This is a genomic window from Micromonospora sp. CNZ297 (assembly GCF_007827625.1).
On the sequence record NZ_VISU01000001.1, the window covers coordinates 55188 to 112858 of the forward strand.

The window sequence follows — 57671 nt, forward strand, 5'->3', positions numbered from 1 at the left end:
TCGGGTCGTAGTCGCCGTCGTACGTCATCTCGTACATCGGCAGGTCGTCGATCTTGCGGAGGCTGGCCAGGGTCCGCTCGACCTGCGCCGGGTCCTGCCGGGACGCGGTCGGTGAGCCGGCCGCGGCCGGTGGGCCGGACCGGCGGCTCTCCCCGCAGGCCGTGGCGAGCAGGAGCAGCGCGAGCCCGCCGGCGATGAGGGTCCTCCGCATGACTGCGACGCTAGAAGAGGCGTCCGCCGATGTCCATCCGGGACTCGGTCAACTCCGCACGATCGCGAACATCCAGCAGCCGTACACCACGTTGCGGCTGTGCAGCTGGTCCACCGCCGGGTCGGCGAACAGCTCCGCGATCACCGCCTCCGGGTCGCCGCCGTCGTGTCGCCGTCCGCCCACGATGCGGCCCCGGCTGTCGTACGCGCGCAGCACCTGCTCCCGTCCGCGCCACTGCGACGGGTACGCCGTCACGTCGTCCGGGCCGGCGCAGCCGGCGGCGTGTGCGAACACCGGCCCCACCTCCCGGTACGGGCCCGGCGGCAGCGGCGGGGCGTACCCGAACAACAGCAGCTCCTCGTCCGGCCGGGCGTCGCGCAGGCAGCAGCGCAGCGGCTCGCCGCCGGTGGCGCGCCGGTGCTCGGGCGGCTGCCCGGTGGCGTCGCGGCCGGTGCGACGCAGCTCGGCGAGCGTCCCGGCGGGCAGTGGGCGGATCAGAAACGCGGTACGGGTGGTCGTCACGGTCCCAGCCTGGCGCGGCCCGGACCGCGGCGCTGGCGGTGATCGGACCTGGCGTTCGGGTACCGCGAAAATGCGCACCGAGCGGGCACCCGCGGGCCGCATCCGGCGCCGACAATGACCGGATGGACGTCGACGACTACCGGACCCACTCCCCGTACAGCGATCCCCGCCACCACGCGGCGCTGCTCGACGCCGTTCCCGCCGACCTGCCCACCGTCGCGGCGACCGCCCGCAACGTGATCGTCCACTACCGCGCCGGTGGCGTGGAGCTGCCGGACGTCCGCCGGGCCGAGGTGAACCTGCGCTGGCTGGACCGCATCCTCGACACCGACCAGTCCCGGTTCCCGCTGCCGCTGACCGCCGAACGCCCGGCCGTCGAGCGGGTCGCCGGCTGCTGCCGGGACCACACGCTGCTCACCGTCGCGGCGCTGCGCCAGCACGGGATCCCGGCCCGCAGCCGGATCGGGTTCGTGAGCTACTTCTCCCCGGACTGGCACCACGACCACGTGCTCGCGGAGTGGTGGGACGGCGAACGCTGGGTCTGGTCCGACCCGGAGCTGGACCCGGCCGTCGAGCGGCCGTTCGACGGCTACGACATCGACCCGGAGGCGGGGCACTTCGACTCGGCGGCCCGGGTGTGGCTGGCGTACCGGGCGGGCCGGATCGACCCCGGCACCTACGGCGTGGACCCGTCGCTGCCGATCCGGGGCGACTGGCTCGTCCACGACTACGTGCTGCTGGAGCTGGCCCACCGGCACAAGGACGAGGTGCTGCTCTGGGACGGGTTCGGTGCGATGACCGAGGATCTGACCGGTGCCGACCTCACGCTCGTCGACGAGGTCGCCGCGCTGCTGGTGGCAGCCGACCGCGGCGACGCCGCCGCCGGGCGGGAGCTGGCCCGGCGGTACGCCTCGGACGCCCGGTTGCGTCCGGGCCCGACTGTGCACTGCGTCGACCCGGTCTCCGGCATGGCCGCCGACGTGGACCTGCGACGCTGACCGGGCTCACCCGGGCAGGGGCGCCTCGTCGCCTCGGGTGCGGCGCGGGTTGACCAGCCGGCGGACCATCGGGGCGGCGTTCCAGCGGGCCGCGCCGACCAGGTCCCGGGCGTGTTCCAGCACCGTGTAGTCGGGCCGGGCGATGCCCTCGGCGATGGCCCGGTCGAGGTCGTTGCCGCAGCGGGTGAGCACGCTGTCGAAGTCCCGGCGGACCGGTTCCAGAAGGTCGTAGCCGAAGGAGCGGTGCAGCCGGGCGAACAGCGGCTTGTAGAGGCGGGCCCGCTCGTGCAGCCCGGACGAGTACGACATCGGGTTCTTCGGCCGCTGCCGGACGTAGGAGGGCAGCACGTCCGCGAAGGCCCGCCGGACGACCCACTTCTCCTGCCCGTCGCGCAGTTTGACGTCCAGCGGCAGCCGCATGGCCAGCTCGACGACGCTGAGGTCGAGGAACGGCACCCGGGCCTCCACGCCGTGCGCCATGCTGGCCCGGTCCACCCGTTGCAGCTCGGTCCGGCACAGGTTGCGGATCTTGTGGAGGAACAGGCGACGGGACCGCTCCGGGCCGACCCGGTGGTACATCGGGTACCCGCCGAACAGCTCGTCCGAGCCGTCGCCGGTGAGCACCACCCGGACGCCCAGCTCGCGCAGCCGCCGGAAGATCGGCACCGAGACGACCGCGTTGATGATGTCGCCGTACTCGGTCAGCTCGGAGACCCGGATCGCCTCGCGCACGTCGGCGAGCCGGATGTCGCGGGGCCGTAGCTCGATCACCTCGTGCGGTACGCCGAGGTCGGCGGCGAGCCGCCGGGCGTACGCGACGTCCGGGCTCTCCGGCACGCCGATGGTGACCGCCACGCAGTCCGGGTGCAGTTCCCGGGCGTGCAGCAGCGCCAGTGAGCTGTCCAGACCGCCGGAGAGCACCACGCCGACGGTGAGGTCGGTGTCCAGCCGGGCGCGCATGGCGTCGGTGAGCGCGACGCGGACCAGCAGGGCCGCCTCGTCCGGGTCGTCGATCACCGGCAGGCCGTCGCCGAGGGTGAGCAGATCGACGTGCGGACCGACCCGGACCGGGCGGCCGGGCTCGACCCAGCCGTGGTGCCCGGGCGCCACCTCGCCGATCGGCGCGCCGTGTCCGACCAGCGCCTTGACCTCGGAGGCGAGGTGCAGGCAGCCGGGCAGGCGGGACCAGTAGAGCGGCTTGACGCCGAGCGGGTCGCGGGCCAGGTACGTCCGGCCGGTGTCGCGCTCGACGATCACGAACGCGTACTCGCCGCGCAGCCGGCGGACCGCGTTCTCGCCCCACTGGCGGAACGCGGTGAGCACCACCTCGGTGTCGCCGGTGGTGCGGAACCGGTGCCCGAGCCGGGTCAGCTCGGCGCGCAGCTCGTGGTGGTTGAAGATCTCGCCGTTGAAGCAGAGCAGGTGCCGCTCGTCCGGCGACATCCACGGCTGGACGGACCGTTCCCGGTCCACGATCCTCAGCCGCCGTACGCCGGCGAGCAGGCCGTTCTCCTGCCGGGTCTCGGTGACCTCACCGCGCGGCGCGAGCGCGACGAGCATCCGCCGGAAGGTGGCCGGATCCGCCTCGGGGCCGATGCTCAGCGCGATGCCGCACACCGGGTCACACCCCCATCTCGGACTCGTACGCCCGCCGGTACCGGCGACGGGCGGCCGGGGCGAGACACACGTGCCAGGCCTGTCCCTCGTCGACCACGTTCACCTCGCCGGCGTCCTGGCGGGCCAGCAGCAGCCCGGCGAGCGCCGGGCGGGCGCCGAAGCGGTCGTACCACTCCAGTTCGACGTCGGCGGCCCAGCCGAGGCAGTGCCCGCTGGGCACCATCGCGGCGTACCCGAGGCGGCGCAGCCGGTACTGGTGCTCGGCGCTGCGGGCCAGGCTGGTCACCCAGAGCGGCGGCGTGCCGTCCGGCGCGACGGCCGTGAACTCCCGGGCCAGGTCGTTGAGGAACGCGATCATCTCGCGGCGGGCCCGGCGGAACAGCAGCCCGGCGGTACGCGGGGTGGCGTCCGGGCGCACCCGTCGCCGCACCGCCCGCAGCCCGCGTCCCACCACTGTGGCGGGCTGTTCCTGGTAGCGGAACTCGATCAGGCCGCGGCGGCGCAGCCACTCCAGGTCGACCAGTTCGGTGCTGGTGCGGACCTGGTCGTCGGTGAGGAACGTCGGGCTGTCCCGCCACCAGAGCACATCGACGCGGGAGAGCAGGTAGATGCGGACCAGCGCGGTGAGGTCCTGCGCCGAGCTGCGCGCGTTGGGCTGGTAGCGGGCCATCTCCAGCAGCAGCGTCTCCCGGGCGCCGATCAGGCCCTGCGGCGTGGCGTCGAGGACGGCGGCGATGGCCGGTTCGCGCAGCCGCTGGTCGAGCAGCACCTGGCGGGCGGTGGTGGACGGCGCGTCGGCGAGCGCGCCCACCTCGACCAGGAGTTCCGCCACCGCCGCCCGGTACGCGGACAGGTCCGGCTCGGTGCCGGCGCGCCGGCCACCGGCGGGCACCCGCCGGGCGGGAGCGGTGGACGTGACGGCGGGACCGGGCTGGCGACCGGGGCTGCGGCTGGGCACTCGCATGGTCTCCGTCCCCTCTCGGTCAGGACACGGCGTGATTGGGCCTGCACACACCGTAATGAGCCGAGAGGGCGGCAATCGCCCCATCTCCCCCGATGCGCCCGATCAGGTGGCGGACGGTGGCACCAGCGCCTGCACCTCCTCGTACGTGGGCGGTGCCGGCAGGCCCGCGTCGCGCCCGGCGCCGATCGCGTCGGTCAGGCGCAGCGCCGTTCCGAGGGCCGCCCGGAACAGCAGTGAGCCGGTGCTGACCCGGGCCACGCCGAGCCGTCCGAGGGCGGCCAGGTCCGGGCCGCCCGGCCGGTACAGCACGTTGAGCGGCAACCCCGCCTCGGCGGCGAGCACACCGACCAGTTCGTCGGGCGCGCCCGGCACGAACAGGCAGTCGGCCCCGGCGGCCCGTAACAGCGCCGCCCGCCGCCGCGCCTCGTCCAGCGGCGACGGCACGCCCAGCCACCACGCGTCGGTGCGGGCGTTGACGAAGATCTGCGGTACGGCGGCGCGGACCGCCGCGATCACGGCGGCGACGTGCTCCGCCGGGGCCAGGCGCCCGTCCGGGCGGCCGTCCTCCACGTTCACGCCGACCACGCCGAGCGCGGCCAGCTCGCCGACGAAGCGCGCCACCTCCGCCGGGTCGTCGTGGAAGCCGTCCTCGACGTCCACAGTCAGCAGCGCCGGCAGGTTCCGCAGCCGGTACGCCAGCTCCAGCGTCTCGGTGCGGGTGGCGCGGACCGCGTCCGGCCGCCCGGCCGCCGCCGCCACGCCCAGGCTCGTCGTGCCGATCGCCTGATGTCCCCGGGCGGCGAGCGCCGCGGCGGAGGCGTGGTCCCAGGCGTTCGGCAGGAGCAACGGGTCGCCGGGCCGGTGCAGCTCCCGGAACGCGCGGTACCGGTCGGTCATCGCAGGATCACCTCGAGTCGGGTCGTCGGAACGTCAGGAGTCGGGCGGGCGGGACGGCAGCGGCGGCGCAGCACGCCGACCACGCCAGCGGCCAGGGCGAGCGCGTGCCGCTGCCCGGGGCAGCCGCGGGGACCGGCGCCGAACGTCAGCGCGGCGTTCGCCCGGCTGGCGCGGAAGCGGTCCGGCTCCGGGAAGGCCGCCGGGTCGCGGTTGGCGGCGTCGAACCGCAGCAGCAGCCGCTCCCCCGCGCGCACCGGTTGGCCGCCCAGGCTCAGCGGGTCGGCGGCGACCCGGCGGGTGACCCGTACCGGCGGGTCGAGGCGCAGCACCTCGGCGAGCAGCGCGTCGGTCCCGAGCCCGTCCGGCGCGGCGAGCCCGTGCCGGACGGCGGCCACGATCAGCCCGGCGGTGGCGTCGGCGGCCTGCACCAGCAGCCCGAGCCGGTTCGCTGTCACCTCGGCCGGAGCGGGCGGCGACATGGCCAGCAGCGCCGCCACCGCCCGGTCCGCCCGCCGCACCGCCGCCGGTTCGGCGCCCGGGTGGTAGGCGGCGGCCACCGCCGTCACCTCCGCGACGGCCGCCGCCGGGTCGGCCAGGCCGAGCCGCTCCGCCAGCACCACGAGGGGTACGCGCCGAGCCAGGTCACCGGTCACGTCCACCCGGTCACCGCCGTTGTCCCCGGTCGCGGCGCGGTCGAGGATCCGCCCGGTGAGCCGTTCCGCGGCCACACGCAGTTCCCGCGGGTCGAGGGGGTCGAGCGCCGCCACCCCGACGGCTCGCCGCGCGGCATGCCGGTCCGGCGGACTGAACCGGCTCACCGAGGCGCGCAGCCATGCCAGGCCGCCCTCCGGCGCCTGCTCGGCGGGCGGCACCACGCAGCGGGGATCAGTCAGGACGGAGACGACGTCCGCGTACCGGGTGACCACCCAGCCGCCGTCGTCCGAGGTCGGCGGCCCGCAGGGCGGTGTGCCCGGAGCAGCCGTGATCGTCGGTGAATCCATCGTCCGACCGTAGGGCGCCGACAGTTCGGCCCGAACCGAACGATCCGGCCGGGCACATCCGGCGGCCCGGCGCGGGCGGGACGGGTGCCGCGGGGCACGGGCGGGTCAGGCGCGCGCCGGGCCGGTGTCGCGGGAGGCGGGCGGGGCCAGCAGCGCCGGGTCGACGGCGAGCGCCTCGGCCAGCGCGTCCCGCCCGGTGGCGGTGAGCCGTACCGCCCGGCCGGTGCCGCGCGCGGTCCAGCCGAGGTCGAGGAAGCGCCCGCACAACGCCGCCCCGACCGCGCCGGCCAGGTGCGGGCGCCGTTCGGTCCAGTCCAGGCAGTCGCGGACCAGGGGTCGCCGGGTGGCGCGCAGCGGTTCGACCGGTACACCGAGACGGTCCAGCCAGGTCATGCCGGCCCCGGTCAGCGCGAGGCCGCCGGTGCGGTCGAGGACGCCTCGGTCGAGCAGGGCGTCGTGCAGCAGCACGCCGAGCCGCCCGGCCAGGTGGTCGTAGCAGGTGCGGGCGTACGCCAGGGCGGCGCCGGCCGACGCGGCGCGCAACGTGCGGGGCGGGGTCGCCGGTGCGGGCGCCCGCGCGGCCAGGTCCTCGACGATCTGGGCGACGCCCGGGTCGGCGAGGCGGACGTACCGGTGGCGGCCCTGCCGCTGCTCGACGAGCAGGCCACCGGCGACCAGCCGGGTGAGGTGGTCACTCGCGGTGGACGCGGCGACCCCGGCGGCGCGGGCCAGTTCCCCGGCGGTCCAGGCGCGGCCGTCGAGCAGGGCCAGGCAGAAGCCGGCCCGGGTGGGGTCGGCGAGCAGCGCGGCGAACCCGGCGAGTCCGCGGCCGTCGGCACCGGTGGTCATCGGCCCATGCTGACACGGGCACGGTTCGGGCCGCGCCGAACGGTCAGGGGGTTCTTTACAGCACTCTCTCCAACGTTGTAGAAACGGTGGCACCGCACCTCCGTCTATCCCCGAGGGCAGGCCCGATGGGACACCTCCGCCGCGGTGGCGCGCTCGCCGCCGTACTCACGCTTCTGCTCGCCGGCGCGGCCCCCGCGTCCGCCGCCGGGCCCGACCGCTACCGCAACCCGGTCTCCGCCGGGTTCGCCGACACCTTCGCCGACCCGGTCGTGGTGCGCGGCGACGACGGACTCTGGTACGCCTTCGGCACCTCCGACCCGCTGCGCGAGGGCGAGGGCCGCACGCATCGCGTGCCGATCGCCCGCTCCGCCGACCTGGTCGACTGGACCTACGCCGGCGACGCGTTCGCCCCGGACCAGCGGCCCGCCTACGCCGCTCCCGGCGCCGCGTTCTGGGCACCGGACGTGCGGCGGGTGGCCGGCCGGTGGGTGATGTACGTGACGGTCACCGACACAGGCGTCTCCGACGACACGTTCGACACCGCGGTCGGCGTGGCCACCGCGCCGAGCCCGGCCGGGCCGTGGACGTTCGCCGACACGCCCGTGGTCGCGCCGCGACCGGGCGGGGGCGGCGGTTATTTGTGGACGATCGACCCCAGCCAGCTCACCGGCGCCGACGGCAGCCACTGGCTCTACTACGGCAGCTACTACGGCGGCATATCGGTCACCGAGCTGTCCCCGGACGGGCTGCGCGCGGTCGGCACGCCCACGCCCGTCGCTATCGACAACAAGTTCGAGGGCGCGTACGTGCTGCGCCGCGACGGCTGGTACTACCTGTTCGCGTCCACCGCGAACTGCTGCGCCGGGCCGGCCACCGGCTACTCCGTCCAGGTCGGCCGGTCCCGTGACCCGCGCGGCCCGTTCACCGACCGGGACGGGCAGCGCCTCGACGTGTCCCGGGCCGGCGGCACACCGGTGCTCACCCAGAACGGCAACCGCTGGATCGGCACCGGGCACAACGCGGTGCTCACCGACCTGTCCGGGCAGGACTGGATCGCCTACCACGCCATCGACCGCGCCGACCCGTACCTGGACGAGCCGTTCGGCGTCAACGAGCGGCCGATGCTCCTGGACCGGCTCGACTGGATCGACGGGTGGCCCACAGTCAACGCGGGCGCCGGTCCCTCCGACAGCATCCGGCCCGCGCCGGTCACCACCGGCCCGGTCGACGCGCGCTTCGCCACCGCCGACCTGCGCGGCTGGCGGGCCGAACAGTGCCGCTGGCACGCCGCCGGCGGGGTGCTGACCGGCAGCGGCACGCTCACCTCGCGTACCCGGATCGGCGGTGACCTGCGCGCGGAGACCGACCTGCGGCTGACCGGCGCGGCCACCGCCGGGCTGCGGCTTCACGGCGTGGACGTCCGCGTCGGGCGCGGCCGGCTGAGCGCGGGCGCCGCGACCACCGTGCTGCCCCCCGGCCTCGACCTGGGCGACCGCCACAATCTCGCCATCGAGGTACGCGGGCGGCAGCTCGTCGCCACGCTCAGCCCGTCCCGCCTCGGCGACCCGGTCGCCCAGGTGTCGCTGCGGCTGCCCCGCCCCGGCGCCGGTGAGCTGTCAGTGCGCGCCGAGGGCGGCCCGGCCGAGTTCGACAACGTCAGCGCCGTCCGGCTGTACCGTCCGGCGCGGCACACCGTCCCCGACCCCCGGGTCGGACCGGTGCTGCGCGGCTACTCCGACGAGTTCACCGGCGGGCTCGACCCGGCGTGGCGGTGGGTACGCCCGGACCCGGCCGCCACCGTGTCCGGCGGCGCGCTGCGCTGGCCGGTGCAGGACGCCGACCTGTCCGGGGCCGGCAACACCGCAGGGGTGCTGCTGCGCGACGCCCCGGCCGGGAACTACGTCGCCGAGACCAAGGTGACGCTCGACCTGGGCGAGGACAGCGTGCGCAACTACCAGCAGGCGGGCCTGGTCGCGTACGTCGACGACGACCGGTTCGCCCGGCTGACCCAGGTGGCCATCTGGAACACCCGTCAGGTCGAGTACGGCTACGAGCTGCCGTTCGCCGGTCAGCCGGTGTACGGCGGCAGCATCGTCGGCACCCCCGGCACCACCACCTGGCTGCGGCTGGCCCACCGGGTCGACCCGGTCAACGGCGAGCACGAGTTCCGGGCCGGGTCCAGCCGCGACGGCAAGCACTGGACGTGGGGCGCGGTGTGGACGTTCCCGGCGGACACGACACCGCGGATCGGGCTGGTGGCGCACGGCGGGGCCACACCAGCGGTGACCGCCGAGTTCGACTACCTGCGCTTCCACCGCTGACGTCCAGGGCCGTCCCCTCCCCTGGGGGCGGCCCCGCTCAGCCGCCGGAACGAGGGCAGGCGGTGGTCAGCTCGCTGATGGTGCGGGTGTCGCCGTCGTAGCTGCGCGCCGCCACGAACGCCCCGGCCGGCGGATGTGCCCCGGCGACCGCCCGGGCCCGGCGCCGGTCCGCCGCGCCGAACCGCAGCGCCAGGCTCAGGTGCGGCACCCACCGGCCGGGCTGGTGCCACGAGTGCCCGCCGGACGCCTCGGCGAGCACGTCCCAGACCGCGCCGTGCAGCGCGACGAGCTGCGGGGTCGGGCGGACCAGCCACACCAGTGGCGCGCTGCCGTCGAGCACCGCCACCCGGCCCAGCCGCACCGGCAGCGGGAGCGCCGCGTCACAGAGGTCGGCCAGGCGCTGCTCGACGCCGGGCGGGAACTCCTCGACCGAGGCGAGCGTCAGGTGCGGCCGGTTCGTCGGGTGCGTGTTGCGGGCCAGGCTGGGCAGCCCGGCGGCGGCGAGCCGGTCCCAGGCGGCGCGAACCGCCGCTTCCAGTTCGGGAGAGCAGAGCAGTTCGACCGTCCGCACGTGATCAGGCTAGTCGGCGTCAGCCGCCCGCGACGCCCCGTACGTCAGAGCCAGCCGGCCTCGCGCGCCCGCCGTACCGCCTCCGCCCGGTCGGCGGCGCCGAGCTTCTGCACGCAGGCGCTGAGATGGTTGCGGACCGTTCCGGCGGCCAGATGGGTCCGCCGGGCGATCACCGCGACCGGGGTGCCCAGCTCGGCCAGCCGCAGCGTCTCCAGCTCGCGCGGCGTCAGCGGGCACTCCGGCAGGGTGAGCGCGTCGGCCGCGAGCGCGGGATCGACGTAACGCGCCCCGGAGTGCACCCGGCGGATCACGTCGGCCAGCGCGCCGCCGGGGGCGCCCTTCGCGAGGAACCCGCGTACCCCGGCGGTGAGCGCCGGCCGGAGCTGGGCGGGCCGGCCGTGTCCGGTGAGGATCACCGGCGCGCAGCCGGGCAGCGCCCGGGTCAGCTCGGCGGCGACCTCGACGCCGCCGGGCGGCGGCATCTCCAGGTCGAGCACGGCGACGTCGGGGCGGTGGGCAAGCGCCGCGTCCAGGGCGCTGCGCCCGTCGCGGGCGTGCGCGACCACCTCGATGTCCGGTTCCAGGTCGAGCAGCGCGGCCAGGGCGAGCCGGATCAGCTCCTCGTCGTCGGCCAGCAGTACCCGGATCACGGCGTCACCGGCACCGTCGCCACCAGGCTGAACACGCCGTCGGCGGCATCGGCCCGAACCCGTCCGCCGGCCGGGGCGAGCCGGTCGGCCAGGCCGCGCAGACCGCCGCTGAGCCGGTCCGGTCCGGCGTCGTCGCGGACGCCGTCGTTGCGTACGGTCAGCGTCACCACGCCGTCCTCCCGGGTGATCTCGATCCGGCACCAGCCGGCCCGGCTGTGCCGCAGCACGTTCGTCCCGGCCTCACGCAGCACGGCGGCCAGGTCGGCGGCGACCGCCGCGGGCACCTCACCGGCGGGCGGGACCACTGTCGTGCGGACGCCGCTGGAACGCAGCACCTCCCCCACCGCCGCGGCCTGCTCGGCCAGGTCGACCGCGCGGTAGCCGTGCACCGCCGCCCGGACCCGGGTCAGCGCCGAGCCGGCCAGCCGCCGGGCCTCGGCCGCCTCCCGGGCGGCCCGGCCGGCGTCGCGCGGCGCCAGCCGCTCCGCCAGCTCGGCCTTGAGCGCGATCACCGTCAGGTCGTGGCCGAGCAGATCGTGGACGTCCCGGGCGAAGCGCAGCCGTTCCTCGGCGGCGGCGAGGCGCGCCTGGGCGGCCTGCCCCTGCCGGGCCTCGACGAGCAGGTCCCAGAACCAGACCTGGACCCAGGTGAGCGCGGCGATCCCGGCGCCCACCACGCCGGTGACCAGCAGCGCCGTGGTCACCGGCCCGCCCGTCGACCAGGTGACGACGGCCGACACCGCGAGGACGCCGGCCGCCGCCACCACCGCGACGACGGGCCGGAACAGCAGCGGCGTCATGCCGACCAGGGACGCGCCCAGCCACGCCCAGGTGGGCCAGGTTCCGGCCGCGACCGGGCCGAGCAGCGGCAGGCTGAGCAGCGCCGCCGCGATCAGCGCGGCGTGCCGGCGACGACGGGCCGGTACGGGCAGCCACGGCGTGACCGCGGCGTGCAGCACCGCGATCTGGGCGACCGCGAATCCGAGCAGCCCGGCGGCGCCCAGCGCGACGCGTACCGGGTCGGGCTCGCGGGCCAGGCCGACGACGGGCAGCAGCACCGTGGTCCACACGTTCGTGGCCAGCGACAGCAGGGTGACCCGCCGGGCCCGGCGCAGCCGGTGGTCAGCGGAATCGACTGTCATGCCCGCCGATCCTAGGGCGTGCGGCGCCCCGCCCACCCCCGAGAAACGTCACGGCCGGACCGTGCGATCCGCACGGTTTCCCGATGACTGACGCGCCTTCTCCGGTGCGCCGGGCGGCGGCAGGGTCGGGGCATGACGGAGATGACTGTGGGCGTACCCCGGCGGTGGGCCGGGTGGGCGCGGACCCGGCACCTGGCCGGGATGGTGGTGGCGATGGTGGCCGGGATGGTGCTGCTCGGGCCGCTGTGGCAGGTGGGCGGGAACCTGCTGGGGGGTGCGGCGGTGCTGGCGCGGCCGGACGTGGGCGCGCTGGTGATGGCGACGAACATGGCGGCGGGCATGGCCGCGTGGATGTGGTACCGGGGAGACGGCCGGGCCGCCACCGCGGAGATGTCGGCGGCCATGTACGTGCCGTTCCTGCTGCTGCTCCCGCCCTGGTGGGCCGGGTGGGTCGGGGACGACACGCTGCTGCTCGGCGGCCACCTGCTGATGGTGCCGGCGATGCTGCTGGTGGCGCTGCGGCACCGGCACACGGCCACCGCGCCGCCGCGCCGGCACCCGGTCGCCGCGGCCGTGGCGCGCGGGTGGCCCGCCGGGCTGGGGCTGCTCATGACGGTGGACATGTGGTTCGCGCCCAGCGTCTTCGCGCCGTGGACGCTGCTGGTCCTGCCGGCCGGCTACCTGCTGATCGGCACCTGGCGGCGGCAGTGGGGCGACCGGCGCGCGCTGGCGGCGCAGCTCGCCGGGGCGGCCGTGTGGGGCGGCCTGGCGGTCGTGGCGATGATCGCGTCCGCCGACGTCGCCGGGGTGCTCGTCGGGGTGGGCTGGCTCGTCCACGCGGCCTGGGACGGCTGGTACCACCGCACCGGCGCGGTGGTACCGCGCGGGTACGCGCTGTGGTGCGCGGTGTTCGACGTCGGAGTGGGCCTCACCACGCTGCTGGCCGTCCTGTCCCGGTGATCCGGCGGGGGCACGGGGCCACGCCGGATCACCCGGAGGGGACGGCACACAGGTGGCGCGGCGAACGTTTGACCCGGTCGCCGCGACCGCCGCGCGGCGGTGATGAAAAGCTTGTCGCATGAACGCCGCACCGACCCCGACCGACCCCGCCCTTCCCGCCGACGCCGAGGACGGCATCGCCTTCGCCGATCTCGGGCTGCGCACCGAGTTGCTGGGCGCGCTGTCCGCGCTCGGCTACGAGGAACCGACGCCGATCCAGCGGGAGGCCATCCCCCCGTTGCTGGCCGGGCAGGATCTGCTGGGCCAGGCGGCGACCGGTACGGGCAAGACCGCCGCATTCGCGCTGCCGCTGTTGCAGCGGATGCCGGTGGGGCGGGCCGACGGCGACCCGGTGTCGCTGGTGCTGGTGCCGACGCGGGAGCTGGCCGTGCAGGTCTCCGAGGCGTTCCACCGCTACGGCAAGGACCTGGGCGCCCGGGTGCTGCCGATCTACGGCGGGCAGCCGATCGGCCGGCAGCTGCGTGCGCTCGACCACGGGGTGGACGTGGTGGTGGCGACGCCCGGCCGGGCGCTGGACCACATCGCCCGGGGCACGCTGCGGTTGGGCGCGCTGAGCACGGTGGTGCTGGACGAGGCGGACGAGATGCTCGACATGGGCTTCGCCGAGGACATCGAGGCGATCCTGGAGCACGCTCCGGCCGGCCGGCAGACGGTGCTGTTCTCGGCCACCATGCCGGCCCGGATCGACGGGCTGGCCCGGCAGCACCTGACCGACCCGGTCCGCATCCGGATCGAGCGGGAGCGGCCCGTCGCCGGGGAGGCGCCCCGGGTGCGGCAGAGCGCGTACATCGTGGCCCGGGCGCACAAGCCGGCCGCGCTGGGCCGGGTGCTGGACGTGGAGTCGCCCACCGCGGCGATCGTGTTCTGCCGCAGCCGGGAGGAGGTGGACCGGCTCACCGAGACGATGAACGGCCGGGGCTACCGGGCCGAGGCGCTGCACGGCGGGATGAGCCAGGAGCAGCGGGACCGGGTGATGGGCCGGCTGCGCGCCGGTACGGCGGACCTGCTGGTCGCCACCGACGTGGCCGCCCGTGGCCTGGACGTCGAGCAGCTCACCCACGTGGTCAACTACGACGTGCCGTCCGCCCCGGAGTCGTACGTGCACCGGATCGGGCGGGTCGGCCGGGCCGGGCGGGAGGGTGTGGCGATCACGCTCGCCGAGCCGCGTGAGCACCGGATGCTCAAGACCATCGAGCGGGTCACCGGCCAGCGGATCGCCATCGACAAGATCCCCACTGTCGCGGACATGCGTACCCGGCGGCTGGAGCTGACCCAGGGCGCGCTGCGGGAGAGCCTGCTGGAGGACGACCTCGACCCGTACCGGGCGATCGTGGAGTCGCTCACCGACGAGTTCGACCTGGTCGAGGTGGCGCTGGCGGCGGTGAAGCTGGCGCACGAGGCGACGTCGCCGGGCTCGGACGACGAGGAGGAGATCCCGCAGGTTCCGGTCCGGGGTCCGCGCGAGGGCCGCCCGGAGGCCGGCGGGCGGGGTGAGCGCCGGGGTCCGGCGCGCCCGCGTACCGGCGGCACCACCCAGGTCTTCATCGGTCTGGGCCGCCGGGCCGGGGTACGGCCGCAGGACCTGGTGGGCGCGATCACCGGGGAGACCCGCATCAGTGGCCGGGACATCGGCTCGATCGAGATCGCCGACCGGTTCTCGCTGGTCGAGGTGCCGCAGGGGGTCGCCGACGAGATCATCGCGGGGCTGCGCGGCACCACCATCAAGGGACGCAAGGCGACGGTACGCCGGGACCGGGACGGTGACGGGCCGGGCGAGCGCCGCGACCGGGGCTACGAGCGGCGCGACCGCCGCTGAGCCCGGCGCGACCGGCTTCCGTGCCGGTCGGCGTGGAGACCACAGGGGGCGGACCACGACGGCGCCCCGGCCACCGTGCGTACGGTGGCCGGGGCGACGGTCGTCAGGCCGCGGCGAGCGCCGGACCGTCCAGCGACTCCGTGCCGATCTCGACCGGGCGCAGCGCCAGTGCGAGCACGTCCGCCACGTCGGACAGGGTGTGCACGGTCAGCGCCTCCCGCACCTCGGCCGGCAGGTCGTCCAGGTCCGGCTCGTTGCGCTTCGGGATGATCACCTCGGTGAGGCCGGCCCGGTGCGCGGCGAGCAGCTTCTGCTTCACGCCGCCGATGGGCAGCACCCGGCCGGAGAGCGTCACCTCGCCGGTCATTCCGAACTCGGGCCGAACCGGCCGCCCGGTCACCAGTGAGGCCAGCGCGGTCACCATGGTGATGCCGGCGCTCGGGCCGTCCTTGGGCACCGCGCCCGCCGGGACGTGCAGGTGGATCCGCCGCCCGGCCAGCGCGTTCGGGTCCAGCCCGTAGCGCCGCCCGTTCGACCGCAGGTACGACCACGCGATGTGCGCGGACTCCTTCATCACGTCGCCGAGCTGGCCGGTGAGCGTCAGCCCCGGCTCACCCTCCATCGTGGTGGCCTCGATGAACAGCACGTCGCCACCGGCGCCGGTGACCGCGAGTCCGGTCGCCACGCCGGGTACTGCGGTCCGTTCGGCCGACTCCGGGGTGAACTTGGGCCGGCCCAGGTAGCGGGCCAGGTTGCCGGCGTCGACGTGCACCGGCGCGGAGTCCGTGGCGAGCGCGACCGCGACCTTGCGCAAGATCTTGGCGAGAGCGCGTTCGAGCTGCCGGACGCCGGCCTCCCGGGTGTACTCACCAGCGATCAGCGCCAGCGCCTCGTCGGCGACTGTGACCTCGTCGGTGGTCAGCCCGGCCCGTTCCCGCTGCCGGGGCAGCAGGTGGTCCCGGGCGATGGCGACCTTCTCGTCCTCGGTGTAGCCGTCCAGCGCGACCAGCTCCATCCGGTCCAGCAGCGGGCCGGGGATCGCCTCGACCACGTTGGCGGTGGCCAGGAACAGCACGTCGGACAGGTCGAGGTCGACCTCCAGGTAGTGGTCGCGGAACGTGTGGTTCTGCGCCGGGTCGAGCACCTCCAGCAGGGCCGCCGCCGGGTCGCCGGAGTAGCCGGCGGCCAGCTTGTCGACCTCGTCGAGCAGCACGACCGGGTTCATCGAGCCGGCCTCGCGCAGCGCCCGCACGATCCGGCCGGGCAGCGCGCCCACGTAGGTGCGCCGGTGACCGCGGATCTCCGCCTCGTCCCGGACACCGCCGAGGGAGACGCGGACGAAGTTGCGGCCCAGCGCCCGGGCGACCGACTCGCCGAGGCTGGTCTTGCCGACACCGGGCGGACCGGCCAGGGCCAGCACCGCGCCGGAACCGCGTCCGCCGACCACGCCGAGGTTGCGCTCCGCGCGCCGGTTGCGCACCGCGAGGTACTCCAGGATGCGGTCCTTCACGTCGGCCAGGCCGGCGTGGTCGGCGTCGAGCACGGCCCGGGCCGCGGCCAGGTCCATGTTGTCCTGGGTACGCGTGTTCCACGGCATCTCCAGGACGGTGTCCAGCCAGGTCCGGATCCAGCCCGCCTCGGGTGAGGCGTCACTGGCCCGCTCCAGCTTGCCGACCTCGCGCAGCGCCGCCTCGCGGACCTTCTCCGGCAGGTCGGCGGACTCCACCCGGGAGCGGTAGTCGGCGGAGCCGTCCGGCTCGTCCTCGCCGAGTTCCTTGCGGATCGCGGCGAGCTGCTGGCGGAGCAGGAACTCGCGCTGGGACTTCTCCAGCCCTTCGCGGACGTCGCTGTTGATCTGCTCGGTGACCTCCTGCTCGGCGAGGTGTTCCTTCACCCAGCCGACGAGCAGTTCCAGCCGGGCGGTGACGTCCGGCGCGGCGAGCAGTTCGGTCTTCTGCGTCAGGCTGAGCCAGGGCGCGTAACCGGCCGAGTCGGCCAGCTCGGACAGGTCGGTCATCCGCTCCATCGCGTCGATCACCTGCCAGGCGCCGCGCTGCTGCAGCACCGAGGTCATGAGCGCGCGGTACTCGCGGGCGAGTTCGCGGGCGCGGCCCGCCGGTGCGGGTTCGTCGAGTTCGGTCGCCTCGACCCAGAGCGCGGCGCCGGGGCCGGGCACGCCGGAGCCGATGCGGGCGCGGGTGAGACCGCGGACGACCGCCGCCGGTTCGCCGCTGGGCAGCCGGCCCACCTTCTCGATCGTGGCGACCACGCCGACGGAGCCGTACTCGCCGTCGAGGCGGGGTACGGCCAGGAGTTCCTTGTCGCCGGTGGCGCGGGCCGCGTCGACGGCGGCCTGGGTGGTCGGGTCGAGGGTCACCGGGATGACCATCCCGGGCAGCAGGACGGCGTCGGTCAGTGGGAGTACCGGAAGAGTTGCCATCGAACACCTGCCATCACGTTGGTTGAGCGTGTCTGGCTCAAGTAACAAAACGTGCCCCTTGTTCCGGGTTGTGACCCACGCCACTACGAAGGGCCGCGTTCCCGCGCTCCGCACCCAATGGCGGCGCCCTTTACCGCGACCCGCCGAATGGAAACAGTCGGCTATTGTTGCGGAATTACCGCGCGGTAGGTCAAACTCTTAGCCACACCCCGCCCGACACAGGGAGTAATGGCGATGGCAAGGAAAGTAATCACCGTTCTGACCGACGACCTCGACGGCGGAAAGGCCGATCGGACCGTCGAGTTCAGCCTGGACGGCGTGGCGTACACGATCGACGTCTCCGACGAGAACGCGGGCGTCCTGCGCAAGGCGCTGGATCCGTACATCAGCGCTGGCAGGCGAATCGGCCGGGGAGCGACCGAGGTCGCCCGCGGCGCCCGCCGCACCGCCCGGCCGAGCACCTCGGGAATGGACCGCGAGCAGAACCGCGCCATCCGGGAATGGGCCGCCAAGAACGGGTTCGAGATTTCCGAGCGCGGGCGCATCCCGGTGTCGGTGGTCGAGGCGTACAAGAACCGCTGACCGCCACCGGTTCACCGTCGGGCATCCCGGGGTCACGCTGAGAAATCGGCGGGGGCCCGATCGGCTTTCTACGGTCAGCGCTTTTCATCCGGCCGGATACCGCCGGCACGAAATTTCTTCCGGGATCACCTTCCACCGTGCCCGTACGCGGGAACGGCAGCGGCCGCCCGGAGGAGTCCCCCGGACGGCCGCTGCCGTTCGCCCGCTCAGTTGACCCGGATGCGCACCACGTCGATGGCGGGAGTCTGGTTGGCCCGCTCCATCATCGGGATGCGGTGCGAGCCGTCACCGGCCCAGACCGCGCACTGCGCCACGCCCGACTGCGCCAGGCCCGGAATCTGGATCAGCACGTCGTCCGGCTGGTTGCCGCCCCGCCCGTCCTCGGTGGCCACGAAGAAGGCCGGCACGTCCTGCGGGTTCGGAGGCTGCCGGGTGCTGCCGAGCATGCGGCAGGCGGTGTGGAAGTGGCCGCGCACCAGGCCCTGGCCGTTGAGCAGCGAGCTCTCCAGGTAGTAGCCGCCCTGGCCGGCGGCGAGGAAGCGGTCCCGCACCAGGTTCTTGGTGGTGACCCGGAGGGTGAACGGCTGGTTGCGCCGCACCTGGTTCGGGAACTGCGTGATCAGCAGCGACGGGTTGTTCGCCGCGGCGCCCACCTCACCGAACGCGGTGCTCACGCACCGGTTGCCGTTCTGGAAGCCGTCGTGCGCCTGGAGCTGGCTGCCGGAGCAGTCCTTGGCGAGCACGTTCAGGCCGTTGCCGCCACCGTTGTTCTGGCCGCCGCCGTTGTTGTTCCCGCCGCCGTTGTTCCCGCCGTTCTGACCGCCGTTGTTGTTGCCGCCGTTCTGGCCCCCGTTGTTGTTGCCGCCGTTCTGACCGCCGTTGTTGTTCCCGCCGTTCTGGCCGCCGTTCTGCGGGGTGTCGGTCACCGCACACTGGGCGAGCTGGTCCAGGCCCTGCGGGCGCTGGGCGACCCGGCCGATGGCGGTGGCGATCCGGTTGAGCGCCGCGGTCCGCTTGTCCGCGAGCGGACGCAGGATCGCGTTGTTGATGAACTCGCCGCCCTTGCGGCCCTCCGCCGCGAGCCGCCGGTTCGCGTCGGCGATCTGCGACTCCAGCAGAGCCAGGGTGCGGTCCACCTCGGCACGGGCCTGACCGGGCACCTGCGGCAGCCGGCCCCGGACGTCCGGGCAGGCCACGGTCGGGGTGCCGGCGCCCGCGCCGCCCGCGTTGGTCTGCTGGCACTCGGCCGGCGACATCTGCCCGTCGCCCCAGTGGTTGCGGACCCAGCGGCCGTTCTGCCAGGTACGGGTGGTGCTGCCCTGGCCGTCCGGGGCGGTCGCCCCGGGGCTCGCGGGCACGCAGGACGCCGAGGCGGCGCGGGTGGTCGTCCGCCGGTCCTGGGCGGACGAGATCTGGGTGACGGCGACGATGCCGCCGAAGACCGCGAGCGTGCCGACAACCGCCAGCATCCGCTTGCTCCGCGCGTTACCGGATGACCGGCGCGCCCGTGTGGACCTGCGCATCGAATTGCTCTCCTTCACGATCCGGTAGTTGACTGGTGATCCCGGCGGACCGACGAATTCGGGGTGTGAGATCACTGCGACGCTCAGTCGCGCGTCAATGGCCGACGATGCCCTTTCCGCACCGTCTCCGCGCCGTCCGGGCGCGGCGGGGAAGATCTGCGTCCATTCCCGATGAGGTACGGAGCGCCGTCGGCGAAGGTTCAACCGGAGATCGGAAAAAAATCGAAAAGTCGCCGTCCTCGCCGGCGAGGACGGACGGCTCAGTCGGCGCAGAGGTGATCGAAGGCGAACCCGCCGTCGAAGGAGTCCCGCCGGGCGGCCAGCGCGCGTACCCGCCGGAGAAGCTCGTCGCGGTCCAGCAGGGACGGCGCGGCACCGTCGAGGTCACGCAACCGCTCCCCCAGCGCCACAGCCGCCAGGTCCTCGGCGAGCCGCCCCGGGTCGACGCCGCAGGAGAAACCGCGCGAGGTCAGCCGTACCCGCTCCAGCAGGCAACGGCCGGGCCGCACCTCGGCCCAGGCCCAGCCCTCCGCCGGACCGTCGGTCCAGCGCACGTGCAGGCCGCGCACGATCGGGTCGGCGATCCGGCCCGCCACGTACGCCTCGACCGCCTCGACCCGGGCCAGCGCGCCCAGGTCGTTCACCGGTCCGCGCCGGCCGTCCGGCAGCCGGCCGATGATGTCCCGGAAGCCGACCGTGTCACCGCCGTCCGGGTCGGTGCCGTCGGCGTACGCCCGCGCGTCCAGCACGTACTCGACGAACCGGCGGACCTGCTCCGCGCCGCCCAGCGTCGGCGACTCGACGCGCACCAGCGGCAGGCCGACGGCGACGCAGACCGCGTCGGTCAGCCGTTCGGACCGTCGCGCGGCCGATCCGTCGGGGGCGGGCACGGTGAACCGCACCGCGAAACGCGGCAGCCCGGTGTCGGCCGCGCAGACCACCAGGTCGAGCGACGCCCGCCCGGCGGTGCTCCACTGGCTGCCGGTGACCCCGGGCGGGCGGCCCTGCACCAGGTCGCCGAGCCGCCGCCCGGTGTGGCCGAGGTGGCCGGCACGGACCAGGGACGGCGCGGCGCCGGGCGGGATCGGCCGCAGCCAGGAGGCGGTCACGCTGCCTGTGCTCGTCATCTCGCCCCGATCCCCCTCGTCCGGTCGACGCCCGAGTGTAGGCCGTGCGGCACGACCGGTCCGGCCGACCGGTGCGCTACCGCGCCCGTCCCTCTAGGCTCTGCCCGTGCCCAGCGGACGGACCCCGGAACAGTTCACCAAACGCAGTCTCGTCACCGTCTCCCACGCCATCGAACGCGCGGCGCTCGCCGAGGCCGAGGACGGCCCTCTCGTCGTGCTCGCGCTGTTCCAGCGGCTGCCGTACTTCGCCCGGGAGCGCGAGGTCTACCGGCGCATCGCCGGCCGCGCCGCCGTGACGGTGGTGGCGATGGTCGGCGGACCGCCGCCCGACCTGCCCGACGGTACCTACGGCGTGGCGCTGGACGAGGCGGAGGCGCTGGCCCGGGAGTGGACGGTGGTGGCGCTGAGCCCGCGTTTCGGCGCCACACTCGTCGCGCACGACCGGGCCGAGGTGGCGCCCGCGCCGACGCTGGAGTCCGGCCGGCTGTTCGAGGGACGCTGGGGCTTCCGCCGCGACGAGGCGCTGCACGAGGCGATCCGGCTGCGCGAACAGCTCGCCGAGCGGCTGCCCGCCGCGGCGCGTACCGCGCTGGACGAGGCGATCGCCCGGGTGCGGGACATCCCGGCCGGGCCCGGCGAACCGCGTGCCGAGGCGGCGCTGCGGCTGCTGGCCCGCCGCGGCGACCGGAACAACCAGCCGGTCGAGCCGGCCGAGACGATGCTGGACGAGCCCGGCCTGGCCCGGTGGTCCGGCGCGGACGGGGTGACCGCCTCCGGCACCCTGCCGGTGGCGCTGGTCGGCCTGCGGGTGGACGCGCCGCCCGGCTCGCCGGAACGCTTCGGCCGCCGCGGCGTCGCCCGCGAGGGACACGCCGTGCTCACCGCGATCACCGCCGTGCTGCGGCCGGTCGACCGCGCGCTGCGCGTCACCGAGAACGAGTTCCAGCTCCTCCTGCCGGGGCTCGACGAACCGGCCGCGCTGGAGGTGGTACGCCGGCTGCACGACGCGATCGGCGCGTTGGCCCGGTCGTACCCGTTCATGGCGTACACAGTGCACGCGGCGGTCGGGGTGACCACCCGGCGGCCGCTGCCCACCGCGGACCTGCGCGCCGCAGTCGACTGGGCGGTACGCAAGGGCCTGCCGGTGGCGGGCCTGCCGCCGGAGACCGCCGACGCCGTGACCGCGGCGGCCCGCTGACCGGCGGTCCGGCTCAAGGGGAGGAGACGCGGTGCGGGTGGTGTCGCTGGTGCCGTCGCTGACCGAGGCGGTCGCGGCCACCCGCCCGGAGGCGCTGGTCGGCGCGACCGACTGGTGCACCCACCCGGCCGGGCTGGACGTCGCCCGGGTCGGCGGGACGAAGTACCCGGACCTGGACCGGGTGCTCGCCCTGGAGCCGGACCTGGTGCTGCTCAACGAGGAGGAGAACCGGCTGGCCGACGCCGAGGCGCTGCGCGCGGCCGGGGTGCCGGTCCGGGTCACCTTCCCGCGTACCGTGCCGGAGGCCCTCGACCAGCTCGGTGAGCTGGTCGACGCGCTCGGCGCGCCGGCCGAGCCGCAGTGGCTGCGCGAGGCCCGCCGTGCCTGGGCCGCACTGCCCGCGCCGGGACGCGTCCGCACCGCCGTGGTGCCGGTGTGGCGACGGCCGTGGGTGGTGCTGGGGCGGGACACGTTCGCCGGGGACGTGCTGGCCCGGCTCGGTGTGCGCAACGGCTGGGCCGACGACGCGGAACGCTATCCCCGGCCGAGCCTGGACGAGCTGCGCGCCCGGGCGCCGGAACTGGTGGTGCTGCCCGACGAGCCGTACCGGTTCACCGCCGACGACGGGCCGGAGGCGTTCCCCGGTGTGCCGGCGGCGCTGGTGTCCGGCCGGCACCTCACCTGGTACGGGCCGTCGCTGGCCGAGGCCCCCGCGCTGCTGGCCGCCCAGCTCGCCACCGAGGGCCCCACCTGACCGGCGGGGCCCGGGTGGCGGCGCTCAGGCGACCGGGGTGGCGTGCACCGGGTCCAGCTCCATCAGCGTGGTGTCGTCCACGTCGTACCCGATCGCGTTGTGCACCGCGACCACGCCCGCGACCTGGGCGGCGAGACGGCCGGCCAGCTCGACGGCGCTACGCCGGTCCAGCCGCCCGTCCATGGTGACCTCGCCGCCGCGGACCTGGACCGTGACCAGGCCGTCGCGCACCGACAGCACCCGCCGCAGCACCTCGTGCACGACCTCCTCGCGGATCTCCGCGTCGGAACGCAGGTGCACGCGCAGCAGGTCACCGCGGGTGACGATGCCGGCGAGCCGGCCCAGGTCGTCCAGCACCGGGAGCCGCTTGACGGCCTCGTGGTCCATCAGCCGGGCGGTCGCCGCGAGCGACGCCCGCTCGTGGGTGGTGACCGCGGGCGCGGTCATCAGGTCCCGGGCGACGAGCGCGCCCGCCTTCTCCCGCGCGGTACGGCGGCGCCGTCCCTCGAAGACCCGCCGCTCGTCCGGGTGACCGGACCGCTCCACCTTGTGCAGCAGGTCCGCCTCGGAGATCACCCCGAGCACCCGGCGGAACGAGTCCACCACCGGCACACCGCTGATCCGCTGCCGCACCAGCACGTCGACGACCTCGCGGTACGGGGTCTCCTCCGTCACCGTGGCGACGTCCCTGGTCATCACGTCGGTAACCTGCCACGTCCTCATCACGACCTCCTCGTGCCGGGTCTCCACCTGCGACGGTAGGCCGCCGGCGTAAGGCCTGGTCAGGGGCGGCGGACCGGCTGCGAGGGGCCGACCGGACCGGGTACGGACGGGACCAATGACCCGGTCACGAGGGCACCTCTCGGCCCTGCTCCCGGGCGCCGCGCGGCGGTGGAATGAATGTGCCACCGGGAAGCGCGGTGCGAGGCACAGGAAGGGACGTGGAGACCATGACCGCGACAATCGAGCGGACCCCCGCCGTCAAGCGGACCCCCGCCGCCACCATCGCTCCGGCGGCGCACACCGAGACCACCCGCCAGAAGGCCACCCGGTACGTCTGGGCCGGGCTGCGGCTCGCCCTGGGCTGGGTGTTCCTCTGGGCCTTCCTCGACAAGATGTTCGGCCTCGGCCACGAGACCCCGGCGAAGAACGCCTGGATCAACGGCGGCAGCCCCACCAAGGGCTTCCTCGGACACGCCGTCGAGGGACCGTTCGCGGGCATCTACCAGAACCTGGCCGGCGCGGCCTGGGCGGACTGGCTGTTCATGGTCGGCCTGCTCGGCATCGGTGTCGCCCTGATGCTCGGCATCGGCATCCGGGTCGCCGCCGTCGCGGGCGGTCTGCTCCTGGTCCTGATGTGGACGGCCGTGCTGCCCCCGGCGAACAACCCCTTCATGGACGACCACCTCATCTACGCGGGCCTGCTGGCCGGCCTGGCCCTGGTGGGCGCCGGCAACACCCTCGGCCTCGGCCGGGCCTGGGCGAGGCTCCCCCTGGTCCAGCGTCTCCCCTGGCTGAAGTGACCAGCTCGCCCCGGGGCGGGCGTCGCCGACAGGCGACGCCCGCCTCTTTCGTGTACCCGCCACGCCGGTGTGCGGGGACCGGCGCGTATCGGCCGGTCGCGATCCGGCAGGATCGACTGTGACCACACCGTCAGCACCGAGGAGACCCGCTCATGGACAAGCCCCAGATCGGCCCGATCGAGGGCGCGCCGCCCGCCGATCTGGTCGTCGAGGACATCACCGTCGGCGACGGCCCGGAGGCCCGCGCGGGCCAGCTGGTGAGCGTGCACTACGTGGGCGTGGCCCACTCGAACGGCCGCGAGTTCGACGCCTCGTGGAACCGGGGTGAGACGTTCGAGTTCCCGCTCGGCGGCGGCCAGGTCATCGCCGGCTGGGACCAGGGCGTCGTGGGCATGAAGGTGGGCGGCCGGCGCAAGCTCACCATCCCGCCGCACCTGGGCTACGGCGCCCGGGGCGCGGGCGGCGTCATCAAGCCGAACGAGACGCTCGTCTTCGTGGTGGACCTGCTCGGCGTGCGCTGAGCGCAACGCCGTTCACATCGGGCCGTCGGCTTCCGCGCCGGCGGCCCGGCGTGCGCCCGGGCCGCGTGCCCTCGGGCCGCCGGCCGTTCAGGCCGCGCAGGCCATCAGCTCATGGGCGCGGCCGGACGGATCCTGGGCGCGGTCGGTGCAGCGCACCGGGAGCACCCGGTGCAGGCCGGTCACCCGCAGCACCCGGGCCACCACCGGGTCGGGGTCGGTGAGCACCAGCTCGCCGCCGCGGGCCCGCACCCGCAGGTGGGTGGCGACGAGCGCGCGGACCCCGGCGGCGGAGAGCAGCCGCACACCGGACAGGTCGACCCGCAGCACCGGCCGGGCCGGCGCCGCCCAGAGCGCCGCCCGGAACGCCGTCACGGAGGCGATGTCGATCTCGCCGACCGGGCGCAGCTCGACCACGTGATCGTGCACGTCCGTCACCACGTGGAAGCGCTCACCGCTGTGTACCATGCGGCCAAACCTACCCGGGCCCACCGACATTTCCGGACCTCGCGGCAGGGGTTCCGGGTAGTGTCCGGGAACCGACCCCGAGCCGTCTCAGGGTCATCCCGCAACCGCCACGCCACGTCGCGCGGGAAACGGCGAAACGCCGTCGGGGGCTGCCCAGCGCGACGCCGCCGGGCCACAATGAGCCGATGGTCGTCCCCCGCCCGCGAGCGCCACTGCTGATCCGGCCGGTCCGCGAGCCGGCGACGGTGCCGCCGCCGCTCACCGGCCCCTGGTCGCCCGCTGACACCCGGCTCGACCGGGCCGACCTGCTGCCGCTGCCGGCCGGCGGCCACGGCCCGGAGGACGTGGTGGTCGACGGCGACGGCCGGGTGGTCAGCGGCGACGAGGACGGCCGGCTCTGGTGGTGGCCGGCCGACTCCCCGCCCGGCACGCCGCCGACGCTGCTGGCCGAGACCGGCGGACGGCCGCTGGGCATCGAGCGGGATCCGGTCGACGGCGGGCTGCTGGTCTGCGACGCCTACCGAGGGCTGCTGCGGGTCGACCCGGCCGGCCGGGTGCAGGAGCTGACCGGGACCGCGCCGCCGGTGCACCTGGCCGACAACGCGGCGGTGGGGCGCGACGGCACCGTCTACTTCACCGACTCGTCCGACCGGTTCCCGCTCTCGCACTGGAAGCGCGACCTGCTGGAGCATCGGCCCAACGGGCGGGTCCTCGCGTACGACAGGCGCACCGGGCGCACCGACGTGGTCGCGGACGGGCTCTACTTCCCCAACGGGCTCGCGCTCACCCCGGACGAGTCGGCGCTGATGCTCGCCGAGACCGCCACCCACCGGCTGCTGCGGGTCGACCTGCCCAGCGGGCGGGCCACGGTGCTCACCGACCTGCCCGCGTACCCGGACAACATCTCCGGCGTCGGCGACGGCACCTACTGGGTCGCGTTGCCCAGCCCGCGGCTGCGGGCCATGGAACGGCTGCTGCCGCATCCCCGGGTGCGGCAGATCGTGGCCCTGCTGCCCGGCGCGGTGCAGCCGCAGCCGCGCCGCTACGGGCTGGTCGCGCTGGTCGACGGCGACGGCCGGGTGCTGCGCACGCTGCACGGCCCGAGCGGGGCGTACCCGATGGTCACCGGTGTGCGGCAGCACGGCCGCCACCTCTGGCTGGGCAGCCTGACCGCCACCGGGGTGGCCCGCGTCGGCCTGGACTGAGCGCGACGGGGGCCGGCCCGCGCGGACGCGGGCCGGCCCCCTGGCCGTTCCTCCCCAGGTTCAGCCGCCGCTGTTGCTCCGCGAGGGGGCCGGGGCCGGTGACGACCCGCCGGCCACCGCGCCCGGGTGCGGCGTGGCGCTCTGCGTGGGCTTCAGCCCCGCCGGTACGGGCAGCGCGCTGCCCTTGGCGAACTCGTCCCAGCCGACGTTCCAGGCGGTGAATCCGTTGCCCTGGTCGAGCTTCACCTCGGTGCCCTTGACCGTCACCAGGTCACCGACCTGCGTGAAGCCCATCAGCCAGTCCGCGGCGGTGGCCGAGACGTTGGTGCAGCCGTGCGAGACGTTCGTGCTGCCCTGGTCGCCCTCCGACCACGGCGCCGAGTGGATGAACTCGCCGCCCCAGGTCAGCCGCTGGGCGTCGTCCACGTCGACCACGTAGCCGCCGTTGGGCTCACCGCGGGTGTCGAACGTGGTGTGCTCGTGCTTCTCCATGATCACCATGTTGCCGCTCGACGTCGGCGTGCTCGGCTTGCCGAGGCTGACCGGGATCTTCTTGAGCACCTTGCCGTCCTGGTAGACGGTCATCTGCTTGGCCTCGTTGTCGATGTCGAGCGTCACCTGCCGGCCGACCTTGGCGCTCGCGACCCGGTCGGAGTCGCCGATCGCCTCCTTGCCGATGGGCAGACCCTGCAACGCGCTGCGCACGCTGATCTTCGTGCCCGGCTTCCACCGGTCCGGCGCCCGGTACTCGGCCTGCTTGCCGTCGGCCACCCACGACCAGGTGCCCGGCTGCGGCGGGTCGGTCTTCACGAACAGCCGGCGCTGGACGTCCGCGCGCGCCTCCTTCGGAATCGGCGGGTCGAATCCGAGCACGACCGGCATCGCCGTCCCGTACGTCTGATTCGGCCGGAAATACAATTCGCTGGTGACTGCCGGTTTGGTGGATTTCGCCATTGTCGTGAACGTCGTCTTCTGCGTGGCGGTCCTGCCCGAATCGCCGGTCGCGGTCACCTCCGCGGTGTACGTCCGGGAATTGGCGAGCGGCCGGTCCGGCACCCAGCCGGAGCCGTCCTCACGCGGCTGGGCCGGCACCGCGTTGCCCTTGTCGTCGGTCAGCTTGACGGCTGTCACCTTGCCGTTGCTGACCTTCGTCCCCACCTCCGCGCTGATCGGCACGTCCCGGGTGCGGTCGGCCGGCGTCACGGCGACCGACGGCGGCGCGGCCTCGGCCCGCTTCGTCACCGACTTCGGGCCGGCGGTACACGCGCCGACCGCCAGCGGCGCGGCTGCGACGGTCATCGCGAAAAGCGTCAGTCGGCGCCTCGCAAACATATTTCGCCCCCCATTTCCGAACCCTCTCGCCCACATTCTGTAGGCCTGGGATCCCGCCGTGGCACCTTCGGCGGAATTGCTCGGAAACAGCTGCGCGAATTGTGCCGGACAGGTAATTCCCGTCCCCGGTTGCGCCCCACGCGCCCTCCGCCCGGTTCCCCACCCCCTCACCCACCGCCGGGCGCGAGGCAGAGCGAGATCTTGGTACGAAACGGCCCCCATAGGGGCACTTTCGTACCAAGATCTCGACCGGTCCCACCCGTCGGAACAACGATCTCGCAAGGGCGGCGCTGGACGCCGCAGGCCGGCCGAGCCCGGCTCTCGTCCGCGCCACCCGCCACCGCCGCCGCGCCGCCCGCACCACTGCCGCCGCGCCGCCCGCACCACTGCCGCGCGATCTTGCAGTTTCGGCCCTGGCCCTGGAGAAGGGTGCGAATCGGGCACACCGCGGGCCGCAAGTGCAAGATCGCGAGCGGGCGGGCGGCGGGGACGGAAGCGGCCCCGGCTCTCCGTGGGGAGGGCCGGGGCCGGGGCCGGGAGGGCGGGGTCAGACGTTGGCGACCAAGAGGGCGGGCTGCTCGACGCAGTCGGCGACGTGGCGCAGGAAGCCGCCGGCCACGCCACCGTCGCAGACGCGGTGGTCGAAGGTGAGGCTGATCTGGGTCACCTTGCGGACGGCGAGCTGCCCGTCCACCACCCACGGCTTGTCCACGATCCGGCCGACGCCGAGCAGCGCCGCCTCCGGGTGGTTGATGATCGGCGTGGAGCCGTCCACGCCGAACACGCCGTAGTTGTTGAGCGTGAACGTCCCGCCGGTCAGCCGCGCCGGCGGCAGCGTGCCGGCCCGGGCCGCCGCAGTGGTCTCGGCGAGTGCGGCGGCCAGCTCCCGGGTGGTGAGCCGCTGCGCGTCGCGCAGCACCGGCACGACCAGGCCCCGGTCGGTCTGCGCGGCGATGCCCAGGTGTACGCCCGCGGACTGGACGATCCGCTGGCCCTCGGTGTCGACGTGCGCGTTGAGCTGCGGGTACTTCCGCAGGCCGCTGAGGCAGATCCGGGCCAGCAGCGCCAGGATGCTCACCGGCGTGTCAGGGGTGGCCGCGTTGATCGCGGCGCGCGTCTCCAGCAGGCCGGTGGCGTCCACGTCGACCCAGATGGTCACCTCGGGGATCTCCCGCCGGCTGCGGGAGAGCTTGTCGGCGATCACCTTGCGGATGCCGGTGAGCGGGATGACAGTGTCGCCGTCGCCGGCCGGGGCGAGCCCGACGTGCGCGGCCGGGGCGTCCGGCACCGCTGCCAGCCGGGCCGCCGGAGCAGCGGGCGCGGCCACGGCGGCGTCAAGGTCGGCCCGGCGGATCACGCCGCCCGGCCCGGTTCCGCGCAGCGACGCCAGGTCGATGCCGTGCTCCTTGGCCAGCCGCCGCACGATCGGCGAGATGACGAGCGGCGCCGATTGCACGCCGGTCGGTTCCGGCTCAGCCGTGCGGTCCGCCGAGGCGGCCGTGCCGTTCGGAGCCGACAAGCCAGCCGAAACCGAGCCCGCCGGACGCGATGAACCGGCCAGAACCGGGCCGGCCGGAACCGGAGAGCCCGCTGGAGCCTGTGAGCCCGCCGGAGCCTGTGAGCCCGCCGGAGCCGGAGAGCCGGCCGCCGGACCGGACGCCAGGTCCGCCGTGACCGGCGTGCCGGGCTCGGGGGCCAGCGCCAGCCGCGGACGGCGCCGCCGCCGACCCGTGCCGCCGTGGCCGGTGCCGTAGCCGATCAGGACGTTGCCGGAGCCGGCCCGCTCCTCCTCGCGGTAGGTGGCGTGCGGATCGGGGGCGTCGTCGAGCGGGGCGATGGTGATCAGCGGCTGGCCCACCGGGCGTACCTCACCGGCCGCGCCGTGCAGGGCCACGACCCGTCCGGCGTACGGGCACGGCACGTCGACCACGGCCTTGGCGGTCTCCACCTCGACCACCGTCTGGTCCACTGTGACCACGTCGCCGACTGCGACCCGCCACTCGACGATCTCCGCCTCGCTCAGTCCTTCCCCGAGGTCCGGCAGAAGGAAGTCCCGGTTCCCCACAGCCGTGGTCATGGTGTGCCGGCCGGGCATGCCCTCACGGCCCTCGCTCCGCTCGGTGCGTTCGGTCATGCCGCCACCCACCTTGTGTCGGGCTGGTCGTCCCACTGGAGCCGGGCCACGGTGTCCAGCACCCGGTCGACCGAGGGCAGGTGGGTGTGCTCCAGCATCGGCGCCGGGTACGGGATGTCCAGGCCGGACACACGCAGCACCGGGGCGTGCAGGGCGTGGAAGCAACGCTCCTGCACCCGCGCGGCGATCTCCGCGCCGACACCGGCGAAGCCCTGCGCCTCCTGGATCACCACGCACCGGCCGGTACGGCGGACCGAGGCGGTGACGGTGGCGTCGTCGAACGGCACGATGCTGCGGACGTCGACGACCTCCAGGTCCCAGCCCTCCTCTCGGGCGGCCTCGGCGGCGGCGAGCGCGACAGGCACGGCCGGGCCGTACGCGATCAGCGTCGCGTCGGTGCCGGGGCGGCGCACCACGGCGCTGCCGATCGGCGCGGTACGGGCCGGAAGCTCCGCCTCGGCGCTGGTGAAGTAGAGCTTCTTGGGCTCCAGGAACACCACCGGGTCGGGGTCGTCGATGGCGGCGCGCAGCAGTGAGTACGCGTCGTCCACTGTGGCGGGGGTGACCACCTTCAGGCCGGGGGTGTGCGCGTAGTACGCCTCGGACGAGTCGCAGTGGTGCTCCACGCCGCCGATGCCGCCGGCGTACGGCACCCGGATGACGATCGGCACGCTCAGCGCGCCGCGGGTGCGGTTGCGCAGCTTCGCCACGTGCGAGGCGATCTGCTCGAACGCCGGGTACGCGAACGCGTCGAACTGCATCTCGACGACCGGCCGCAGCCCGGACATGGCGAGGCCGACGGCGAACCCGACGATGCCGGCCTCGGCGAGCGGGGTGTCGAAGCAGCGCTTGTCGCCGAAGCGGGCCTGCAACCCGTCGGTGATCCGGAAGACGCCGCCGAGCTGGCCGACGTCCTCACCGAAGACGAGCACGCGGTCGTCGTCGAGCATCGCGTCGGCGAGCGCGGCGTTGAGCGCCTTCGCCATGGTCATGGTGGCCATCAGGCGTCCCCCTCCGCGTCGGCGGCCAGCTCGGCCCGGACCATCTCGCGCTGCTCGGCGAGTTGCGGCGTCGGCTCGGCGTACACGTGGTCGAACAGGCTCAGCGGGTCCGCTGTCGGCTGGGAGTCCATCCGGCGGCGCAGCGCGGCGGCGTACTCCTCGGCCTCCGCCGCGATGGCCGCGACGGCGGCGTCGTCGAGGGCGCCCCTGGCCCGCAGGTACGCCTCGAGCCGGGCGATCGGGTCGCGGTCGCGCCACGCCTCGACCTCGTCGGCGTCGCGGTAGCGGGTCTGGTCGTCGGCGTTGGTGTGCGGTTCCATCCGGTACGTGTGGGCCTCGACCAGGTAGGGGCCCTTGCCGGCGCGGGCGTGCGCCACCGCGCGCTCCAGCACCGCCAGGACGGCCACCGGGTCGTTGCCGTCGACCTGCTCGCTGGGTACGCCGTAGCCGACGCCCTTGTAGGCGAGGCTCGGCGCGGCGGTCTGCCGGGACAGCGGCACGCTGATCGCGTACTTGTTGTTCTGCACCAGGTAGACGACGGGCGCCTTGAACACGGCGGCGAAGTTGATGCCCTCGTGGAAGTCGCCCTCGCTGGTGGCGCCGTCGCCGATGAATGCCAGCGCCACTGTGTCACGCCCCTGGTACGACTCGCCGTAGGCCAGCCCGGCGGCGTGTACGCACTGGGTGGCGAGCGGGGTGCACTGCGGCGCGGTGTGGGTGGCGGCGGGGTCGTACCCGCAGTGCCAGTCGCCGCGCAGCAGCGTGAGCACCTCGACCGGGTCGAGGCCGCGCGCGGTCAGTGCCATCGACTCGCGGTAGGTGGGGAACACCCAGTCGGTGTCGCGCAGCGCGAGGACGCCGCCGATCTGGCACGCCTCCTGGCCGCGGGCGGACGGGTAGACGGCGAGGCGGCCCTGCTTGGTGAGCGCGGTGGCCTGCACGTCGAAGCGGCGGCCGACGACCATCCGCCGGTACATCTCGCGCAGCGTCTCGACCGGCGGCTCCGGGTAGTCGTCGCGGGCCGGCAGCGGAGTCCCGTCGGGTTCGAGCAGCCGGACCGGTTCCCGCTGCGGCATGAAGTCGGCCGACGGGTCGGGTGCGGCCGGGGTGGACTTCCGGCGGGTGCGCGGGGATGCCCTGCGGACCGCCTGGGGTGTGGTCGTCACGGCGGGGACCTCCTGGACGTGTGGTGGCCCTATGCTCCCGGTCGTGGATGATTGACTCAACATCCGGGATGAACGCGGGACGAATGGCACAGGAGGGCGGCTGAGGTGAGCCAGGAGACCGGCGCCACACCGGGCGCGGCGGGCGGAACGGGACGTTCGGCCGGGCCGCTCGACGAGGTGGATCGGCGGATCCTGCGCGAGCTGGTCCGCGACGCCCGGACGTCCATCCGTACGCTCGCCGAACGGGTGCACGTCTCCCGCACCAACGCGTACGCCCGGGTGGAGCGGCTGCTGCGCGACGGGGTGCTGACCGGGTTCACGGCGCGGGTCGCGCCGGAGCCGGCCGGGCTGGGCACGTCGGCGTACATCGCGCTCACCATCGAGCAGAACACCTGGCGGGAGGTCTCCGCCGAGCTGGCCCGGGTGCGCTACATCGAGCACGCGGCGCTGCTCAGCGGCGAGCACGACGTCCTCGCGCTGGTCCGGGCGCCGGACAACGCGACGTTGCGGGACGTGGTGCTGGACCGGGTGCAGAGCATCGCCGGGGTGCTGTCCACGCGTACCTGGCTGGTGTTCGAGGAGTTCGACGGCACGCAGAGCCCCTGGGACTGACCGCCTCAGCGTTCCGGCGGCGACTCCAGCCCTTCCGCGTCGGCCCGCTCCAGCAGCGGTTCCAGCGAGTACCGCCGCCCGTCCAGCCCGGCGTGCGGGTCGCCAAGCTCGGCGAACCGCTCGGGCATGCTGAGCACGTCGAAGTCCTCCGGGCGGGCGTCGTCCAGCTCGGACCACTCCAGCGGTGCCGAGACCAGCGCCGCGGGCGTCGGCCGGATCGAGTACGCCGACGTCATGGTGTGGTCACGGGCCATCTGGTTGTAGTCGACGAAGACCGGCCGGTCCCGCTGGTCGCGCCACCAGGTGGTGGTGACCAGGTCGGGCAGGCGGCGCTGCATCTCCCGGCCCAGCGCCAGGACCGCTCGCCGGCACTCGCCGAAGCTCCAGCGCGGCTCGATCGAGACGTAGACGTGGATGCCGCGCCCGCCGGTGGTCTTCGGGAAGCCCTCCAGGCCCAGCTCGGTGAGGTACGCGCGCACCTCGTGCGCCACCGGCACCACCTGCGCGAAGTCCACGCCCGGCATCGGGTCGAGGTCGATGCGCAGCTGGTCGGGGTGTTCCACGTCGTCCTTCGACACCGGCCACGGGTGGAACCGCAGCGTGCCCAGGTTGGCCGCCCAGATCACCACCGCCAGCTCGCTCGGGGCGACCTCGTCGGCCGTACGCCCACTGGGGAACGTGATGTGCGCGGTGCGGACCCAGTCGGGCGCACCGGCCGGGAGCCGCTTCTGGTAGAACGCGTCGCCCTTGTTGGTCTGCCGGGTGGCGACCTTCGCGCCCTCGAACACGCCGCGCGGCCAGCGTTCCAGCATGGTCGGCCGGTCCCGCAGCGCGCGCAGGATGCCGTCGCCGACGGACAGGAAGTAGCTGATCACGTCCAGCTTGGTCAGCCCGCGCTCCGGGAAGTAGGGCTTGTCGGGGCTGGAGACGCGGACCAGCCGCTCCCCCACCTGGATCTCCTGCGCCGCCGTGGTCGCCACCGTCACACCGTAGCGATCCGGCCCGGCCGTGGGGACCGGCTCACCGGGACTCCGCCGTCACCGACAGCCGGATCCAGGCGTCCACCCAGGCCCGTACCGCCGGTTCGCCGGGGTCGGCGCCGAGCGTCCCGGCCAGGCCGGACAGGGCCGCGCCGCAGCGGTCCAGGCCGACTCCGCCGAGCGCGGCGGCCGTCGCGCGCAGCCGGTCGGGGAAGCCCACCGGCAGGTGCCGCAGGCCGGTGTGCGCGGCCTGGGCGAGCAGCGCCGACGCCGTACCGAGCGCCACGGCGACCGGGTCGGGCCGGGCGTCGACCGCGCCGGTCAGCCGGCCGTCGCCCACCCCAGGTGCCAGATCGGGTACGACCACCGCGTCGGCGACCACCGCCAGCGGCTCGACGACGAGCCCGTCGGCGCCGCGGCGGACCGTTCCGCTGACGTAACGCGGCGGCCCTTGTGTGCCGTCCAGCGCCGCCGCGAGCGCGTCGAGTGCACCAGGGGCGGCGGCGTGGTGGGTGGCGGTGACGGTCGCCGTGCCGCCGTCGGCCCCGGTCACCGTGGCGTGCAGGCGCTGCTCGCCGGCCGCGTACCCGATGGCGCGCACCTCGCCGAGCGCGAGCACCCGCACCGACTCGGCGGCGGTGCGGGGGCGCAGCAGCCGGGGTGGCCGCCCGGCCAGCTCGGCGGCGAGCGCGTCCGGGTCGCGGGCGAGCAGGCCGGGCGGCAGGCCGGACCACTCCCCCGCGCCGGGCGTGACCGTGGTGCGGGCCAGCCGGCCGGCGGCGATCCGGAGCCGGTGCGCGGCGCTGCGCACCGCCGACTCGGAGACCACGTTGCCGGTGGCGAGCGCGCCGAGCGTGGTGCCGGTGACGCGCCGCCCGGCCAGCTCGTGCCCGGTGGGCGGGCCGTCGTCGGTGACCGGGTAGGCGCGGCGCAGCACCAGCACCGAGACGGCCGCCGGGTGGGCGAGCACCACGTCCACGCCCACTTCGCCTCCACTGCACCGGACCCGGGCACCGAGGCCGGTCAGCCGTACCCGCCGCAGCGGCGTCTCCGCCGGCTCGTGGGTGCCGAGGACACGCTCCACCGGGGTGGCGCCGGCGTTCACCACCGCGCGTCGCCGCGCGGGCAACTCGGCGAGCAGGTCGGCGAACGTCTCCGGCCGGTACCGGGCGCCGCGCGCCGCGTACGCCTCCAGTTGCCCGGCCAGGTCCTCGACGGCGAGCAGCGGCCAGCGCAGACCGGCCGCGTCGAGGTCACGCCGGGTCGCCGCCAGCCGGGCGTCCACGCCGGAGCCCAGGTGCGCGGCCCCGGTCAGCAGCACGTCGGCGGCCAGCGCGACCGCCGCGTCCAGGGCCGGACGCTCCGTGACGGTGGCGGTTCCGCCGACGCGTACCTGCGCCTCCTGACGGTCCGGGTGTTCCCGGTCGGCCGCCCGGCACGCCCACACGGCGAGCGCGATCGCCTCACCGCCGTCGTCGGCCGCGTCGCCGCGCGCGTACCCGATCTGGCGGGGCACCAGGAAGCGGACCGTGCCGGTGGGCAGCTCCACGCGCGGGACCGGGTCGGCGGTGTCCGGCCGGTGGACCACAGCGGCGTAGCCGCGCCGCAACCGTCGTCGCGCGGCGGTGAGCGCCGGCGCGCCGATCGCGGCGGCCAGTTCCTCGTCGGTGACGTCGCCCGGCGACCACCGCCACGGCTCACTCCCGGCTGCGGCGCCCTCCCGGCCCGGCGCCGCGACCCGGCCCGGCCCGGCCGCATTGCCCGGCGCAGCCTCCTGGTCCCGCGACGCGCCGGGGCCCGGAGCCTGCCCGCCTGGATCGGCGTGCAGGCCCGGCGCGGCATCCGTGTCCGGGGCGGCCTCCCCGTCCGGCGTGGCCTCGCGGTCCGGGGCGTCGGCGTGCGTGCGCTGGTAGGTCAGCACGACGGCGAGCAGGTGCCGGCACACGCCGGGCGCCGGGCAGGAGCAGATCCCGGCCGCGAGACCGCCGCCCACGGGCAGCGTCACAGCCACCCCGTCCGGGTACGCGGCACGCACCGCGCCGTCGGCGTCCTCGGTGAGCGCGGGCCGCTCACCGGCGTCGACCTCCTTCGTGGCGCGCTTCACCAGGCCCCTGTTGCTCAGCGCGGCCAGCACGTCCGGGGTGAGCGCGATCAGGTCGTCACGGATCATCCGGTCCCCCTACCGGCCCACGTGCTCGGCCACGAACGCGGCCAGCTCGCCCGGCGTCATCGCGCCGACCGCCGCGCCCACGTCGGCCAGCCGCTGGGCGGTGGCCCGGTCGTACGCCGGGTCGGCCTCCTCGTCCAGCGCGGCGAGCGCGAGCACGTGCGTGCCCTGCTCCACGAGTTGCTTCACCGACCGGACCAGACGTCCGGCGTCGCCGCCCTCGTAGAAGTCGGACACCAGCGCGACGATCGACCGGCGCGGGTTCTCCACGAGCTGCGCGCCGTACGCGACCGCGCGGGCGATGTCGGTACCGCCGCCGAGCTGCACCTTCATCAGCAGCTCCACCGGGTCGTCCACGTCGGAGGTCAGGTCGACCACGTCGGTGTCGAACGCGACCAGGTGGGTCCGCACGCCGGGCAGCCCCCACAGGCAGGCGGCGGTAACCGCGGCATGGATCACCGAGCCGAGCATCGAGCCGGACTGGTCCACCAGCAGGATCACCTGCCAGCGGTCCAGGTGGCGGCGGGTACGGGAGAAGAAGTGCGGCTGCCGGACGTGCAGCCGGCGCTCGTCCGGCCGCCAGTGCGCCAGGTTCGCCCGGATGGTGCGGCGTACGTCGAAGTTGCGGGCCTGCCGGAACCGGCTGGGGCGACGCGCCCGGGGCCCGGAGAACGACTGCCGCACCTCCCCTGCCAGCCGCTCGACCAGTTGCCGCACCACCGCCTCGACCAGCTTGCGGGCCAGCCGCAGCACCTGCGGGTCCATCAGGTGCTTGGTGCGTAGCACCGCGCGCAGCAGCGCCGGGTTCGGCTCGACCCGGGCCAGCACCGCCGGGTCGGTGACGACCTCGTGGATGCCGTACCGCTCGACCGCGTCGCGTTCCAGCCGCTGCACCGTCTCCTTCGGGAACAGCCGGGTGATCCCGTCCAGCCAGTCCACTGTGGTCAGCGCGGAGGGACCGGATCCGCCGCGCCGCACGTCGCGGCGGCCGAGTTCCGCGTCCCTGCCGTAGAGCCAGTCCAGCGCGGCGTCCCGGCCGGCCGCCTCGGCAGACAGGCCGCCCAGGCTGTCCTGCGCGGCGTCGCCGAGTACCAGCCGCCAGCGTTCCCGCATCGGGTCGGTCACGTCCGGTCCCCCTCCCACAGCCCTTCCCGGGTCAGCACCGCGTCGACCCGCTCCTCCACCGCGCGGGCGGCGGCCACCAGCAGCGGGTCGGCGTCCAGCCGCAGCAGGTCACCGGGCGGCGCGTCGCCGCCGTGCAGCGCCTGCACGTGCCGGGCCACCTCCGCCCGCTCGCGGGGCGGGAACCAGCCGAACGCCTGCCGCAGCGCGGGCAGCGCCACCAGGAAGTCGTGCGCGCCCATCGCGGCGAGCAGTTCGTCCACCACTGTGAGCAGCGCCGCGTCGCCGCTGACCACCTCCTCCCGGGCCAGCGCGAACAGCCCGGACAGCCAGTCGCCGAGCGTGTCCGGCGCGGCCACGGCCCGGACCGCGCGGGCCGCGTCCGGCACGTCCCCCAGCGACCAGGCCAGACCCAGCGCCGCGCCGCGCAGGTCCGGCGGGGCCGCCGGGTCGGCCGCCACCCGCCCGGCCACTGCCAGCGCGCCGTCCCGGTCGAGCCCCAGCGCCGGGCCGGCGTGGCGAACCGCGTCCCGGACCGCGACGAGCGCGGTGAGCCGGCCCGGGTCGGCCGCCGCGGCCGTGGCGCGCACGCCCTCGACGAGCCAGAGCGCCCGGCGTACGGCGGCGGTGATCAACGCGCCCAGCGGGGCGGTCCCGGCGCTGCCGAGCAGCCCGTCGTGCCGCCACAGCGCCAGCGCCACTGCGAGCGCCCGGCCCAGCGCCCGCAGGTCGGTGACCGCGCCGGTGGCACGGGCGATCGCGGTGAGCGTCCGGGTGGAGTGCTCGGGCAGCCCGGCCAGCGCAGTGTCGAACAGCGTCGTGGCGAGCGCGTCGACGTCCGCGCCGAGCAGCGTCACCCGCTCCTCGATCCGGGCGGTGACGGCGTCCAGCACGGTCGGCCCGTACCCGCCCGCCTCGATCACCCGGGCGAGCCGGTCCGCCGACGGCGCGGGCGACCAGCGTTCGGTGAGCAGCGCGTCCGCGCCCACCCGGGGGCCGCGTTCCCGGACGTGACCGGGTACGTCGAGCAGCCGCAGCCGGTGCAGCAGGCGGCTGCGGGCCAGGTCGCCGGCGACTGTCAGGTCCAGCTCGGCCGCCTCGTGCGGATCGATCCGGTGGCGTTCCAGCTCGGCGTCGACGTCGTGCACGAGCGGCGGCAGCGGCGTGTCCGGGTGCAGGCGGCCCACCCGGTCGCCGCTGAGCGCGGCCACCATCTCCACCACCACCGGGTGGGCACCTGGTGCCAGCATGCCCCGGGTCGCCCACGGCAGCGGCTGGTCGAGCGCGTCGGTGACCAGTGCGGACACCAGCCCGTCGAGCACGTCGACCCGGCCCGGGTGGGCGTGGCCGCGCAGCCGGGCCAGGCCGCCGGCCATGCTCCGGGCGGCGATCAGGTCGGCGGTGGAGACGGGCTGCCGCCGGGCACGCAGCCGGGCCGCCACCGCCTCGGTGAGCGCCTCCGCGGCCCGGCGCGGGCCGTCCTCCCAGACCCGCTGGTAGTACGCCGGTGACGGCATCCCGGACTGGTAGCCGACGAACGCGTCCAGGCGCCGGAACGAGTACGGCACGAGGTAGCTGCCCGCCACCGCGTCCGGAGCCGGGGCGGGCACCTCCGGCCAGTCGTCCTCCTCCGGTCCGGTGCCGTCCGGGCCCGTGCCGTAAGGGCCGGTGCCGTAAGGGCCGGTGCCGTAAGGGCCGGTGCCGTGCCGATCGGCGCCGTCCGGGCCGACGGTCAGCCGGACCAGGGCGGGACGGTGGAAGCCGCCGGTCACCACCAGCACCGGGCGGCCGGCGGCCCGGCGGCGGGCGGCGCGTACCCAGCGGGCCATGTACGCCTCCCGGGCGGTGTCGTCAGCCCCGGCGGCCGACTCGCCCCGCAGCACGTCGAAGTACGTGTCCAGGCGCTCGGCCAGCCCGTCGTCCGGGCCGATCTCGAACAGGTGGTCCCAGAGCGCGTCCACGTTGTCCACGGCGAGCGTGGCGCACAGCCGGCGCACCGCCTCGGCGTACCGCTGGTCGGCGTCGGCGTACCGGTTGGCGCGGTCGGACAGCGCGGGATGCCACGCGGGCAGGTCGATGAAGCGCAGCTGCGCGCCCACCTCCCGCCCGGCGGTCAGCGCCACCCACTCCGGCGAGTACGCGCAGAACGGGCTCCAGGAGGCGTGCCGCCGGGTGCCGTCGCGGTGCGCGGTGAACACGGCGATCGGCAGCTCGTGGTCTCCCAGCAGCTCGTCCATCCGCCCGTTCAGGTCCGCCGGCCCCTCCACCAGCACGTACGCCGGGCGCAGCCGCGCCACCGTGGCCGCGACCAGCCGGGCGCAGGCCGGGCTGTGGTGCCGGACGCCGAGGAACGTGACGCCGCCGGGCGCCTCGGTGGCGCTCACCCGGGCAGCAGGTGCCGGGCGTCGTGCACCGCCCGCCACTGCGCGCCGGAGCGGCGGGACACCTGCTGCTCCAGGTAGCGCCGCAGCCGGGCCAGGTCCTCCGCGTCGTCCTTCGCGGCGGTGCCGGCCAGGCAGGCGACCAGGTCGGCGGCGTCGCCGGACTCGCCGCGCAGGAACCAGCCGCGCAGCCCGACCGCGTGCGCCACCGACACCGCCTCCGCGGTGCTCATCACCGCCGACAGCCGCTCCATCGCGTCGCCGCGTTCGGTGATGCCGGTCCGCAGCTCCCGGAACGTGGTGACCAGCACCTCCAGCAGGTCCCGCCGGGGCGGCGCGGTCACGCCGGAGCGGCGCAGCAATTCGCCCGCCTCGGCCTCGACCAGTTCCAGCTCGGTGCCGAGGTCGGGGATCGGGAAGACGGTCTCGAAGTTGAACCGCCGCTTGAGGGCGGCGCTCATCTCGTTGACGCCCCGGTCCCGGGTGTTCGCGGTGGCGATCACGTTGAAGCCCTCGCGGGCGAACACCATGGCGTCGGTGCCCGGCAGCTCCGGAACGGCGAGCACCCGGTCCGACAGCGGGGAGAGCAGGCAGTCCTGCACCTCCAGCGGGCAGCGGGTGATCTCCTCGAAGCGGACCACCCGTCCCTCGGCCATGCCGCGCAGCAGCGGCGCCGGCACCAGCGCGCGCGGCGACGGGCCGTCGGCGACCAGCAGCGCGTAGTTCCACGAGTAGCGGATCTGGTCCTCGGTGGTGGCCGCGCCGCCCTGGATGGTCAGCGTGGAGTCGCCGCTGACAGCGGCGGCGAGCAGCTCCGACAGCAGCGACTTGGCGGTGCCGGGTTCGCCGACGAGCATCAGGCCGCGGCTGGTCGCCAGCGCCACAAGCGCCCGGTCGATGAGCGACGGGTCGCCGACGAACTTGCGCCGGACCCCGGCGGCCGGGTCGCCGAGGATGAACCGGCGGGCGGCGCGCAGGCTCAGCCGCCAGCCCGGCGGGCGCGGGTCGCTGTCGTCGGCGGCCAGCGCGGCCAGCTCGTCGGCGTACCGCACCTCGGCCGGGGGACGCTGGGCCCGCTCGGCGGCCGGATCGAGCGCGGTCACCGGGTCACCTCCGCCAGGTCGCGCAGCACCTCGGAGAGGGTGACGTCGTCGAGGTCGCCGAGGCGGACCTTGCCGCCGCGCTGGAACCAGTCGCCGCGCGGCACGTCGTTCACCCAGATCGCCTCGATCTTCTGGTCCGGGAACATGTCCACCACCCCGACCGCGATGCCGGGGTCGAGGTCGATCACCACGGCCCGGCCGCCGGGGGCCTCGCGCTCCAGCCAGCTCTGGATGCCGGCGTCCTGCGGCATGCCGCGCCGCCAGCCCCGCCGTTCCAGGCTGAGCAGCCGCCCGGCCGGGACCGTGACACCCGCGTGCCGCCGCAGCAGCGTCTCCGCGCGCTCGGCCGCGTCCAGCCGGTACACCTCGCGGCCGAGCTGCGGGAACGGCTGGAGGATCTCGTAGTCGGCGAACACCTCCGCCCAGGCCGGCACCGCCGCGCCGAGGCTCAGCGGGTGCGCGATGGTCACAGTGGCGTCGTCCGGCAGCGTGTACGTCTCGTCGTCGACGTCGGCGAGCGTGCGGTCCTCGGCGACCCGGAACGCGGTGACCACCTGACCGGCGTCGTCCACAGTGGCCCAGACCAGCCGGCGGACGACGTGCCAGAGCAGCGGGTGGGACAGGAAGTAGCGGCGGAAGTCGGCGGCCGGCCAGCGCCGCCCGGTCACCATGGCCGCCTCGAAGCGGCGGATCTGGTCGGCGGCGAGCGTGCGCACGTCCTTCTTCAGGCCGGCGAAGCGCTTGTGCGCGGCGGGCGCCAGCGTGGCGTCGTCCCGGGCGCCGGGCTTGGGCAGGTCCTTGCGGCGGGCGCCGGAGCCGTCCACCACGTACGGCTTGAGCTGCTCGTCGAAGCCGACTGTGAACCGGCGCGGCCCGTAGTCGAGGACGAGGCTGCCGTCGGCGTCCAGCCCGAGGTCGGGCACCAGGCGGTCGCCGAGCTGCTCGGGCGTCAGGCCCAGCCCGTCGGCGACCTCGGTCACCTTGCGCGCCGCCTGTTCCCGCAGGCCCCGGAACTTCACCTTCTGCGAGATGCCGTAGAGGTGCATCAGCGCCACGTCGGTGCCGATCTGCGCCAGCACCTCCAGGCCGGTCACCGCCCGGGTGTGCTGGCTCTCGCCCGGCCAGGCCCGCACCAGCGGCGCGAGCCGCCGCGCGGTCGAGTCGTCGCCGAGCAGCCCCAGCGCGGTGAACGCCCAGCCGTCCTTCGAGGGCGCACCGGCGCTCTGCCAGCTCTCGAACAGCGCCCAGGCGAACTCCGCCAGGGAGTCGGTGTCGCACGCCGCGCGGACGACCTCCACCCCCGGGTACGGCTCGCCGGGCGGGGAGATGGCGAGCATGGTGCAGAGGTGACGGACCGCGTCGGCAGGCAGCGCGGCGGAGCGGTCCCGCAGCAGCACCTGCGGCAGCACCGCCGGGTCCAGCCACGCCGGCAGGCTCGGCATCCGGGCCGGGAGCTGGGCCAGCGGGTCCGCGTCGAGCATCGCCGTCGCGGCGGCGAGCGCCTCCTCGCCGTGCTCCCGGGCCACACCGAGGAGCACACCACGGTGCTCCGCGGCGACCAGCCGCAGCGCCCGCTCGGCGGCCCGGCGACGCGGGCCGGGCTCGCCCAGGGCCGCAGGCAGCAGCGCCCGCACGGCGTACTCCGGGTGCCGCCGCAGCCAGGCGCGGGCGACCGGGCGGCCCGTCTTGAGCCGGTCGAGCCAGTCGGCCATCAGGTCGGCGACCTCACCGTCGGTGTACGGCAGCAGCACCTCGCCGACGCTCTTCGGCGCGGTGCGGGCCAGGTGCAGGGCGGCGGGCAGCGCGTCCAGCTCGTACCGGCCGGCGAGGCGGGACATCCACTCGTCGGCTCCCCAGGACTCGTCGGGCCGCCAGGACGGCAGCAGCGGCCGGGCCAGCTCCTCGGTGGCCCGGACGAAGAAGTGGATCGCCTCGTACGATCCGGCCCGCCCGGCGGCGACCTCGGCGGCCAACACGCTCAGGTCGTCGCCCCGCCACCAGCCGGACCAGCCGGGCACGATCGCGGCCCACCGCTCCCGCTCCCCCGGCAGCCAGGCCGTCGCGGACCCGGTGGGCCGGTTCAACCCGCCCACCACAGGCGGGTCGGCTCGTGGGCGCCGGACCGTCCAGGGCGGCGTCACCAGCACCGGCGGCAGCCGGTCCGGCGCGGCGACCGGCAACGCGGACGCGTCGTCGCGGATCCGCTCGACCCGTTCCCGCCGCGCCGGATCAAGCATCGGCAGCGCCGCCTCGACGGCGGCCGGGTTGGCCAGCACGTGCGCGCGCAACAGGGTGGCGGCCTCCCGCGCGGCCGGGCTGCGCCCCTCGGCGGCCGCGGACACCAGGCGCACGCCGCGCACCGGGAAGCGGCGCAGCATCTCCGTCATGGCGGGCGGGACGTACTTACGGTCCAGCCGGTCGAGCAGCGCCGCCATCGGCTCGTCACCGGGCAGGGCGGCCAGCAGTGACACCAGCCGCTGCCGCGCGTCCGCGCCGACGTGTTCGTCGTCGAACCACCCGGCCAGCACCGGCGCGATCGGCGGCCCGACCGCCGCGGTGGCGGTGACGATCGGCGCCTGGTCGTACATCAGCCGGTAGACCTGCAGGTGCCCGGCGAGGGTGTGGATCGCGTCCACGTCGTCGACTGCGCCGAGCAGCAGTTCCGCGAGCAACGGACCCCCCTCGCGCGCCACGTCGGCGACGTCCTGGGCCACCCACTCCCGCTCGGTCGGCAGCAGGAACGAGGTGACCACCCGCGCCGCCAGCGGACCGGACCGGTACGGGACCAGCGCGGCGCGGGCCGCGGCGTAGTCGTCGTCGCCAGCGGCGGAGAGATGCGCGCGGACCCGGCGTAGCACCCCCTGGCGCAGGCGCCAGTGGCCGTAGTTGTGCGCCTTGTTCACCTCGGCGCGGCCCAGCGAAAGCGGAGACGCCGACCCGGTGGCCGCCACGGTGATCTGCTCGGTCGCGGCGACCGCCGCGCCGACCGGGCCGAGATCGGCGGCCAGCAGGTCGGCGAGCGCCACCCCCTGCTGGTCGCGCGCGTGATAGCCGAGCGCCACGGCCACTGCCGCCACCAGCGCGGCCCCGCCCAGCGGACCGGGCTGGCCGTCGAGGTAGCCGCGCAGCGCCGGACCCAGCTCCGGATCGTCGGTGGCCCGTGCGGTGGCGGCGACCGGTGCGGCCACCGAGTCCAGCACCTTGCGGCCGGCGGCGCGGCCCTTCGCGGCGCTCGGCAGGCCCGGGCCGGGTGTGCCGCCCCGGCGCGGGACCAGCATCCGCCGCCAGGCGGCCGGAACCTCGAACGCGTCCTCGTCCGGCAGCTCGCCGGCTTGCGATGTGGCCGACGGCGCCCCGGCCGGGACGCTACCGGCCGAACCGGCGGCGGCCGGATCGGTACCGGCCGTTTCCGGGTCGCGGCTCGGCGCAGCCGGCTCGACGGCGGGCGTTCCGGTGTGCCCGGCGGAGGGCGCGGCTGTCGTCTCGGCGTACCCCTTGCGCAGTTTCTCCGCGATCAGCCGGTCGGCGTGCGCGGCGGCCTCGGCCGGCGAACCCAGTTCCTTGACCTGGGTGCGGCCCTGCGCGCCGATCGATCCATAGCGGACCGTCACCGTCGCGTCGCTCTGCCCGACCTCCCAGAACTTGGCCGAACCGCCGCCCACGAACTCGAATCTGCGCACACCGTCTCCTTGATCGCCCGCAGTGTGCGGGGACCATAACCGGCCCCACCGACACCCGCGACGCCGCCGGGCGCGCTACTCGCTCCGCAGTGCCGTCGCGGTCCGGGTCCGGGCCGCCCACCCCGCCGGCAGCAGCGCTCCGAGCAGTGCCGTCAGCGGCCCGCCCAGCGCCAGCGCCGCCAGGAGGACCGGCCCGTACACGTCGAGCAGACTCTCCGGCAGGTGCAGTCCGCCGTTGGCGGCCATCGCCGGGACGACGAGCCGTTGCATCGCCACACCCGCCGGTACGCCGAGCAGCCCGCCGACCAGACCGACGGCGGCGACCGAGGCGACCACCATCGCGATCGTCTGGCCCGGCGTCATGCCGAGCGCCTTGTGCACACCGAGATCGTGGACCCGGTCGCGCAGGTCGAGGACGAGCATGTTGAGCACGCCCAGCGCGGCCACCGCGAGGAGCAGCAGGGTCAGCGTGGCGGTCAGCCCCTCCACGACCAGCAGGAGCGGGTCGGTCTCCGCGCCGCTCGGCCGCGCGGTGAGGCCCCGGCCGGCGAGTGCGCCGGTCAGCGCCTGTGCATAGGCGCCGGCGTCGGTGTCCGGGGCGAGCGCGATCCGGTACTCGAACGGGTTCCGGCCGGTGGGCGTGGCGGTACCGGTGAACACCGCCATGGCGGACTCGAACACCTCGCCGACGACGCGCAGGCGTACCGGCGTGCCCTCGATCCGGACCGTGACGGTGTCGCCGATCCGGGCTCCGGTCGCGGTCAGCAGGGGTCCGCCGACGACGGCCTCGCCGGGTGCGGCGAACCAGCGTCCGGACACCATCTCGAAGCCGTCCCACGCCGCGTCGCCGGTGATCGTCGTGACGGAGACCGGGTCGGCGACGCCCGCGACGGCGCCCGGTGCCTGCGTGAGGCCGTACCTGGCGCGGGTGCCCGGCTGGGCGTCGATCGCCGCCAGCACCGCGGCCGGATCGGCGGTGGGAGCGGCGGCCGGTCCGGCGTCCGGGTCGCCGTTCACAGTGACGTCAGCGACGTCCTGGGTGAGCGCGGTCTGGATGCGCAGCAGCGACGCGGCGAGCCCGGTCGCGAACGTCACCGCCGCCGCGCCCGTCGCGACCGCCAGCAGGATCGCGATAGTGCGCGCCGGCCGCGCGAACGGGCGGGCCAGGCCGAGGCCCACCGGCCTGGCCACCGGCAGCCGCGCGGCCAGGCGCAACGCCCACCGGCCCCGCGCCGGACCGGACGCCCGTCCGACCGCGATGGCGTCCACGGTACGGAGCCGGCCCGCCCTCAGCGCGGCCGTCCACGCGGTCAGCGTCACCACCGCCAGCACCCCGCCGGTGGCCAGGACGGTCACCCACCAGGCGATGGTGGTGTTCGCCGAGCCGTAGACCTGCTCGGTCTCGGCCAGCACCGGCAGCGCGATCAGGTTCCCGGTGACCGTTCCGGCGACGGCACCCACGGCGGCCGGGAGCAGCGTCTGCGCGACAAAGGCGCGGACGATGCCCGCGGGGGTGCAGCCGAGCGCCTTGAGGATGCCGATCCGGCGGGTGGCGGCGCCGACCGTTCCGGCGACCACAGTGCCGACCACCAGCAGCGCCATCACGATGCCGAGCAGCGCGAACGCGACGAGGAACGGCACGAAGACGGCCGCGTCCTCGACGGCCTGCTGCCGCACGTCGAGCCAGGATCGGGCGCCGGTGACCGCGCCGGGGGGCAGCGCCGCGACCACGGCGTCCCGTCCGGCGCCGACCTCCGTCGCGGTGCGGGCGTCCGCGAACCGGTAGAGCATCTGGTACCCGTCCGCCGTGTCCGGCCCGTCGAGTCGGCCGACGGCGGACGGCAGCACCCAGGCGCCGGCGGTGTCGCTGATCGACCGGGCCGTACCGACCACCGTGAACTCTCCGCCGCCCCGTGTGGTCAGGCGGGCCCCGGGCGGCAGGCGGACCGCTCCGCCGCTCAGCACGATCTCGTCCGGACCGGTCGGCCACCGCCCGCCGGCCAGCTCGATGCGGTCGACGGGGCCGCCCGGATCGGTGCGCGCGACGACTGTCAGCGGCGGTGTCCGCATCCCGCCGCGCTCCGTGAAGGCGACCACCAGCACCCGGTACGGACCGGCGGCGGCCACCACGCCCGGCGCCGAGGCCGACGCGGCGAGCTGTGGTTCCGTCACCGCACCGGAGTCCGCCCGCACGGTCAGGTGCGCTCCCCGCTGGGCGGCGAACGCGTCGTCGAAGGGCGCCTGCGACGCGACGAGCAGCCCGGCCCCGAGCACCGTGGCGGTCACGGCGGCGGCGGTGACCAGGCCGACGACGACTGTCTGCACCCGGCGGCGCCGTACGCCGGACCGGACGACCCGGCGCAGCCCGCTCACCGTCGCACCTCGATCCGGCCGTCGCGCAGGCGGATCGTACGGCCGGCGGACGCCTCGGCCAGCCGCAGGTCGTGGGTGACGAGCACGATGGTCTGGCCGCTGCGGTGCAGCTCGTCGAGCAGGCGCCGGACGTCCTCCCCGGAGGCGGTGTCCAGCGCGCCGGTCGGCTCGTCGGCCAGCAGGAGCGCGGGCCGGTTGATCAGGGCGCGGGCGACGGCGACGCGCTGCCGCTCACCGCCGGAGAGGCGTCCCGGGTACGCGTGCGCGTGCCGGGCGATGCCGAGCGAGTCCAGCAGGGAGGCCGCGTGTTCGCGCGCCGCGCGGGCCGGTGCGCCGGCCAGCTGGGCGGGCAGCAGGACGTTGTCCAGCACTGTGAGGTCGTCGAGCAGGTTGAAGAACTGGAAGACCAGGCCCACGTGTGCGCGCCGGAACCGGGCCGACGCGGCCTCGCCCAGCTTCTCCAGCCGGGTGCCCGCGACGGTCACCGTGCCGGCGTCCGGCCGGTCCAGCGCGGCGAGCAGGTTGAGCAGTGTGGACTTCCCGCTGCCGGACGGGCCGAGCACCGCCACGCACTCGCCGGGCCGGACGGTCAGCGACACGTCGTGCAGTGCGGGCGGCCCCTCGCCGTATCGGCGGGTCACCCCGCGTACGTCGATCATCGGATCGGTCATGTGTCGCCCCTCGGGTCAGGCCTGTCGACTGGACGCCGTGACGTTAGGGGCGGATCCGAGGCCTGGGCATCGGTCCGGCGACGCACCACCCGTACCGCCGGAGGCGGATCTTCGCCCGGGGTCATCCCTGCGATGTAGTCGCACTGCACACCGTGACCGATGCCCCGGCCGGCGTACGGCGGCGAGAATGTGGCTCGTGAGAGGCATCGTGGCGACGGGACCGCTGCCGAGGCCGGGCTGGCGGGCGCTGCTGCTCGACGCGGCGCTGGCGGGTGTACTCGGGCTGGTGTGCTTCCAGGCCGCCACTGACGACGTCGGCGTCCCGCCCCCGCCGTTGCCGCCGCCACTGCCGCTGCCCCCGTTGGCGGTCCCGCCGGAGATGCAGCCCGCGCAGCCCGGGTCGACGCTCGGGGCACTGCTGCTGGTCTTCGTCATGTGCGCACCGCTGGTGCTGCGCCGCCGGTATCCGCTCGCGGTGCTCTGGGCGACGATGGCCGCCGCGTCACTGGTGCTGGTGACCGGCGGGGAACGGCAGCCGGCCCTGTACCCGTGCGTGGTGCTGACCTGCCTCGTCGCCGTCCACAGCGCGGCGGCGCACAGCCCGTACCGGCTGCCGGCGCTGGTGTCCGTCCCGGCGGTGGCGCTGCTCGCCCTGGGCCTCCGGGAGCTGATGCCGTTCACGGTGTCCGCGGGCTACCTGCCGTTCGTCGTGCTGGCCCCGCTGGTGGCCGCCGCGGGCGGCCACCACGTGTGGCGGCGACGGGCGGGTGAGGACCGGCGGCGGCTCACCGCCGAGGCCCGCGCCCACGAGCAGGCGCTGCGCGACGCGGTCGCCGGTGAACGGGCCCGCATCGCCCGGGAACTGCACGACGTCGTGACGCATCACGTCAGCGTGATGGTCATCCAGGCCGGCGCCGCCCGGACGGTGCTCGCCGCCGCACCGGATCAGGCACGGGAGGCGCTGCTCGCCGTCGAGTCGACCGGCCGGTCCGCGCTCACCGAGCTGCGGCACGTCATGGGCCTGCTGGCCGAGTCCGAACCGGACGACCCGGAGGACCCGCAGCCCGGGATCGAGGGCCTGCCCGAGCTGATCGAACGCATGCGGGACGCCGGCGTGCCGGTACGGCTGACCATCTCCGGCGAGCGCCGGCCGGTCACCTCCGGTGTCGGGCTGACGGCGTACCGGGTGGTGCAGGAGGCGTTGACGAACATGGTCCGGCACGCGCCCGGCGCCGCCGGCACCGTCGTCGTCGAGTACTCGCCGGAGACCCTGCGGATCGAGGTCGGCAACACCGAGCCCGGCGCACCGGCCGCCACCGGGGTGTCGGGCGGGCGCGGCCTGATCGGGCTGCGGGAGCGCCTCGCCGTCTACGGTGGGACGTTGCGCGCCGGCGCCCGGCCGGGCGCCGGTTACCACGTCGAGGCCGTGATCCCGTGGGAGGCGACATGACGGTACGAGTGGTGGTCGCCGACGACCAGGCACTGGTCCGTACCGGGTTCCGCATGATCCTCACGGCCGGTGGGGTGGACGTGGTGGCCGAGGCGGCGACGGGCGCGGAGGCGGTGGACGCGGTCCGCCGCACCAGGCCCGACGTGGTGCTCATGGACGTGCGCATGCCCGAGCTCGACGGCCTCGAGGCCACCCGCCGCATCCTCACCGGGGCCGTCGCGGCGCCCCGGATCATCATCCTCACCACGTTCGACCTGGACCAGTACGTCTACGCCGCGCTCGCCGCCGGGGCGAGCGGCTTCCTGCTCAAGGACGTGACACCGGAACATCTGGTGGCGGCCGTACGCATGGTCCAGGACGGTGACGCGCTGCTCGCACCCGCCATCACCCGCCGGCTGGTGCGGCGCTTCGCCCGCCGCGACCCGCAGACGGCGACTGTGCACCGCGACCTGGCCACGCTGACCCGGCGCGAGACGGAGGTCCTGCGCCTGCTGGCCGGCGGCCTGAGCAACGCCGAACTCGCGGAGGCGCTGCACCTGTCCGAGGCGACTGTGAAGACCCACGTCGCCCGGATCCTCGCCAAACTCCGTCTGCGCGACCGGGTCCAGGCGGTGGTGGTCGCCTACGAGACGGGCCTCGTGAGTCCCGGTTCGCCGGAGGACTGACCGATCCGGCGACGGTGGTCACGTGCTCAGGTGATCAGCAGCGCGCCGACGACAATCAGCGGCACCGAGACGAACAGGAAGATGCCGACGCCGGTGAGCACCCGCCCGCCGCCGCCGTCCTCCCGCTCGGGCGCCAGGCCGAACGTGGAGCGGGCCGGCAGCATGCCGATGCGGCTCAGCGTGAGATCGCCGGTCATCCCGATCACGGCGCCGACGATCATGAACGCCACCCCCAGCCGGTGCGTGAAGTCCCCGCCGCCGACCGCCACCCAGATGCCGACCGCCGCCGCGATCACCACCGTGGCGATCAGGAATAGCACCAGCGCCTCCCGCAGACCCCGCACCACAGTCGCCATGTGCGCCTCCCTCGGACCCGGACCGTCCGTCCCGCGTCGTGGGACATTGTGCCGGGTCGATGCACGGCTGCGCAGTCCCGGTCACCGGACTGTCGCGGCCGGCACCGCGGGCATGCCGCGTCCGCCGGCAACCTCCCACTTGGTCCGTCGTTATGCCGCAAGGAGATACGAACGGACAGGTGGAGCTTCATGGCTGAAAACGGCATCAATCAACCCGGGTCGCCCCGGTCCGCCTTCCGCGGGGACATCGAAGGGCTCCGGGCCATCGCCGTGCTGCTGGTGCTGGCCGGTCACGCCGCCGGCAACCTGGTGCCGGGAGGCTTCGTCGGCGTCGATGTCTTCTTCGTGATCTCCGGATTCCTGATCACGGGATTGCTGGTCGGCGAGTTGCGTCGTACCGGGCGGATCTCGTTGACGGCGTTCTACGCCCGCCGGGCCAAACGACTCCTGCCCGCCGCGGTCCTGGTGCTCGTCGTCAGCCTGCTGCTGGCCTACACCCTCCTTCCGCGGACCCGCTGGTCGGCGACCGGCTGGGACGTGGTGGCCAGCGCCGTCTACGGGATGAACTGGCGCCTGGCGGCGCAGGCCGTGGACTACTGGGCGGCGGATCAGGCGCCGAGCATCGTCCAGCACTTCTGGTCGCTGGCCGTGGAGGAGCAGTTCTACCTCGTCTGGCCCCTCCTGCTACTCGTCCTGGCCCTGCCGGGCCGGCGACGCGCCGTGCGTCCCGCCCTGCTGATGGTCGGGTTCGTCCTGGTGGCGGTGCCGTCCTTCGCCTGGTCCGTGTGGCTGACCCGGTCCGACCCCGGACCCGCCTATTTCGTCACCACCACCCGGCTGTGGGAACTCGCGCTCGGCGGAGCACTGGCCATCGCGGGTACCGCCCTCCACCGCCTGCCCCGGGCACTCGCCGCCCCGCTCGCCTGGGCCGGTCTCGGCGCCGTCACGGCCGGCGCCTTCGTCCTCGGCCCGGACACCCCGTTCCCGGGCACCGCCGCGCTGTTGCCGACGCTCGGCACGGCGGCCGTGATCGGCTGTTCGGTGGCCGCCGGACGCGCGGGCCCGGCGGGGATGCTGGGGCTGGCCCCGTTCCGTGCCGTCGGTGCGGTCTCCTACTCCCTGTACCTGTGGCACTGGCCGCTGCTCGTCGTGGCCGAGGCACGTTTCGGTGAGCTGACCCCCGTCGCAGGGCTGATTGTCGTGTCGCTCTCCGCGGTTCCCGCGGTGTTGTCCTACCGCTTCGTGGAGAACCCCATCCGGCTGTCGAAGACCCTGCAATGGGAGCCTGCCGCCGCCCTTCGGATCGGCGCGGCCTGCACCGGTGTCGCGGTAGCGGCGGGACTGATGTTCCAGTTCACCGTCTGGCCGCCACCGCAGGCGCCGGTCTCCACCGTGGTGTTGCCGCCGCTCAGCACGGCACAGGCCACCGCCAGTGCGACGGCTCCGGCCGGCCCGCCGGGAGCCGCCGTGCTCACCAGCGGCAAGAGCGCGGGCGCGCCGGTCGACCGGGTCGCCTCGGTGGTCCCCGACCCGCTGACCGCGCTCAAGGACGGGCCCGAGGCATGGCCGGACAAGTGCACGGCGGGATTCGACGGCGGGCAGCCGTCCCCGTGCCTGTACGGTGACGCCGACTCGGCCTTCCGGGTCGCCCTGGTGGGGGACTCGCACGCCAACCAGTGGCTACCGGCACTGCGCGGCATCGCCGACGCCAACAACTGGCGGCTGGAGTCGTACGTCCGGCAGGCGTGCCCGTTCCTGAACCGGGGAATCGCCCGGGAGAACCGCCCCCAGCCGGAATGCCTCGACTGGAACCGATCCGTGCTGCAGGCACTCACCGGTGAACGCAAGCCCAACCTGCTGGTGGTCAGCCACACCATCTACGTGGTGCTGGAGAACGGCGAGCCGGTCGAGAACCGGGTGGTGGCCGACCGGTTCACCGAGGCGATGCGCACCACGTGGCGCGAGGTGACCGCGGCGAAGGTGCCCGTCGCCGTCATCCGGGACACCCCGTACCAGTCGATGGACATCCCCGAGTGCGTCACCGCCAACCCGCGCAAGCTGACCCGCTGCACCAGCCCCCGTGACGTGGCCCTGGCCACCGGAGCGGCCAATCCGATGCTGCGAGCGGTGGTCGACCAACCCCGCGTGCACCTGATCGATCTGACCGACTCGATCTGTCCGACCGAGCGATGCGCGCCGGTGATCGGTGGCGTGCTGATCTACCGGGACAGCAGCCACCTCACGGCGACGTACGTGACCACCCTGGCGCCCCGGCTGAACGACGCTCTGAGACGACTGCTCGACTGAGCCGGCACGGTTATCCGTCCCGAGCCCCGGGTACCGGGAGCCGCATGGCGGAGTTGGGATCGCTCTGGATCGTCCGGCACGGCGAGAGCACGGCGAACGTGGCGGCCACGGCGGCCGAGACGTCCGGCGCCGAGCTGATCGACCTCAGCCACCGGGACGCGGACGTGCCGCTGTCACAGACCGGCGAGGAGCAGGCACGGGCGACCGCCCGCTGGCTGGCCGGGCTGCCGGAGTCGAGGCGGCCGGACGTGGCTGTGGTGTCGCCGTACCTGCGTGCGGTGCGCACGGCCGAGCTGGCGCTCGACGGCACCGGGATCCCGGCGAGCGTCGACGAGCGGCTGCGCGACCGGGAGCTGGGCATCCTCGACGGGCTCACCGGCCACGGCGTGACCCGGCGCTACCCGGAGGAGGCGCAGCGGCGTACCCGGCTCGGCAAGTTCTACTACCGGCCGCCCGGCGGTGAGTCCTGGACCGACGTGGCGCTGCGGCTACGGGCGCTGCTCGGCGACCTGCGCCGCGACCACGAGGGGGGCCGGGTGCTGCTGTTCGGCCACGACGCGCTGGTCTTCCTGCTGCGCTACCTGGTGGAAGGGCTCACCGAGGCGGAGCTGATGGCGCTGACCCGCGAGCACGTGATCGCCAACTGCTCGGTCACCGCCTGGCACGCCGACGACGCCGGCCGGCTCGTGCCGGAGGTGTTCAACGACGTCGCCCACCTGCACCTGCAGGGGGCGAAGCCCACCAGGGAGGACGAGGTCAATGCCGAGCCGGTCTGACGTGATCACCCCCGCGCTGCTGCGGGACTGGGCGCTGCCGGTGCCCACCGGCGGCAAGGAGGCGCGCGGCACCGTGCTGGTGGTCGGCGGCTCCCGGTTCACCCCCGGCGCGGTGCTGCTGGCCGGGGTGGCAGCGCTGCGGGCCGGCGCCGGCGTGCTCCAGCTCGCCGCAGCCGAGTCGACTGCGGCGTCGCTGAGCATCCAGGTGCCGGAGGCGCTCGTGATCGGCCTGCCGGAGACCGGCGACGGCGCGGTCCGCGGCGACCCGGGCGACCTGCTCCGCGGCCTGGTCGCCGAGGCCGACGTGGTGGCGGTCGGACCCGGCCTCACGGACATCGAGGCCACCGGGGAACTGCTGCGCCTGGTCCTGGACGCGGCCGGCCGGGAGACCGCGCTGGTGCTCGACGCGTACGCGCTCGGCGCGCTCAGCCACGCGCCGGAGCTGCTGGCCGGGGCCAGCCGCAAGGCGGTGCTCACTCCCAACCTGACCGAGGCACGGCACCTGCTGGGACGCGATCCGGGCGACGACCTGGACGCCGAGGCGGTGGAACTGGCCGGCCGGTACGACGCGGTCGTCTCGCTGTACGGGCACATCGCGACGCCGGACGGCCGGGCCTGGCGGGAGGAGAGCGGGGACGCCGGACTGGGCACCTCGGGCAGCGGCGACGTGCGGGCCGGGCTGCTCGCGGGCCTGCTCTCCCGGGGCGCCGACCCGGCGCAGGCGGCCTGCTGGGCGGCGTTCGCGCACGCGGTGAGCGGGCAGCGGCTGGTCCCCCGGTACGGGCGGATCGGCTTCCTCGCCCGGGAACTGCTGGACGAGATCCCCTACACGATCGCCACCGTCTGACGATCCACGTCACCGGGATCCCACCACGTGTAACACCCCGGGAGGCGGTGGCGCTGGTCCGGGCGAGGCCGGTACTTCGCCGTGCCTCCGCCCGGACCGCAGCCCGCTCAGGGGTGCGGTCCACCCGCACGAACCCCTGGGAGTCTGTGTGAACAACCTCCGTCGCAAGACACTCGCCGCGGCGTCGGCAGTGACGCTCGGCGCCGGGCTCGCCCTCGTCGGCGGCACGGCACCGGCCGCGGCCGTCGGACCGGAAACCTCGTACATCGTGCTCGCCCCGCAGGGCAACAGCACCGCCAAGGCCGCCGCCCGCGTGGCGGCCGCCGACGGCACCGTGGTGGCCGCGTACGACAAGATCGGTGTGCTGGTCGTGCGCTCGTCCGCCCCGGACTTCGCCACCCGGGTGGCGGGCGCCGGCGTCGAGTCGGTCGCCTCCACCGCCGGCCTGGGCACCGCCCTGGACGAGGGCGAGACGGTCGAGGTGCCGGCCGCCGCCGTCGCCGCGGCCACCGGCGACCCGACCGCCGAGCCGCTCTACAACCTGCAGTGGGACATGCCCCAGATCCGCGTCCCGCAGGCGCACGCCGTGACCGGCGGCAGCCCGTCGGTCGTGGTGGGTGTGCTGGACAGCGGCATCTCCAGCAGCCACCCGGACCTGGCGACCCAGATCGCCAAGGACAAGAGCGCCTCCTGTGTGGGCGGCGTCCCGAACACCGCCGAGGCCGCGTGGAACCCCACCACGAGCGACCACGGCACCCACGTGGCGGGCACCATCGCCGCCGCGGTCAACGGCGTCGGTGTCACCGGTGTCGCCCCGGGCGTGAAGGTCGCCGCCGTCAAGGTGGTCAACGACGACGGCTACATCTTCCCGGAGGCCGCGGTCTGCGGGTTCATGTGGGCCGCCGAGCACGGCTTCCAGCTCACCAACAACAGCTACTACATCGACCCGTGGGAGCTGAACTGCCGCAACGACGCGCGTCAGCGCCCGGTGTGGAAGGCCGTGCAGCGGGCCCTGCGCTACTCGCAGTCCCAGGGTGTGCTGCACGTCGCGTCCGCAGGTAACTCGAACTACGACCTGGCCCACAAGATCACCGACACCGGCAGCCCGAACAACGGCACGCCGGAGGAGCGCGAGAACCTCACCAACGCCTGCCTCGACCTGCCGGCCGAGGCGCCGGGCGTGGTGACCGTCGCCGCCGTCGGCCCGACCGGGGAGAAGAGCTACTACTCCTCGTACGGCCAGGGCGTGATCGACGTGACCGCGCCGGGTGGCGACACCCGGTTCCGGACGCAGGGCGCCCGCTCGACGTCCGCCGACGGCATCCTGTCCACCACCTTCAACACCGCCACCCGCACCAACGGGTGGGGCTACAAGCAGGGCACCTCGATGTCCGGCCCGCACGCCACCGGCGTCGCGGCGCTGGCGCTGTCCGCGCACCCGGGCATGAGCCCGGGCCAGCTGGCCTCGTTCCTGGAGCGCACGGCGGTGGCGAAGTCCTGCCCGTCGGGCGTCTACAACCCGGTGCCGCTGATCCCGGCGGGCCCGAACGCGTACGACGCGACCTGCTCCGGCGGGAACCGCAACGGGTTCTACGGCGCCGGCGTCGTGGACGCGTACAACGCGGTGAAGTAACAGGTACCCGCGTGGACCGGGCCCGGCGATCACGCCGGGCCCGGTCTGTTTGTCCTGGTGGGGCACCGGGTAGGGGGGCACCGTCAGCCGACTTAGGAGGTAACCGGTGTCCACCGATGCGATCGTCCTGCTCAAGGAGGACCACAAGGAGATCCGCCGCCTGTTCAAGGCCTTCCAGGAGGCCGAGGAGGGACCGGCGAGCAAGCGCGGGAAGATCGTCGGGCAGATCCTCGAAGCCCTCACGGTGCACACCTACCTGGAGAACGAGGTGATGTACCCGGAGGTCCGCAAGCTGGTGCCCGACGTCGAGGACGACGTGCTGGAGTCGTACGAGGAGCACCACGTCGCGGACGTGCTCTGCTTCGAGCTGTTCACGATGGACGCCGGCGACGAGCGCTTCAACGCCAAGACGACGGTGCTGATCGAGAACGTGCTGCACCACATCGAGGAGGAGGAGCAGGAGTGGTTCCCGAAGGTCCGCGAGGCGCTCGGCCGTAGCCCGCTCCAGGAGATCGGCCAGCGGATGCTCGACCTGCGGCCGAAGGCGCCCACGACGCCGACCGCCCCGAAGGCGCTGAAGAAGTCGCTCGACGCCGTGGTCGCCTGACACCGGCACCGCCTTCAGCCGGTCCGGGATGATCTTGCCGGCGGCCACCTGGATCTTGTTGACCAGCGAGCCGGCGGCGACCTTGTGCTCCCCCCTTCGTCAGCGCCTCGAACGCGTCCTCGGCCACCGTGCGGGGGTCGTCCGTGGGCCCCTGGCCGACCCGGGTGCCGGTCATGCCGGCCCGGTCGAAGAACTCCGTGTCGGCCGGGCCTCCCCGGGACGGGCGGCCCAACCCCGCAGGTCCCGGCCGGGCCGGTAGGATCGGCACAGGCCGTGACTGGCGCGTGGAGATGGAGCACCATCGGGGAGCGGCCTCGTCATGAGGACGCATGCCGAGCGCCTGGGCCTTCCGCACGTCACCTGGAGGTCGCATGTCGCGCAACGCCGAGTCCACCGCCTTCCGCAGCGCGCTGGAGGTCGTCCGCGGCGTCGAGCCGCGCGTGGCCGACGCCATCGCCGCGGAACTGGCCGACCAGCGCGAGTCGCTCAAGCTCATCGCCAGCGAGAACTACGCGTCCCCGGCGACGCTGCTGGCGATGGGCAACTGGTTCAGCGACAAGTACGCCGAGGGCACGGTCGGGCGCCGGTTCTACGCCGGCTGCCAGAACGTCGACACCGTCGAGGCGCTCGCCGCCGAGCACGCCCGCGAGCTGTTCGGCGCGTCCCACGCGTACGTGCAGCCGCACTCGGGCATCGACGCCAACCTGGTCGCGTTCTGGGCGATCCTCGCCGACCGGGTCGAGTCCCCCGCACTGCGCAAGGCGCAGGCGCGGCAGGTCAACGACCTCACCGAGGCCGACTGGTTCGCGCTGCGCCGTGAGCTGGGCAACCAGCGGATGCTGGGCATGTCGCTGGACGCCGGTGGGCACCTCACCCACGGTTTCCGGCCGAACATCTCCGGCAAGATGTTCGACCAGCGCAGCTACGGCACCGACCCGGCCACCGGCCTGATCGACTACGACCGGGTGGCCGAGGCGGCCCGCGAGTTCAAGCCGCTGATCCTGGTCGCCGGTTACTCCGCGTACCCGCGGAAGGTCAACTTCCGGATCATGCGGGAGATCGCCGACTCGGTCGGCGCCACGTTCATGGTCGACATGGCCCACTTCGCCGGGCTGGTCGCCGGCAAGGTCTTCACCGGCGACTTCGACCCGGTGCCGCACGCGCACATCGTCACCACCACCACGCACAAGTCGCTGCGCGGCCCGCGCGGCGGCATGGTGCTCTGCGGGCCGGAGCTGGCCGACCAGGTCGACCGGGGCTGCCCGATGGTGCTCGGCGGGCCGCTGCCGCACGTGATGGCCGCCAAGGCGGTCGCGCTGGCCGAGGCACGCCGCCCCGACTTCGCCGACTACGCCCAGCGGATCGTGGACAACGCGCAGGCGCTGGCCGACGGTCTGCTGCGCCGGGGCGCGACGCTGGTCACCGGCGGCACCGACAACCACCTGGTGCTCATCGACGTGTCCGGGTACGGCCTCACCGGCCGGCAGGCCGAGCAGGCGCTGCTGGACTCGGGCATCGTCACCAACCGCAACTCGGTGCCGCAGGACCCGAACGGCGCCTGGTACACCTCCGGCATCCGCATCGGCACCCCGGCGCTGACCACCCGGGGCCTCGGCGCCGCCGAGATGGACGCCACCGCCGAGTTGATCCACACCGTGCTCAGCCAGACCACGCCCGGCACCGGCCCGGACGGCGCACCGTCGAAGGCGAAGTACGTGCTGGACCCGGCCGTCGCCGAGTCCGTCGGCAAGCAGGCCGCCGACCTGCTCACGCCGTTCCCGCTCTACCCGGCGGTCGACCTGGGCTGAGCGCCCGGCCGACACGAAGCGGCACCCCGGGAGAAGGAGTCTCCCGGGGTGCCGGCGGTTCAGGGGTCAGCGCAGCGGGCGCTTCAGGTGGTAGCGGTGGACCTCGGTGCTGCCCTGCACGTTGTTCACGTCCTCGGCGGCGGAGACCAGTTCCCAGCCCTCCCGGCCGACCCGGTTGAGGTGCGCGATAGCGGTGTCGCCGTATGCCGTCACGTCGGTGCGTGACCCGTCCGGGCCGTACCACACGAACGAAACGTGGAAATTGCGACCCTGACCCTGATACCGACGAACGAGCAACGCGTACTCCCAGGCAACCATTCGTCCATTATCAACAGAGGAACGGCGTCAGGAAACACGCACTGTGCCGGAACCCTGACACTCCGGCGTCACTCCGGCGGCCATGGTGTCAGTGACCAGCGCGGCGAGCCGGTCCAGACCCAGATCGATCGACTCCGGTGTGACGGCGCTCACCGACAGCCGCAGCGCATCGACCGGCGTGCCTGCATCGTAGAAGTGCGCCATCGGGGTCCAGAGCACGCCGTACTCACGCGCCGAGCGATGCAGCAGCGCGTCGTCGACGGCG

Annotated in this window: 49 protein-coding genes and 1 riboswitch (2 of these 50 cut by a window edge); of the genes, 19 read left to right on the forward strand and 30 right to left on the reverse strand. The window is 74.8% G+C overall.

The features are described from left to right. Both FB454_RS00265 and FB454_RS00270 read right to left on the reverse strand, forming a co-directional pair. Positions 1-211, reverse strand: partial view of a carcinine hydrolase/isopenicillin-N N-acyltransferase family protein gene (locus FB454_RS00265; RefSeq protein WP_013286570.1) — the 5' portion only. 785 nt of this gene lie to the left of the window's left edge; only the first 211 of its 996 coding nucleotides appear in the window; the start codon lies at positions 209-211; the stop codon falls past the left edge of the window. Positions 212-259: 48 nt separating this feature from the next. Continuing rightward, complete coding sequence (locus FB454_RS00270) at positions 260-733, reverse strand: DUF1203 domain-containing protein (protein ID WP_013286571.1); 474 nt, start codon at positions 731-733, stop codon at positions 260-262. A gap of 122 nt (positions 734-855) precedes the next feature. Between FB454_RS00270 and FB454_RS00275 the strand changes: the two genes are divergently transcribed. Then, positions 856-1731 carry a transglutaminase domain-containing protein gene (locus FB454_RS00275; protein WP_013286572.1) on the forward strand — a complete coding sequence of 292 codons (876 nt, stop codon included), beginning with the start codon at positions 856-858 and terminating at the stop codon, positions 1729-1731. A gap of 6 nt (positions 1732-1737) precedes the next feature. On the opposite strand, the gene FB454_RS00280 is transcribed toward FB454_RS00275, so the two are convergent. From FB454_RS00280 to FB454_RS00300, 5 genes are all read right to left on the reverse strand, one after another. Beyond that, the gene (locus FB454_RS00280; RefSeq protein ID WP_013286573.1) at positions 1738-3348 is read right to left on the reverse strand and encodes an asparagine synthetase B family protein; all 1611 of its coding nucleotides are present in this window, start codon (positions 3346-3348) and stop codon (positions 1738-1740) included. A 4-nt stretch (positions 3349-3352) separates the two neighbouring features. Continuing rightward, on the reverse strand, positions 3353-4312 hold the full coding sequence (locus FB454_RS00285; protein WP_145755145.1) for a hypothetical protein: 960 nt from the start codon (positions 4310-4312) through the stop codon (positions 3353-3355). A gap of 102 nt (positions 4313-4414) precedes the next feature. Further along, on the reverse strand, positions 4415-5209 hold the full coding sequence (locus tag FB454_RS00290; RefSeq protein WP_145822302.1) for an isocitrate lyase/PEP mutase family protein: 795 nt from the start codon (positions 5207-5209) through the stop codon (positions 4415-4417). Next, complete coding sequence (locus FB454_RS00295; RefSeq protein WP_244879613.1) at positions 5206-6210, reverse strand: cytochrome P450; 1005 nt, start codon at positions 6208-6210, stop codon at positions 5206-5208. Before FB454_RS00295 ends, FB454_RS00290 begins: the two co-directional genes overlap by 4 nt. Positions 6211-6315: 105 nt before the next feature. After that, positions 6316-7059, reverse strand: coding sequence for an ArsR/SmtB family transcription factor (locus tag FB454_RS00300; protein WP_013286577.1), 744 nt, complete (start codon positions 7057-7059; stop codon positions 6316-6318). 125 nt (positions 7060-7184) lie between these two features. On the opposite strand from FB454_RS00300, the gene FB454_RS00305 reads away from it, so the two are divergent. After that, positions 7185-9380 (forward strand): glycoside hydrolase family 43 protein, encoded by a 2196-nt coding sequence (locus FB454_RS00305; protein WP_013286578.1) that lies wholly within the window; start codon positions 7185-7187, stop codon positions 9378-9380. A gap of 37 nt (positions 9381-9417) precedes the next feature. On the opposite strand, the gene FB454_RS00310 is transcribed toward FB454_RS00305, so the two are convergent. From FB454_RS00310 to FB454_RS00320, 3 genes are read right to left on the reverse strand one after another with little or no spacing between them, the layout of a single operon-like run. Then, a complete protein-coding gene (locus FB454_RS00310) occupies positions 9418-9951 on the reverse strand; it encodes a 2'-5' RNA ligase family protein (protein WP_013286579.1) in 534 nt (177 codons plus the stop codon). A 44-nt stretch (positions 9952-9995) separates the two neighbouring features. After that, the gene (locus FB454_RS00315; RefSeq protein WP_013286580.1) at positions 9996-10601 is read right to left on the reverse strand and encodes a response regulator transcription factor; all 606 of its coding nucleotides are present in this window, start codon (positions 10599-10601) and stop codon (positions 9996-9998) included. Continuing rightward, positions 10598-11743: a sensor histidine kinase gene (locus FB454_RS00320; protein ID WP_013286581.1), complete on the reverse strand. Its 1146-nt coding sequence runs from the start codon at positions 11741-11743 to the stop codon at positions 10598-10600. The genes FB454_RS00315 and FB454_RS00320 overlap by 4 nt, the downstream gene beginning before the upstream one ends. Before the next feature lie 132 nt (positions 11744-11875). Between FB454_RS00320 and FB454_RS00325 the strand changes: the two genes are divergently transcribed. Continuing rightward, entirely contained in the window at positions 11876-12703 is an 828-nt protein-coding gene (locus FB454_RS00325; RefSeq protein WP_013286582.1) for a hypothetical protein, read from the forward strand. Between the two features lie 118 nt (positions 12704-12821). After that, entirely contained in the window at positions 12822-14579 is a 1758-nt protein-coding gene (locus FB454_RS00330; RefSeq protein ID WP_013286583.1) for a DEAD/DEAH box helicase, read from the forward strand. 103 nt (positions 14580-14682) lie between these two features. Here the strand turns inward: FB454_RS00330 and lon are convergent, their stop codons facing one another. After that, positions 14683-17019: an endopeptidase La gene (lon, locus tag FB454_RS00335; RefSeq protein ID WP_013286584.1), complete on the reverse strand. Its 2337-nt coding sequence runs from the start codon at positions 17017-17019 to the stop codon at positions 14683-14685. Positions 17020-17253: 234 nt separating this feature from the next. On the opposite strand from lon, the gene FB454_RS00340 reads away from it, so the two are divergent. Then, a complete protein-coding gene (locus FB454_RS00340) occupies positions 17254-17601 on the forward strand; it encodes a histone-like nucleoid-structuring protein Lsr2 (protein ID WP_013286585.1) in 348 nt (115 codons plus the stop codon). Between the two features lie 206 nt (positions 17602-17807). On the opposite strand, the gene FB454_RS00345 is transcribed toward FB454_RS00340, so the two are convergent. Together FB454_RS00345 and FB454_RS00350 are read right to left on the reverse strand one after the other, a co-directional pair. Then, complete coding sequence (locus FB454_RS00345; protein WP_114920518.1) at positions 17808-19070, reverse strand: hypothetical protein; 1263 nt, start codon at positions 19068-19070, stop codon at positions 17808-17810. A gap of 314 nt (positions 19071-19384) precedes the next feature. Then, positions 19385-20251 (reverse strand): PDDEXK family nuclease, encoded by an 867-nt coding sequence (locus tag FB454_RS00350; RefSeq protein ID WP_013286587.1) that lies wholly within the window; start codon positions 20249-20251, stop codon positions 19385-19387. Positions 20252-20357: 106 nt separating this feature from the next. Here FB454_RS00350 and FB454_RS00355 point away from each other — a divergent pair, with 106 nt between their 5' ends. Continuing rightward, entirely contained in the window at positions 20358-21449 is a 1092-nt protein-coding gene (locus tag FB454_RS00355; RefSeq protein ID WP_013286588.1) for a DICT sensory domain-containing protein, read from the forward strand. Between the two features lie 31 nt (positions 21450-21480). Continuing rightward, positions 21481-22203, forward strand: a complete 723-nt coding sequence (locus FB454_RS00360; RefSeq protein WP_013286589.1) for a helical backbone metal receptor — start codon at positions 21481-21483, stop codon at positions 22201-22203. A gap of 24 nt (positions 22204-22227) precedes the next feature. Here the strand turns inward: FB454_RS00360 and FB454_RS00365 are convergent, their stop codons facing one another. Next, positions 22228-22926, reverse strand: a complete 699-nt coding sequence (locus tag FB454_RS00365) for a CBS domain-containing protein (RefSeq protein WP_013286590.1) — start codon at positions 22924-22926, stop codon at positions 22228-22230. A 218-nt stretch (positions 22927-23144) separates the two neighbouring features. Between FB454_RS00365 and FB454_RS00370 the strand changes: the two genes are divergently transcribed. Beyond that, entirely contained in the window at positions 23145-23726 is a 582-nt protein-coding gene (locus FB454_RS00370; RefSeq protein WP_030272549.1) for a DoxX family membrane protein, read from the forward strand. Positions 23727-23878: 152 nt separating this feature from the next. After that, entirely contained in the window at positions 23879-24247 is a 369-nt protein-coding gene (locus tag FB454_RS00375) for an FKBP-type peptidyl-prolyl cis-trans isomerase (protein ID WP_013286592.1), read from the forward strand. A gap of 87 nt (positions 24248-24334) precedes the next feature. Here the strand turns inward: FB454_RS00375 and FB454_RS00380 are convergent, their stop codons facing one another. Then, a complete protein-coding gene (locus FB454_RS00380) occupies positions 24335-24712 on the reverse strand; it encodes an STAS domain-containing protein (protein WP_041799037.1) in 378 nt (125 codons plus the stop codon). 185 nt (positions 24713-24897) lie between these two features. Here FB454_RS00380 and FB454_RS00385 point away from each other — a divergent pair, with 185 nt between their 5' ends. Beyond that, positions 24898-25917 carry an SMP-30/gluconolactonase/LRE family protein gene (locus FB454_RS00385; protein WP_013286594.1) on the forward strand — a complete coding sequence of 340 codons (1020 nt, stop codon included), beginning with the start codon at positions 24898-24900 and terminating at the stop codon, positions 25915-25917. A gap of 60 nt (positions 25918-25977) precedes the next feature. On the opposite strand, the gene FB454_RS00390 is transcribed toward FB454_RS00385, so the two are convergent. From FB454_RS00390 to pdhA, 4 genes are all read right to left on the reverse strand, one after another. Next, positions 25978-27249, reverse strand: a complete 1272-nt coding sequence (locus FB454_RS00390) for a L,D-transpeptidase (RefSeq protein WP_041799038.1) — start codon at positions 27247-27249, stop codon at positions 25978-25980. A gap of 547 nt (positions 27250-27796) precedes the next feature. After that, positions 27797-29326 (reverse strand): dihydrolipoamide acetyltransferase family protein, encoded by a 1530-nt coding sequence (locus FB454_RS00395; RefSeq protein ID WP_041799260.1) that lies wholly within the window; start codon positions 29324-29326, stop codon positions 27797-27799. A gap of 53 nt (positions 29327-29379) precedes the next feature. Then, the gene (locus tag FB454_RS00400) at positions 29380-30384 is read right to left on the reverse strand and encodes an alpha-ketoacid dehydrogenase subunit beta (RefSeq protein ID WP_013286597.1); all 1005 of its coding nucleotides are present in this window, start codon (positions 30382-30384) and stop codon (positions 29380-29382) included. Further along, entirely contained in the window at positions 30384-31583 is a 1200-nt protein-coding gene (pdhA, locus tag FB454_RS00405; RefSeq protein ID WP_041799261.1) for a pyruvate dehydrogenase (acetyl-transferring) E1 component subunit alpha, read from the reverse strand. Before pdhA ends, FB454_RS00400 begins: the two co-directional genes overlap by 1 nt. Before the next feature lie 72 nt (positions 31584-31655). Here pdhA and FB454_RS00410 point away from each other — a divergent pair, with 72 nt between their 5' ends. Further along, on the forward strand, positions 31656-32162 hold the full coding sequence (locus FB454_RS00410; RefSeq protein WP_013286599.1) for an Lrp/AsnC family transcriptional regulator: 507 nt from the start codon (positions 31656-31658) through the stop codon (positions 32160-32162). Positions 32163-32167: 5 nt separating this feature from the next. Here FB454_RS00410 and FB454_RS00415 read toward each other — a convergent pair whose 3' ends face one another. The 8 genes from FB454_RS00415 to FB454_RS00450 all read right to left on the reverse strand — a co-directional run bounded on the left by FB454_RS00415 (position 32168) and on the right by FB454_RS00450 (position 46639). After that, positions 32168-33148: a DNA polymerase domain-containing protein gene (locus tag FB454_RS00415; RefSeq protein WP_013286600.1), complete on the reverse strand. Its 981-nt coding sequence runs from the start codon at positions 33146-33148 to the stop codon at positions 32168-32170. Between the two features lie 34 nt (positions 33149-33182). Continuing rightward, positions 33183-35312, reverse strand: coding sequence for a hypothetical protein (locus tag FB454_RS00420; protein ID WP_013286601.1), 2130 nt, complete (start codon positions 35310-35312; stop codon positions 33183-33185). Positions 35313-35321: 9 nt separating this feature from the next. Then, positions 35322-36434 (reverse strand): VWA domain-containing protein, encoded by a 1113-nt coding sequence (locus FB454_RS00425; RefSeq protein WP_013286602.1) that lies wholly within the window; start codon positions 36432-36434, stop codon positions 35322-35324. Further along, positions 36431-38815 (reverse strand): DUF5682 family protein, encoded by a 2385-nt coding sequence (locus FB454_RS00430; RefSeq protein WP_013286603.1) that lies wholly within the window; start codon positions 38813-38815, stop codon positions 36431-36433. The genes FB454_RS00425 and FB454_RS00430 overlap by 4 nt, the downstream gene beginning before the upstream one ends. Next, positions 38812-39915 carry an ATP-binding protein gene (locus FB454_RS00435; protein WP_013286604.1) on the reverse strand — a complete coding sequence of 368 codons (1104 nt, stop codon included), beginning with the start codon at positions 39913-39915 and terminating at the stop codon, positions 38812-38814. Before FB454_RS00435 ends, FB454_RS00430 begins: the two co-directional genes overlap by 4 nt. After that, positions 39912-43595: a DUF4132 domain-containing protein gene (locus FB454_RS00440; protein WP_013286605.1), complete on the reverse strand. Its 3684-nt coding sequence runs from the start codon at positions 43593-43595 to the stop codon at positions 39912-39914. Before FB454_RS00440 ends, FB454_RS00435 begins: the two co-directional genes overlap by 4 nt. Before the next feature lie 75 nt (positions 43596-43670). Continuing rightward, positions 43671-45968 (reverse strand): ABC transporter permease, encoded by a 2298-nt coding sequence (locus FB454_RS00445; protein ID WP_013286606.1) that lies wholly within the window; start codon positions 45966-45968, stop codon positions 43671-43673. Continuing rightward, the gene (locus FB454_RS00450) at positions 45965-46639 is read right to left on the reverse strand and encodes an ABC transporter ATP-binding protein (RefSeq protein WP_013286607.1); all 675 of its coding nucleotides are present in this window, start codon (positions 46637-46639) and stop codon (positions 45965-45967) included. Before FB454_RS00450 ends, FB454_RS00445 begins: the two co-directional genes overlap by 4 nt. A gap of 187 nt (positions 46640-46826) precedes the next feature. Between FB454_RS00450 and FB454_RS00455 the strand changes: the two genes are divergently transcribed. After that, on the forward strand, positions 46827-48089 hold the full coding sequence (locus FB454_RS00455; RefSeq protein WP_145822303.1) for a histidine kinase: 1263 nt from the start codon (positions 46827-46829) through the stop codon (positions 48087-48089). Then, positions 48086-48754 carry a response regulator gene (locus tag FB454_RS00460; protein ID WP_013286609.1) on the forward strand — a complete coding sequence of 223 codons (669 nt, stop codon included), beginning with the start codon at positions 48086-48088 and terminating at the stop codon, positions 48752-48754. The genes FB454_RS00455 and FB454_RS00460 overlap by 4 nt, the downstream gene beginning before the upstream one ends. Before the next feature lie 26 nt (positions 48755-48780). Here FB454_RS00460 and FB454_RS00465 read toward each other — a convergent pair whose 3' ends face one another. Continuing rightward, entirely contained in the window at positions 48781-49110 is a 330-nt protein-coding gene (locus tag FB454_RS00465) for a hypothetical protein (RefSeq protein WP_013286610.1), read from the reverse strand. Positions 49111-49299: 189 nt separating this feature from the next. On the opposite strand from FB454_RS00465, the gene FB454_RS00470 reads away from it, so the two are divergent. The 6 genes from FB454_RS00470 to FB454_RS00495 all read left to right on the forward strand — a co-directional run bounded on the left by FB454_RS00470 (position 49300) and on the right by FB454_RS00495 (position 57088). Continuing rightward, the gene (locus FB454_RS00470) at positions 49300-51417 is read left to right on the forward strand and encodes an acyltransferase family protein (RefSeq protein ID WP_114920531.1); all 2118 of its coding nucleotides are present in this window, start codon (positions 49300-49302) and stop codon (positions 51415-51417) included. A 44-nt stretch (positions 51418-51461) separates the two neighbouring features. Next, a complete protein-coding gene (locus FB454_RS00475) occupies positions 51462-52193 on the forward strand; it encodes a histidine phosphatase family protein (RefSeq protein ID WP_013286612.1) in 732 nt (243 codons plus the stop codon). Further along, the gene (locus FB454_RS00480) at positions 52177-53040 is read left to right on the forward strand and encodes an NAD(P)H-hydrate dehydratase (RefSeq protein WP_013286613.1); all 864 of its coding nucleotides are present in this window, start codon (positions 52177-52179) and stop codon (positions 53038-53040) included. Before FB454_RS00475 ends, FB454_RS00480 begins: the two co-directional genes overlap by 17 nt. Before the next feature lie 148 nt (positions 53041-53188). Further along, positions 53189-54673 (forward strand): S8 family peptidase, encoded by a 1485-nt coding sequence (locus tag FB454_RS00485; RefSeq protein ID WP_013286614.1) that lies wholly within the window; start codon positions 53189-53191, stop codon positions 54671-54673. A gap of 106 nt (positions 54674-54779) precedes the next feature. After that, the gene (locus tag FB454_RS00490; protein ID WP_013286615.1) at positions 54780-55280 is read left to right on the forward strand and encodes a hemerythrin domain-containing protein; all 501 of its coding nucleotides are present in this window, start codon (positions 54780-54782) and stop codon (positions 55278-55280) included. 263 nt (positions 55281-55543) lie between these two features. Then, positions 55544-55633: riboswitch (ZMP/ZTP riboswitch) on the forward strand. Between the two features lie 18 nt (positions 55634-55651). Beyond that, positions 55652-57088, forward strand: coding sequence for a glycine hydroxymethyltransferase (locus FB454_RS00495; protein WP_013286616.1), 1437 nt, complete (start codon positions 55652-55654; stop codon positions 57086-57088). A 66-nt stretch (positions 57089-57154) separates the two neighbouring features. Here the strand turns inward: FB454_RS00495 and FB454_RS00500 are convergent, their stop codons facing one another. Both FB454_RS00500 and FB454_RS00505 read right to left on the reverse strand, forming a co-directional pair. Continuing rightward, positions 57155-57406: a hypothetical protein gene (locus FB454_RS00500; RefSeq protein WP_013286617.1), complete on the reverse strand. Its 252-nt coding sequence runs from the start codon at positions 57404-57406 to the stop codon at positions 57155-57157. Between the two features lie 27 nt (positions 57407-57433). Continuing rightward, positions 57434-57671: the 3' end of an aminotransferase-like domain-containing protein gene (locus tag FB454_RS00505; RefSeq protein WP_013286618.1), read on the reverse strand. The gene runs 1106 nt beyond the window's last position; 238 of the gene's 1344 nt are visible here — the last part of the coding sequence; the start codon falls outside the window, past its right edge; the stop codon is at positions 57434-57436.

Coding starts and splice junctions, on each gene's coding strand:
- FB454_RS00275 (WP_013286572.1), top strand. CDS start 856: ATGGACGTCGACGACTACCGGACCCACTCCCCGTACAGCGATCCCCGC.
- FB454_RS00285 (WP_145755145.1), bottom strand. CDS start 4,312: ATGCGAGTGCCCAGCCGCAGCCCCGGTCGCCAGCCCGGTCCCGCCGTC.
- FB454_RS00290 (WP_145822302.1), bottom strand. CDS start 5,209: ATGACCGACCGGTACCGCGCGTTCCGGGAGCTGCACCGGCCCGGCGAC.
- FB454_RS00295 (WP_244879613.1), bottom strand. CDS start 6,210: ATGGATTCACCGACGATCACGGCTGCTCCGGGCACACCGCCCTGCGGG.
- FB454_RS00300 (WP_013286577.1), bottom strand. CDS start 7,059: ATGACCACCGGTGCCGACGGCCGCGGACTCGCCGGGTTCGCCGCGCTG.
- FB454_RS00305 (WP_013286578.1), top strand. CDS start 7,185: ATGGGACACCTCCGCCGCGGTGGCGCGCTCGCCGCCGTACTCACGCTT.
- FB454_RS00320 (WP_013286581.1), bottom strand. CDS start 11,743: ATGACAGTCGATTCCGCTGACCACCGGCTGCGCCGGGCCCGGCGGGTC.
- FB454_RS00325 (WP_013286582.1), top strand. CDS start 11,876: ATGACGGAGATGACTGTGGGCGTACCCCGGCGGTGGGCCGGGTGGGCG.
- FB454_RS00330 (WP_013286583.1), top strand. CDS start 12,822: ATGAACGCCGCACCGACCCCGACCGACCCCGCCCTTCCCGCCGACGCC.
- lon (WP_013286584.1), bottom strand. CDS start 17,019: ATGGCAACTCTTCCGGTACTCCCACTGACCGACGCCGTCCTGCTGCCC.
- FB454_RS00340 (WP_013286585.1), top strand. CDS start 17,254: ATGGCAAGGAAAGTAATCACCGTTCTGACCGACGACCTCGACGGCGGA.
- FB454_RS00345 (WP_114920518.1), bottom strand. CDS start 19,070: ATGCTGGCGGTTGTCGGCACGCTCGCGGTCTTCGGCGGCATCGTCGCC.
- FB454_RS00350 (WP_013286587.1), bottom strand. CDS start 20,251: ATGACGAGCACAGGCAGCGTGACCGCCTCCTGGCTGCGGCCGATCCCG.
- FB454_RS00365 (WP_013286590.1), bottom strand. CDS start 22,926: ATGAGGACGTGGCAGGTTACCGACGTGATGACCAGGGACGTCGCCACG.
- FB454_RS00375 (WP_013286592.1), top strand. CDS start 23,879: ATGGACAAGCCCCAGATCGGCCCGATCGAGGGCGCGCCGCCCGCCGAT.
- FB454_RS00380 (WP_041799037.1), bottom strand. CDS start 24,712: ATGGTACACAGCGGTGAGCGCTTCCACGTGGTGACGGACGTGCACGAT.
- FB454_RS00385 (WP_013286594.1), top strand. CDS start 24,898: ATGGTCGTCCCCCGCCCGCGAGCGCCACTGCTGATCCGGCCGGTCCGC.
- FB454_RS00390 (WP_041799038.1), bottom strand. CDS start 27,249: ATGTTTGCGAGGCGCCGACTGACGCTTTTCGCGATGACCGTCGCAGCC.
- FB454_RS00395 (WP_041799260.1), bottom strand. CDS start 29,326: ATGACCACGGCTGTGGGGAACCGGGACTTCCTTCTGCCGGACCTCGGG.
- FB454_RS00400 (WP_013286597.1), bottom strand. CDS start 30,384: ATGGCCACCATGACCATGGCGAAGGCGCTCAACGCCGCGCTCGCCGAC.
- FB454_RS00420 (WP_013286601.1), bottom strand. CDS start 35,312: ATGATCCGTGACGACCTGATCGCGCTCACCCCGGACGTGCTGGCCGCG.
- FB454_RS00450 (WP_013286607.1), bottom strand. CDS start 46,639: ATGACCGATCCGATGATCGACGTACGCGGGGTGACCCGCCGATACGGC.
- FB454_RS00455 (WP_145822303.1), top strand. CDS start 46,827: ATGTGGCTCGTGAGAGGCATCGTGGCGACGGGACCGCTGCCGAGGCCG.
- FB454_RS00460 (WP_013286609.1), top strand. CDS start 48,086: ATGACGGTACGAGTGGTGGTCGCCGACGACCAGGCACTGGTCCGTACC.
- FB454_RS00465 (WP_013286610.1), bottom strand. CDS start 49,110: ATGGCGACTGTGGTGCGGGGTCTGCGGGAGGCGCTGGTGCTATTCCTG.
- FB454_RS00470 (WP_114920531.1), top strand. CDS start 49,300: ATGGCTGAAAACGGCATCAATCAACCCGGGTCGCCCCGGTCCGCCTTC.
- FB454_RS00475 (WP_013286612.1), top strand. CDS start 51,462: ATGGCGGAGTTGGGATCGCTCTGGATCGTCCGGCACGGCGAGAGCACG.
- FB454_RS00480 (WP_013286613.1), top strand. CDS start 52,177: ATGCCGAGCCGGTCTGACGTGATCACCCCCGCGCTGCTGCGGGACTGG.
- FB454_RS00495 (WP_013286616.1), top strand. CDS start 55,652: ATGTCGCGCAACGCCGAGTCCACCGCCTTCCGCAGCGCGCTGGAGGTC.
- FB454_RS00500 (WP_013286617.1), bottom strand. CDS start 57,406: ATGGTTGCCTGGGAGTACGCGTTGCTCGTTCGTCGGTATCAGGGTCAG.